54 protein-coding genes and 1 tRNA gene (2 of these 55 cut by a window edge) are annotated in these 55,308 nt (G+C 61.7%); 22 read left to right on the top strand and 33 right to left on the bottom strand.

All coding sequences use genetic code 11. The features are described from left to right. Positions 1-336, top strand: partial view of a gamma-glutamyl-gamma-aminobutyrate hydrolase family protein gene (locus tag LQK83_RS19555; RefSeq protein WP_230839118.1) — the final stretch only. 426 nt of this gene lie to the left of the window's left edge; the window shows 336 of its 762 coding nt (coding positions 427-762); the start codon falls outside the window, past its left edge; its stop codon occupies positions 334-336. Positions 337-346: 10 nt separating this feature from the next. On the opposite strand, the gene LQK83_RS19550 is transcribed toward LQK83_RS19555, so the two are convergent. The 4 genes from LQK83_RS19550 to LQK83_RS19535 all read right to left on the bottom strand — a co-directional run bounded on the left by LQK83_RS19550 (position 347) and on the right by LQK83_RS19535 (position 3,529). Then, positions 347-751, bottom strand: a complete 405-nt coding sequence (locus tag LQK83_RS19550; protein ID WP_230839117.1) for a hypothetical protein — start codon at positions 749-751, stop codon at positions 347-349. 192 nt (positions 752-943) lie between these two features. Then, complete coding sequence (locus LQK83_RS19545) at positions 944-1,900, bottom strand: 2-hydroxyacid dehydrogenase (RefSeq protein ID WP_230839116.1); 957 nt, start codon at positions 1,898-1,900, stop codon at positions 944-946. A 5-nt stretch (positions 1,901-1,905) separates the two neighbouring features. Beyond that, on the bottom strand, positions 1,906-2,925 hold the full coding sequence (locus tag LQK83_RS19540; RefSeq protein WP_230839114.1) for a LacI family DNA-binding transcriptional regulator: 1,020 nt from the start codon (positions 2,923-2,925) through the stop codon (positions 1,906-1,908). 115 nt (positions 2,926-3,040) lie between these two features. Continuing rightward, positions 3,041-3,529 carry a MarR family winged helix-turn-helix transcriptional regulator gene (locus LQK83_RS19535; protein ID WP_230839113.1) on the bottom strand — a complete coding sequence of 163 codons (489 nt, stop codon included), beginning with the start codon at positions 3,527-3,529 and terminating at the stop codon, positions 3,041-3,043. Positions 3,530-3,599: 70 nt separating this feature from the next. On the opposite strand from LQK83_RS19535, the gene LQK83_RS19530 reads away from it, so the two are divergent. After that, positions 3,600-4,394 (top strand): creatininase family protein, encoded by a 795-nt coding sequence (locus tag LQK83_RS19530; protein ID WP_230839112.1) that lies wholly within the window; start codon positions 3,600-3,602, stop codon positions 4,392-4,394. A gap of 24 nt (positions 4,395-4,418) precedes the next feature. Here LQK83_RS19530 and LQK83_RS19525 read toward each other — a convergent pair whose 3' ends face one another. Next, positions 4,419-5,324, bottom strand: coding sequence for a LysR family transcriptional regulator (locus LQK83_RS19525; protein WP_230839110.1), 906 nt, complete (start codon positions 5,322-5,324; stop codon positions 4,419-4,421). A 118-nt stretch (positions 5,325-5,442) separates the two neighbouring features. Here LQK83_RS19525 and LQK83_RS19520 point away from each other — a divergent pair, with 118 nt between their 5' ends. Continuing rightward, positions 5,443-5,661, top strand: coding sequence for a hypothetical protein (locus LQK83_RS19520; protein ID WP_230839108.1), 219 nt, complete (start codon positions 5,443-5,445; stop codon positions 5,659-5,661). Here the strand turns inward: LQK83_RS19520 and LQK83_RS19515 are convergent. Then, entirely contained in the window at positions 5,651-6,838 is a 1,188-nt protein-coding gene (locus LQK83_RS19515) for an OpgC family protein (RefSeq protein WP_230839107.1), read from the bottom strand. The genes LQK83_RS19520 and LQK83_RS19515 overlap by 11 nt on opposite strands. Before the next feature lie 228 nt (positions 6,839-7,066). Between LQK83_RS19515 and LQK83_RS19510 the strand changes: the two genes are divergently transcribed. Together LQK83_RS19510 and LQK83_RS19505 are read left to right on the top strand one after the other, a co-directional pair. Next, on the top strand, positions 7,067-8,173 hold the full coding sequence (locus tag LQK83_RS19510) for a CobW family GTP-binding protein (protein ID WP_230839106.1): 1,107 nt from the start codon (positions 7,067-7,069) through the stop codon (positions 8,171-8,173). 248 nt (positions 8,174-8,421) lie between these two features. Next, positions 8,422-9,411, top strand: coding sequence for a WD40 repeat domain-containing protein (locus LQK83_RS19505; RefSeq protein ID WP_230839104.1), 990 nt, complete (start codon positions 8,422-8,424; stop codon positions 9,409-9,411). 51 nt (positions 9,412-9,462) lie between these two features. Here the strand turns inward: LQK83_RS19505 and LQK83_RS19500 are convergent, their stop codons facing one another. The 5 genes from LQK83_RS19500 to cpdR1 all read right to left on the bottom strand — a co-directional run bounded on the left by LQK83_RS19500 (position 9,463) and on the right by cpdR1 (position 12,196). Further along, positions 9,463-10,149: an SDR family NAD(P)-dependent oxidoreductase gene (locus tag LQK83_RS19500; RefSeq protein ID WP_230839103.1), complete on the bottom strand. Its 687-nt coding sequence runs from the start codon at positions 10,147-10,149 to the stop codon at positions 9,463-9,465. A 13-nt stretch (positions 10,150-10,162) separates the two neighbouring features. Then, positions 10,163-10,606: a glyoxalase superfamily protein gene (locus tag LQK83_RS19495; protein WP_230839101.1), complete on the bottom strand. Its 444-nt coding sequence runs from the start codon at positions 10,604-10,606 to the stop codon at positions 10,163-10,165. Positions 10,607-10,808: 202 nt separating this feature from the next. Further along, positions 10,809-11,459 (bottom strand): PAQR family membrane homeostasis protein TrhA, encoded by a 651-nt coding sequence (gene trhA, locus LQK83_RS19490; RefSeq protein WP_230839099.1) that lies wholly within the window; start codon positions 11,457-11,459, stop codon positions 10,809-10,811. Positions 11,460-11,659: 200 nt separating this feature from the next. Further along, positions 11,660-11,734: transfer RNA gene (locus tag LQK83_RS19485), tRNA-Val, on the bottom strand. Between the two features lie 99 nt (positions 11,735-11,833). Then, on the bottom strand, positions 11,834-12,196 hold the full coding sequence (cpdR1, locus tag LQK83_RS19480; RefSeq protein ID WP_109858444.1) for a response regulator CpdR1: 363 nt from the start codon (positions 12,194-12,196) through the stop codon (positions 11,834-11,836). A gap of 216 nt (positions 12,197-12,412) precedes the next feature. Here cpdR1 and LQK83_RS19475 point away from each other — a divergent pair, with 216 nt between their 5' ends. After that, complete coding sequence (locus tag LQK83_RS19475) at positions 12,413-13,297, top strand: N-formylglutamate amidohydrolase (RefSeq protein ID WP_230839179.1); 885 nt, start codon at positions 12,413-12,415, stop codon at positions 13,295-13,297. Between the two features lie 1,031 nt (positions 13,298-14,328). Further along, positions 14,329-15,102 carry a histidinol-phosphatase gene (gene hisN, locus LQK83_RS19470; RefSeq protein WP_230839098.1) on the top strand — a complete coding sequence of 258 codons (774 nt, stop codon included), beginning with the start codon at positions 14,329-14,331 and terminating at the stop codon, positions 15,100-15,102. On the opposite strand, the gene LQK83_RS19465 is transcribed toward hisN, so the two are convergent. Further along, positions 15,103-16,095: an alpha/beta fold hydrolase gene (locus LQK83_RS19465; protein WP_230839092.1), complete on the bottom strand. Its 993-nt coding sequence runs from the start codon at positions 16,093-16,095 to the stop codon at positions 15,103-15,105. A 171-nt stretch (positions 16,096-16,266) separates the two neighbouring features. On the opposite strand from LQK83_RS19465, the gene LQK83_RS19460 reads away from it, so the two are divergent. Then, positions 16,267-16,731, top strand: coding sequence for an Hsp20 family protein (locus tag LQK83_RS19460; RefSeq protein ID WP_230839090.1), 465 nt, complete (start codon positions 16,267-16,269; stop codon positions 16,729-16,731). 83 nt (positions 16,732-16,814) lie between these two features. Here LQK83_RS19460 and LQK83_RS19455 read toward each other — a convergent pair whose 3' ends face one another. The 5 genes from LQK83_RS19455 to LQK83_RS19435 form a co-directional block, all read right to left on the bottom strand. After that, complete coding sequence (locus LQK83_RS19455; protein ID WP_230839089.1) at positions 16,815-17,393, bottom strand: DoxX family protein; 579 nt, start codon at positions 17,391-17,393, stop codon at positions 16,815-16,817. A 1-nt stretch (position 17,394) separates the two neighbouring features. Further along, a complete protein-coding gene (locus LQK83_RS19450) occupies positions 17,395-18,180 on the bottom strand; it encodes an HvfC/BufC N-terminal domain-containing protein (protein ID WP_230839088.1) in 786 nt (261 codons plus the stop codon). Further along, positions 18,173-19,072, bottom strand: coding sequence for an MNIO family bufferin maturase (gene bufB / locus LQK83_RS19445; RefSeq protein ID WP_230839087.1), 900 nt, complete (start codon positions 19,070-19,072; stop codon positions 18,173-18,175). Before bufB ends, LQK83_RS19450 begins: the two co-directional genes overlap by 8 nt. 215 nt (positions 19,073-19,287) lie before the next feature. Further along, positions 19,288-19,599, bottom strand: coding sequence for a BufA1 family periplasmic bufferin-type metallophore (locus LQK83_RS19440; RefSeq protein ID WP_230839085.1), 312 nt, complete (start codon positions 19,597-19,599; stop codon positions 19,288-19,290). A gap of 207 nt (positions 19,600-19,806) precedes the next feature. Further along, positions 19,807-20,859, bottom strand: coding sequence for a threonine aldolase family protein (locus LQK83_RS19435; RefSeq protein WP_230839084.1), 1,053 nt, complete (start codon positions 20,857-20,859; stop codon positions 19,807-19,809). A gap of 568 nt (positions 20,860-21,427) precedes the next feature. Here LQK83_RS19435 and gltB point away from each other — a divergent pair. From gltB to LQK83_RS19410, 5 genes are read left to right on the top strand one after another with little or no spacing between them, the layout of a single operon-like run. After that, on the top strand, positions 21,428-26,155 hold the full coding sequence (gltB, locus tag LQK83_RS19430; RefSeq protein ID WP_230839083.1) for a glutamate synthase large subunit: 4,728 nt from the start codon (positions 21,428-21,430) through the stop codon (positions 26,153-26,155). A 59-nt stretch (positions 26,156-26,214) separates the two neighbouring features. Next, positions 26,215-26,487 (top strand): antitoxin, encoded by a 273-nt coding sequence (locus tag LQK83_RS19425; RefSeq protein ID WP_230839081.1) that lies wholly within the window; start codon positions 26,215-26,217, stop codon positions 26,485-26,487. Continuing rightward, entirely contained in the window at positions 26,487-26,882 is a 396-nt protein-coding gene (locus LQK83_RS19420) for a type II toxin-antitoxin system VapC family toxin (RefSeq protein ID WP_442966800.1), read from the top strand. The genes LQK83_RS19425 and LQK83_RS19420 overlap by 1 nt, the downstream gene beginning before the upstream one ends. A 33-nt stretch (positions 26,883-26,915) precedes the next feature. After that, entirely contained in the window at positions 26,916-27,242 is a 327-nt protein-coding gene (locus LQK83_RS19415) for a heavy metal-binding domain-containing protein (RefSeq protein ID WP_230839077.1), read from the top strand. 15 nt (positions 27,243-27,257) lie between these two features. Next, entirely contained in the window at positions 27,258-28,712 is a 1,455-nt protein-coding gene (locus tag LQK83_RS19410; RefSeq protein WP_230839075.1) for a glutamate synthase subunit beta, read from the top strand. Between the two features lie 49 nt (positions 28,713-28,761). On the opposite strand, the gene LQK83_RS19405 is transcribed toward LQK83_RS19410, so the two are convergent. Together LQK83_RS19405 and LQK83_RS19400 are read right to left on the bottom strand one after the other, a co-directional pair. Continuing rightward, complete coding sequence (locus LQK83_RS19405; protein WP_230839073.1) at positions 28,762-29,949, bottom strand: SGNH/GDSL hydrolase family protein; 1,188 nt, start codon at positions 29,947-29,949, stop codon at positions 28,762-28,764. A gap of 106 nt (positions 29,950-30,055) precedes the next feature. Next, a complete protein-coding gene (locus LQK83_RS19400) occupies positions 30,056-31,279 on the bottom strand; it encodes a lytic murein transglycosylase (protein ID WP_442966799.1) in 1,224 nt (407 codons plus the stop codon). Between the two features lie 191 nt (positions 31,280-31,470). Here LQK83_RS19400 and galU point away from each other — a divergent pair, with 191 nt between their 5' ends. Next, positions 31,471-32,358: a UTP--glucose-1-phosphate uridylyltransferase GalU gene (galU, locus tag LQK83_RS19395; protein WP_230839072.1), complete on the top strand. Its 888-nt coding sequence runs from the start codon at positions 31,471-31,473 to the stop codon at positions 32,356-32,358. On the opposite strand, the gene LQK83_RS19390 is transcribed toward galU, so the two are convergent. Beyond that, complete coding sequence (locus LQK83_RS19390) at positions 32,359-33,879, bottom strand: outer membrane beta-barrel protein (protein ID WP_230839071.1); 1,521 nt, start codon at positions 33,877-33,879, stop codon at positions 32,359-32,361. A 283-nt stretch (positions 33,880-34,162) separates the two neighbouring features. Here LQK83_RS19390 and LQK83_RS19385 point away from each other — a divergent pair, with 283 nt between their 5' ends. Then, positions 34,163-35,155: a KpsF/GutQ family sugar-phosphate isomerase gene (locus LQK83_RS19385; RefSeq protein WP_230839069.1), complete on the top strand. Its 993-nt coding sequence runs from the start codon at positions 34,163-34,165 to the stop codon at positions 35,153-35,155. A gap of 32 nt (positions 35,156-35,187) precedes the next feature. On the opposite strand, the gene LQK83_RS19380 is transcribed toward LQK83_RS19385, so the two are convergent. The 3 genes from LQK83_RS19380 to LQK83_RS19370 form a co-directional block, all read right to left on the bottom strand. Next, positions 35,188-35,646: an NfeD family protein gene (locus LQK83_RS19380; RefSeq protein WP_230839068.1), complete on the bottom strand. Its 459-nt coding sequence runs from the start codon at positions 35,644-35,646 to the stop codon at positions 35,188-35,190. Positions 35,647-35,650: 4 nt separating this feature from the next. Continuing rightward, positions 35,651-36,664 carry an SPFH domain-containing protein gene (locus tag LQK83_RS19375; protein WP_230839067.1) on the bottom strand — a complete coding sequence of 338 codons (1,014 nt, stop codon included), beginning with the start codon at positions 36,662-36,664 and terminating at the stop codon, positions 35,651-35,653. An 80-nt stretch (positions 36,665-36,744) separates the two neighbouring features. Beyond that, positions 36,745-37,746 (bottom strand): GlxA family transcriptional regulator, encoded by a 1,002-nt coding sequence (locus LQK83_RS19370; protein WP_230839174.1) that lies wholly within the window; start codon positions 37,744-37,746, stop codon positions 36,745-36,747. Between the two features lie 67 nt (positions 37,747-37,813). Here LQK83_RS19370 and LQK83_RS19365 point away from each other — a divergent pair, with 67 nt between their 5' ends. Continuing rightward, positions 37,814-38,590 carry an MBL fold metallo-hydrolase gene (locus LQK83_RS19365; RefSeq protein WP_230839065.1) on the top strand — a complete coding sequence of 259 codons (777 nt, stop codon included), beginning with the start codon at positions 37,814-37,816 and terminating at the stop codon, positions 38,588-38,590. An 82-nt stretch (positions 38,591-38,672) separates the two neighbouring features. Here LQK83_RS19365 and hemH read toward each other — a convergent pair whose 3' ends face one another. The 10 genes from hemH to LQK83_RS19315 all read right to left on the bottom strand — a co-directional run bounded on the left by hemH (position 38,673) and on the right by LQK83_RS19315 (position 47,516). Next, on the bottom strand, positions 38,673-39,701 hold the full coding sequence (gene hemH / locus LQK83_RS19360; protein ID WP_230839063.1) for a ferrochelatase: 1,029 nt from the start codon (positions 39,699-39,701) through the stop codon (positions 38,673-38,675). A 144-nt stretch (positions 39,702-39,845) separates the two neighbouring features. Continuing rightward, positions 39,846-40,217: an outer membrane lipoprotein Omp10 gene (omp10, locus tag LQK83_RS19355; RefSeq protein WP_230839062.1), complete on the bottom strand. Its 372-nt coding sequence runs from the start codon at positions 40,215-40,217 to the stop codon at positions 39,846-39,848. A 228-nt stretch (positions 40,218-40,445) separates the two neighbouring features. Beyond that, complete coding sequence (locus tag LQK83_RS19350; protein ID WP_230839061.1) at positions 40,446-41,891, bottom strand: homospermidine synthase; 1,446 nt, start codon at positions 41,889-41,891, stop codon at positions 40,446-40,448. 154 nt (positions 41,892-42,045) lie between these two features. Beyond that, positions 42,046-42,918: a heme-dependent oxidative N-demethylase family protein gene (locus tag LQK83_RS19345; protein ID WP_230839060.1), complete on the bottom strand. Its 873-nt coding sequence runs from the start codon at positions 42,916-42,918 to the stop codon at positions 42,046-42,048. A 2-nt stretch (positions 42,919-42,920) separates the two neighbouring features. Further along, a complete protein-coding gene (locus tag LQK83_RS19340; RefSeq protein WP_230839059.1) occupies positions 42,921-43,205 on the bottom strand; it encodes a YciI family protein in 285 nt (94 codons plus the stop codon). A gap of 3 nt (positions 43,206-43,208) precedes the next feature. After that, complete coding sequence (locus tag LQK83_RS19335) at positions 43,209-43,595, bottom strand: type II toxin-antitoxin system RelE/ParE family toxin (protein ID WP_230839057.1); 387 nt, start codon at positions 43,593-43,595, stop codon at positions 43,209-43,211. Continuing rightward, positions 43,588-43,869 carry a type II toxin-antitoxin system ParD family antitoxin gene (locus LQK83_RS19330; protein ID WP_230839056.1) on the bottom strand — a complete coding sequence of 94 codons (282 nt, stop codon included), beginning with the start codon at positions 43,867-43,869 and terminating at the stop codon, positions 43,588-43,590. Before LQK83_RS19330 ends, LQK83_RS19335 begins: the two co-directional genes overlap by 8 nt. A gap of 46 nt (positions 43,870-43,915) precedes the next feature. Continuing rightward, positions 43,916-44,545 carry an aminotransferase class IV family protein gene (locus LQK83_RS19325; protein ID WP_230839054.1) on the bottom strand — a complete coding sequence of 210 codons (630 nt, stop codon included), beginning with the start codon at positions 44,543-44,545 and terminating at the stop codon, positions 43,916-43,918. Beyond that, entirely contained in the window at positions 44,542-45,696 is a 1,155-nt protein-coding gene (locus tag LQK83_RS19320) for an aminodeoxychorismate synthase component I (RefSeq protein ID WP_230839053.1), read from the bottom strand. The genes LQK83_RS19325 and LQK83_RS19320 overlap by 4 nt, the downstream gene beginning before the upstream one ends. Then, positions 45,696-47,516 (bottom strand): M3 family oligoendopeptidase, encoded by a 1,821-nt coding sequence (locus tag LQK83_RS19315; protein WP_230839173.1) that lies wholly within the window; start codon positions 47,514-47,516, stop codon positions 45,696-45,698. Before LQK83_RS19315 ends, LQK83_RS19320 begins: the two co-directional genes overlap by 1 nt. A gap of 203 nt (positions 47,517-47,719) precedes the next feature. Here LQK83_RS19315 and LQK83_RS19310 point away from each other — a divergent pair, with 203 nt between their 5' ends. The 6 genes from LQK83_RS19310 to LQK83_RS19285 form a co-directional block, all read left to right on the top strand. Then, positions 47,720-49,267, top strand: a complete 1,548-nt coding sequence (locus LQK83_RS19310) for a sigma-54-dependent transcriptional regulator (RefSeq protein WP_230839052.1) — start codon at positions 47,720-47,722, stop codon at positions 49,265-49,267. Between the two features lie 252 nt (positions 49,268-49,519). Beyond that, the gene (locus LQK83_RS19305; RefSeq protein WP_230839049.1) at positions 49,520-51,256 is read left to right on the top strand and encodes a DUF882 domain-containing protein; all 1,737 of its coding nucleotides are present in this window, start codon (positions 49,520-49,522) and stop codon (positions 51,254-51,256) included. 163 nt (positions 51,257-51,419) lie between these two features. Then, positions 51,420-52,412, top strand: a complete 993-nt coding sequence (locus LQK83_RS19300; RefSeq protein ID WP_230839048.1) for a sugar phosphate isomerase/epimerase family protein — start codon at positions 51,420-51,422, stop codon at positions 52,410-52,412. Positions 52,413-52,448: 36 nt separating this feature from the next. After that, complete coding sequence (locus LQK83_RS19295; RefSeq protein ID WP_230839047.1) at positions 52,449-53,495, top strand: sugar ABC transporter substrate-binding protein; 1,047 nt, start codon at positions 52,449-52,451, stop codon at positions 53,493-53,495. 67 nt (positions 53,496-53,562) lie between these two features. Next, the gene (locus tag LQK83_RS19290; protein WP_230839041.1) at positions 53,563-55,086 is read left to right on the top strand and encodes a sugar ABC transporter ATP-binding protein; all 1,524 of its coding nucleotides are present in this window, start codon (positions 53,563-53,565) and stop codon (positions 55,084-55,086) included. Beyond that, positions 55,079-55,308 carry the beginning of an ABC transporter permease gene (locus tag LQK83_RS19285; RefSeq protein ID WP_230839039.1) on the top strand. It continues 745 nt past the right edge of the window, so 230 of the gene's 975 nt are visible here — the first part of the coding sequence; it begins with the start codon at positions 55,079-55,081; its stop codon lies beyond the right edge, outside the window. Before LQK83_RS19290 ends, LQK83_RS19285 begins: the two co-directional genes overlap by 8 nt.

Below are 55,308 nucleotides of genomic sequence, written 5' to 3'. Positions count from 1 at the left end.
GAAGTCCCCGACCGCGACGTGCAGTATGAAATCCATCAGACGGTCGTGGTCAAGGAAGGGTCCTGTCTCGCCGGCGCGCTCGGTGCGGGGGCCTTCAAGGTCAATTCGCTGCATCGTCAGGCGATTTCGCAAGCCGCGCCCAATCTTGCGGTTGAGGCTGTTGCCGAAGACGGCACGATCGAGGCCGTCTCCGTCATCGGCGCAAAGGCCTTTGCCGTCGGCGTTCAGTGGCATCCGGAATATTGGGTCGGCAAGGACGCGCCGTCCAACGCGCTTTTCACGGCCTTCGGGGAAGCGGTCAGGGCCTATCAGGCATCGCGCAAGCTGGCGGCGTGAGCCGCCGTCTTCACCGCACCGCGGTCAGGGTGAGGGCCGCGGATGGCGGATCGACAGCGACATAGCCGATGCCGTCGCCGGGAGCGATCATGATCACCTGCCTGCCGGCCTTGTCGGTGAGAGCGACGCTGCCGTCGGCATTCTCCGTCCAGTTGCGCGCCTGATCGAGACCCGGCCACACATCGTCGCAGCCCGGTTCACTCTTCAGGGCGAAAGTCCGCGTCGAAGCGGGCTTGCCGCGCTTGATCACGCAGGCCTTGCCTTCGGCGATATTGGAGACCGAGTAGCTGGAGGGATTGCCGATGGCGGCCGTCGTCATCGTATCCACGCCGGGGTTTTGCTGTGGCGAGGGTGCCAGATAGCTTGCCGTCGCTCCGGCAATCGCGAGCGTCGTGGCGACGAGTATCAACTTCATGTGTCTCTCCTTTGCCTTCGGAGACATCTGCTTGCGCCGAACCGTCACGCGATGACGGACCAGACGAAGCAACGCACTGTCCATGCCAATAAAAACATGTTGCGCGCCAATTCCTAACAGAAGTCTAACGCGAGAACAGGATATTAACCGGTTATTGAGGTCGGACAATGACGAAGATCAGGTTGATCCTCTTCATCCCCTGAACGGTGTCTCCGGGACGGGGGTGATCGGACGCCCCTTCTCGAACCACGAGATCAGGTTTTCGGCCGTCAGGTCGGCCATGGCGTTGCGCGTCGGAACCGAGGCGGAAGCGACATGCGGCAGCAGGCAGGCATTGTCGAGCGCCAACAGGCGCGCCGGCACATGGGGCTCATCCTGAAAGACATCGAGACCGGCGGCGGCGATGGTCCTGCTTTCCAGCGCGTCGGCCAGCGCATCCTCGTCCACGGTCCAGCCGCGGCCGACATTGATGAGGACGCCGTTTGGCCCGAGACGCTTCAGAATGTCGGCATTGATCGTCTTGTGGGTCTGCGGCGTCTTCGGAACGATACAGATCAGCGTATCGACGGCGTCCGCCAGCGCTTCCAGCGTCGGATGGTAGCGATAGGTCACGTCCTTGCGTTCGCTGCGCGTGTGATAGCTCACCGGCAGATTGAAGGCCGCCACGCGCTGGGCAATTTCGAGGCCGATGCGGCCGAGGCCATAGAGACCGACGGTCCGGCCACGCAGCGAGAGCGGCGACAGCATGAAGGCGCCATCCTTTTCCCAGCGGCCGTCGCGCAGAAAGGTTTCGGCCTTGGGCAGCAGGCGAACGGTATTGATCAGCAGGCCGAGCGTGGTGTCGGCCACTTCCTCGTTCAACACATCCGGCGTGTTGGTGACGATGATGTTGTTGGCGGCGGCATGGGCGACATTCACGCCATCATAGCCGACGCCGAAATTGGCGACGATCTCGAGTTTGGGAAGCGCGGCCATCAGATCGGCTGGCATGCCGTTGAAGCCGGTTGCGCCGCGGACCTTCTCGGCGATCTCGGGCGTGATCAGGGCCGGGTCTGCCCGTTCGATCCGAACAAGATCGAAATGGGGTTCAAGCCGTTCGATAACGCGTGGGTGGACCTTGCCGGCGGTGAGGATCGAGACCTTCGACATGGATATCAACTCCGATGCAGCGGCGCGGTGGATTGGCGGATACGCATTTCCGGCTTGATCAGGTGGATCCCGTCCGGCTCATGGCTGCCGGAAAGCTTGTCGAGCAGGGCGCGGGCGGCGAGGCGGCCGACTTCCGACTGCCCGTTCCACACGGTGGTGAGGCCGGGCGTGGCGATTGCCGCCTCTTCCAGGTCGTCATAGCCGGTGACGGAAATGTCGCGGCCGGGCATGAGGCCGGCACGCGCGATACCGTTCATGAAGCCGATGGCGACGAGATCGTTCCAGCAGACGGCGGCGGTCGGCTTCTGCGGCAGCGACAGGAAATGCACGGCGGCCTCGAAGCCACCCTGCTTGGAGCGCGGGCCGGCGATGCGTAACGCCGGATCGACCGGGATATTGGCCTTTTTCAGTGCGTTGACATAGCCCTGATAGCGGTCGCGGCCGGTCGAGGTCTGGTCGGTGCCGCCGACCATGGCGATGGTGCGATGACCAAGGCCGATCAGGTGGTTGGTGGCGAGCGAAATGCCATAGCTGTCGTCGCCGCGATAGGTGGGCAGGTCGAGGTTTTCGACCGAACGGGCGACCAGAATGGCCGGCATGCCGTTGTTTTCCGCCAGCTCCAGATCCTCGCGCGGCGTGCCGATGGCCGGCGACATGATGACGCCGTCGCCGCCGAGCTGCAACAGCGTTTCGACGAAATTGCGCTGCTTTTCGACCGAGTCGTAATGGTTCGACAGGATGAAGGTGTGACTGGAGCGGTCGAGTTCGCTTTCGATCGCCTTCAGGATTTCGGCATAAAACGGGTTCTGGATGTCATGCACCACGACGCCGATGATGCCGGAGCGGGAGGTTCGGAGACTGGCGGCGCGGCGATTGTAGATATAGCCGAGCGCGCGCGACTGTTCCTTGATCTTCTCGCGGGTTGCGGCGGCGACCAGCGGACTGTCGCGCAGTGCAAGCGAAACGGTGGCCGTGGAAACGCCGAGCGACTCGGCGATCGTCGAAAGCTTGATCTTTTGCGCCACGTTGCCTCCCCGACGCTTGATATCGCAGGGTCTGCGCCCCGCTTTCCGCTGACTTAAAAATTTTAAGTAAACGGTTTTAAGGCCCCTTGCAACAATTTCCGTCCGTAAGCGGCGTTCACCCTTCGGCGGAAAGGGCGGTCTCGAGGTTGTCGCTGACCTGCTGCAACAGCTCGAGAAGCTTGCGCATCTGCTTCTCGTCGAGATCGTGGAAGGCGGCATCCATGACGGTGTTGCTGGAGGTCTCGACGCTGTCGAGCTTGGCGCGGCCGGTCTCGGTCAGCCAGACGGTGGTCTGGCGGCCATCCTCGCCGCCCTTGCGGGTCAGCAGGCCTTGCGCTTCCATGCGGGTAATGGTGCGGGTGATGGTCGGCGGCTTCACGCCGAGGCGGCTTGCAATGGCGCCGGCCGTGAGACCGTCTTCTTCGCCCAGCGCCGTCATGACGCCTTCCTGCCCGCCATAGAGGCCGACATCGCTCAGCGTTCTGGACGTCAGTGTGCGGAACTGGCGGGCGACCTGAGCCACTTCGAAAGCGATATCTGCAGGACTTGCCGTCAGTTTCCCCCGCTTGGCGTCTTTTTTCTTGTCCTTGTTTTTCTTTGCCATCTGCCCGCTTGCCTCCGTGCCCCGGCACGCTATGAGTTCTTAATGGAAGGGATAACGGAGGTTTTGGTAAGTGTCCACGCTCTCGACAGGGCTTAAAGCAGGAAACAAGGCCGCGCGCATCGCGGTTCTGCCGCTTGGCGCGCATGAGCAGCATGGGCCGCATCTGCCTTTTGAAACCGATGCGATCATCGCAGAGGGGATCGCCCGGCGGGCTGAGACGCTGCTGCGGGCCGAACTCGATGTCGTCTTTCTGCCGGCGGAGCCGGTCGGCTATTCGATCGAGCATATGGATGTCGCGGGTACGCGGACACTGAGCTATCACGAGGCGGTCGAGCGCTGGCTGGGTATTGCGGAAGAGCTGAACGGCCAGGGCATCCAGCGTCTCGTTCTGCTCAATGCGCATGGCGGCAACTCGCCGCTGATGACGATCGTGGCGACCGAAGCGCGGGTCCGGTTCGGCATGCTCTGCGTCGCCACCAGCTGGACGCGCTTCGGCGCGGAAGTGGGGCTCGTGACGCCTGAGGAAAAGGCGCTGGGCATCCATGGCGGCGATATCGAGACGTCGGTCATGCTGGCGCTGAGACCCGATCTGGTCGACATGGGCAAGGCGCGTGACTTTCCCTCGCGGCAGAGCGAATTCATCCGCGATTTCAGACATCTGCGGGCCTATGGCCCGCATTCCTTCGGATGGATGATGCGCGATCTCAATCCGGATGGCGTGGCCGGAAACGCAGCGCTGGCGACTGCCCAGAAGGGCCGGGAGATGATCGACCGCGCGGCGGGCGGATTGATCGACCTGCTTTACGATGTCGCGCGTTTCGATTTGTCGTTGTTCGCCGAGCAGGACTCTCCGGCGAAAAAATGAGACCGTCTCGGGTCGCGAAGTACCCTAAAGTGCGGTCTTCAACAGAGGGTGGCCCGCCAGAAAATCGACGAAGGCGCGGACTTTGGGGCTGCGATTGCCGCCGGGTGGCATGATCGCGTGAATCGGGAAGGGGTCGATACGGTGCATGTCCTTCAGGATTTCGACAAGCCGGCCATCGGCCAAAGGCTCTGCCATGGTGAAACGCGCCAGCCGCCCGATGCCGAGCCCCGCCAGCATCATATCGACCATGAGATGTGCGCTGTCTGTCACCAGATTGCCGCCCACGTCCTGCAGATTGACGCCTTCGGGTGAGGCGAAGGGCCAGCGCCGGAGATACGGAAAGCCGGAAATGACGATGCAATTGTGGCCCGCCAGATCGGCCGGCGTCTTCGGCGTACCAAAGCGCTCGAGATAGGCAGGGCTTGCGCAGATCGCGCGGGAGGATTCGCCGATCTTGCGGATGACCAGCGACAGATCGCCCGGCTGGCCCATGCGGATCGCCACGTCCCATTGTTCGGCGATCAGATCGACCTGCCGGTCGGCGATCCCGATATCGAGGCGGATTTTCGGATAGCGCGCCAGAAAATCCGGAACGATCGGCCCCAGCACGTGGCGTCCGAAGGCTGTTCCGGTATTCACGCGCAGCACACCGGACGGTTCGGCCGCGCTGGCCATGACTTCCTGTTCCACGTCCTCGACCGCGTTGAGAATGTCGCGAGCGCGGGCGACATAGGTCGCGCCTTCAGAGGTCAGCGAGAGGCGCCGGGTGGTGCGCGTGATCAGACGGATGCCGAGACGGGATTCCAGACGGTTGACGAGTTTCGAGACGGCGGACGGGGTGAGAGCAAGATCATCCGCGGCCTGCGCGAAGCTGCCCGTTTCCGCGATCCGGCAGATCGCCTGCATTTCCTTCAGTGACGCGTCTGTCATTGGGGAATTTCATTCATCTATTTCAGGAATTTCTGAGCAATTATAATCTATCGGGAATGAATTAAGATCAAGGCCTGAATCAAGGAGCGCGCAGGGGTGCGCTCACATGGAGGGTGAGATGGCCGAGATTGACAGTCACCGGGCCGGCGGGTTGGAATTTTTGGGTGAGATCGATGCGCCAGCCCGGCGCATCCGTCGCGACATTGAGGTCCCGGCGGATATCTGGCCGGGAAAGTGGACGGATATGGAAAGCCTTGAGCGCAACGCAGAGGAATGGCGGCGCGAGGCGCGCCGCCGGGCATTCGTTGCGTTTATGCGCCGGCTGTTCAGGCGGTGACGGGACGCAAGGCAGCGGTCGCCGCCGGTGCTGTCGGCTTGGCTTTCCGGCGGTTTGTCTCGCGCATGTCGAGCCAGTAGGCGGCGATGATCTGAATGAAGATGCCGTTGGCAATCAGCAGCAGGCCGGTTTCCGGCCAGTTGCCGATGATTGCCATGATCGCCTGCGCGAGCACGGAGAGTACGGTGCCGATCAGGAAGATTGCCAGACCATGGCGGCCGATGACGGCCAGCGAATTGTCGAGACCGAGGCGGGTGATGCGCGACAGGAACGGCACCGACAGGAAGATATAGGTCAGCGCCAGCGTGTGGGCGAGACGCCAGCCGGTCAGATAGGTCTTGTCGAAGCCTGTCAGCACGAAAGGCAGGCCGAGCGACAGGTTCGACTGGGCGCCCAGGTTCATGATCGTCCAGAGGGCCGAGAAAAGCACATAGGTGATGGAGGCGGCGAGCAGGCCGGGGCTGCCGCCGATGCGCCCACCACGGGCGATGTGACGTGCGCCGACATAGCCGATGACGAAGAGGAACTGCCAGGATAGCGGGTTGAAGAACCAGATGCCGGGCTCGAGCATGCGCGGGGGGCCAAGACGCCATGTGCCGGCCAGCGCCCAGATGAGGGCGGAAATGGCGATCAGCATGGCCGGGTTGCGGCGCTCCAGCCAGATCACGGCCGGGGCTATCGCCATCAGCGCCATGTACATGGGCAGGATGTTGTTATAGCCGAGCTGGTGACCGAGCGTGCCGAGCGCCACAAGACCCTTCATGGGGTCGGCAACGACGGGGCCGAGCGCCACCTGAGTGAGCAGATCCGGACGCACGAACATCCAGGCAGCGCCGACGAAGATGGCGACCGTCAGAAGCGTGCCGGTCATATGCGCGGCAAACAGGGTCACGACACGCCGCCAGGCCTTCACGGTCAATGAGGCGAGGTTGGTCAGATCATATTTGCGGCCATAGGCGAGCGCGACCGCGATGCCGGATATCAGCACGAAAAGCTCGGACGCGTCCGAGAAGCCGAAATTCTTCATCGTCCAGTGCTCAAGCGGCTGGCCGGGGACATGGTCGATGAAGATCATCAGAAGCGCCAGCGCGCGCAAGACATCAAGGCGCGTATCGCGCTTGCTTGCGGGCGTATGGCTCGGAGCAGCTTTAGCGGGCGAGGCATGTGTCGCTGACATAGGATGTCTCCTTCCGCCCAACAACGCTCGGACGATTCGCTTGTTCCATCATCTTCATCCCGCAGCGCAGCAGAAGTGCGTTCCAGCGGTGGCTGCATTGTGAAAAAAACATGACAGTCACTCCCTGCCTTCCTCATGCCGGCTTTTAATTCGACGCCATTATTGCGATGCCCGGTGAGGGCGTCCTATATAGTCACCCAATCGAAGCCATTTCCCCGAAGGTGGACCATGACGCAAGCGCAAGCGATCAAACCCATTCCCGTCACCGTGCTGACCGGCTATCTCGGCTCCGGCAAGACGACGCTGCTCAACCGCATACTCACGGAGAATCATGGCAAAAAATACGCCGTCATCGTTAACGAATTCGGCGAGATCGGCATCGACAACGATCTGATCGTCGAGTCGGATGAAGAAATCTACGAGATGAACAATGGCTGTGTCTGCTGCACCGTACGCGGCGACCTGATTCGTGTCGTGGAAGGCCTGATGCGCCGTCCCGGCCGTTTCGACGGCATCATTGTCGAGACGACGGGCCTCGCTGATCCGGTTCCGGTCGCTCAGACCTTCTTCATGGATGACGACGTTCGCGCCAAGACCGAGCTCGACGCGGTCGTCGCTCTTGTCGATGCCAAGCATCTGCCGCTGCGGCTGAAGGACAGCCGCGAGGCGGAAGACCAGATCGCCTTTGCCGATATCGTCATCATCAACAAGACCGATCTCGTGTCGCATGACGAGCTGCATCAGGTCGAAGACGTCGTGCGCGCGATCAATCCGGCGGCCCGCGTGATGTTCGCCAAGCGCTCGGAAGTGGACATCGCCAAGATCCTCGATCAGGGCGCGTTCAACCTCGAAAAGGCGATGGAAAACGATCCGCATTTCCTCGACGAATACGAGGATCACGTCTGCGGTCCGGATTGCGATCACGATCATGGGCACCACCATCACGACCATGACCACGATCATCACGGCCATGGCCACGATCACGGGCATCACCATCACCACGACGCGCCCTCGGCGATCCATGATGTCACGGTGAAGTCGATTTCGTTGCGCGGCGGCGAGATGAACCCGGACAAGTTCTTCCCCTGGATTCAGAAGGTCACGCAGTTGGACGGTCCGAAAATCCTGCGCCTGAAGGGCATCATCGCCTTCACCGGCGACGAGGAGCGCTATGTCGTGCAAGGTGTTCATATGATCATCGAGGGCGATCATCAGCGTCCATGGAAGGAGCACGAGAAGCGCGAAACCCGCCTCGTCTTCATTGGCCGTGATCTTGATCAGGAAAAGCTGGAGCGGACCTTCAAGGCCTGCGAAGCCCAGGCGGTTGCCGCCTGACGGTTGCCAGGGATTGGCCACCAAGCGCCGGCATGGAGCATGCGATTGCCGGCGCATGGCTGAACCTGCATCACTGGCTTGCACCGGCCAATTCCATGGTGGAACCCGCCTTGCGGGCCTGACCGGCCTCTCCTTTCATGGTTACTTGCGAAAATCGATTCCGATTTGCCCGCTGATGCGCTAGAGCCTTGGCTGACATTCTAAAAGCCGCGCCTGCCGGGTGCGGCCTCATTTGCAGAGACATATCCATGCCCACCGTTGCTCCGCTCGATCTCGAAGGCCACATTGCCGGCGCCCACTTTCTGGGTGACGTTCCATTCTTCGCGGCTTCTTCTGGCGAGGTTCATCGCCTCGACATGGGCCACAAGACAGTTGCCGTGCATGAGGGGCTGCTTGCTTCGACCAAGGACGAGGGCAGCAATACGCTCCTGACCTCCGGCGAGGACGGCAAGGTCAACCGGGTTCATGCCGACGGTCGGGTGGAACTGCTGGCGGAAGAACCGCGCAAGTGGATTTCCGTGCTGGCCGCCGGCCCGCAAGGGGCGATCGCCTATGGTGTCGGCAAGGAGTCCCGGGTGCGGCTTGCCGATGGAACGGTGAAGAGCTTTGCCGAGCAGCGCACTGTCGAAGCGATTGCCTTTGCACCCAAGGGCCTGCGCATTGCCGCGGCGCGCTATAACGGCGTGACGCTGCATTGGGTCTTGACCGCGGGCGCGCCGATCGATCTCGACTGGAAGGGCGCGCATAATGCCGTGACCTTCTCGCCCGACGGACGCTTCGTCGTCACGGCCATGCAGGAAAATGCGCTGCATGGCTGGAAGATCGATGTCAAGCCCGGCGAAGAGGCGCGGCACATGCGCATGACCGGCTATCCGGCCAAGGTGAAGTCGCTCTCCTGGTCGGTCAAGGGCAAGTGGCTGGCCTCGTCCGGTGCGCCTGCAGCGATCGTCTGGCCGTTTTCGGCCAAGGATGGCCCGATGGGCAAGCCGCCGCTGGAGCTTGGTACGCGCGGCAATATCATGGCGACGGCCGTCTCCTGCCATCCGGCAGAAGAGGTCGTGGCGATCGGCTTCATCGACGGCATGATCCTTCTGGTCCGTCTGGCGGACGAGAAGGAAGTGGTGCTGCGCCGCCCGGGCAAGGGCGCGATCACCGCCATGGCCTGGTCGAAATCCGGCAAGCTGTTGGCCTTTGCCTCGGAAAGCGGCGATTGCGGCGTGGTCGACATCGCGGGGTGAGCCCACGCGCTCGCGCTCTGGGGACGGATCGGCGTGGTGTGGCGCTGGGCGCTAGAACGCGCTTTCCTCGCCGCTCCACAGGAAGAAGCGGCCTGTCTGCGCGAGCGTGAGCGTTTCTGCCAGCGTCAGGATGCCGGCTGCGACATCACCGGCGTCCAGTGCGGCCGAGGGGCCGCCCATATCGGTTCTCACCCAGCCCGGATTGATGAGAATCACGGGAATGCCATCCGGCTCCAGCGCGGTTGCCAGCCCCTGCATCACCTTGTTCACCGCCGCCTTGGAGGCGCGATAGGCGATCTGGTCGGCCTTGCGATAGGTCATTGATGACATCTGGCTCGAGATGGTGAGGATGCGACCGTGTTCGGAGCGTCTGAGCGTCGGCAGAAAACCCTGCGAGACGGCAAGCGGGGCGATGGTGTTGATCGCCAGGGTTTCGGCGAAGCCGTCGAAATCCATCGCAAGCGGCGATTGCTTTTCGGGCTCAGGGCCAATGATGCCGGCATTGTTGATCAGGATATCGACCGGGCCGGCGATGGTGGCCGCTTCGCGAGCAATCGCCGCCCTGTCCGTGACATCGAAAACAAGTGGCATGAGCGCGCTGCCCAGTTCGTCGCGCAGCCTTGCCGCATCGGCCTCGCTCCGCACCGAGCCGTAGACCATGTGGCCTTTCGCGAGTGCCGCGCGCGCCAGTTCGCGGCCAATGCCACGGCCTGCGCCGGTGATGACGATCGTGCTCATGCCTCGTTTCCTTTCACCATTCCAGTTCCATGTGCGGTCGGCCGTTGGAGGTTTTCTCCACGGTGCGGCCGTCCTCGCCGATCGTGCAGGTCACGCGCTTGCGGAAGGCGGAGAAGCTGTCGAAGGTGACGACATCCACCGGTTCGTCAAAGTCGAACGTGATGCGATAGCGTCCGGGCGCGTGGGCGAGTGCCTGCACGGAGAGGATTTCGGCCGTGAAGGGTTGGCCGAGATAGTGGCCGGAGACCTTCGACCCGAGCATCCAGGGATTGAGCGGCGGGCGATTGCCGGCTTTTGCGGCCATCGTGTTCCAGTCGCGGAAGCCATATTGGGCCGCGATCAGTTCCAGCGCCTTCGAGTGGGTAATGTTCTGTGCTTCGTCCTTCAGACGGGTCCGCAGACGTTTCGCCTGATCTTTGAGTGTTTCAAGCGAGGGAATAGGCATCGATTGTGACATGGTTGAAGTCCTTGCCGCATTCGCAGTGCCAATATCGGGACCCGCATTGCCGATGGCGCGAATGCATGGAAGCTTCGGTCATCAATCGGATGTTCGATGCAATTCGTCGCGAACTGCATCGGGACCTTCACCAAGGCAAATGCCAGCGGGTGGCGGGCGGTCCCAAGCCTTGAGCCGCTTATGCCTCAAATCCGGGCGGCGATCAAGTCGTAGCCGGAACCGCCATCAGAACCGCGACATAATGGATGGCTGCGGCTGCCAGGACATGAACGTGCCAGATGGCGCGGGAATAGGGGAGGCGATCATAGTGATAGAAGATCGTGCCGGTCGTGTAGATCACACCGCCGCCGAGCAGCAGGATCAGGACGCTCGGATGCAGATGCTGCACCAGCGGCCAGGCTGCCAGAATGCCGAGCCAGCCCATGCCGAGATAGAGATAGAAGCCGGCGCGCGGCCAGCGATGGAAGAAGGCGAGCTTCATGACGATGCCGACAAGGGCAAGCGTCCATGTCGCAACGGCCAGCGACCAGCCCAGCCAGCCGCCGAGGCCGAGAATGGCGATCGGGGTGTAGGTGCCTGCGATCATCAGATAGATCGCGGCATGGTCGAAGCGGCGCAGAACCGCGCGGACCCTGCCGTGAAGGGTCAGGTTATAGGCGGCCGAGAGGGAAAAGGTGGCGATCATGCCGATGCCGTAGAAGGTCAGCGGCCAGATCGAATCAGTGGGCAGTTTCAGGCTCGCCCAGACAATCAGCGCCGAGGTGGCGGCAATGGCGGCGGCGACGCCGATCACATGGACAACGCCGTCGGCGAAATGTTCCCAAGGGCTATGCGGCAGCTCGAATCGGGTCATGGGGGGGGTCGTGGTCTCATCGTCGGTGTTTCTGATGCTTTGGTAATGTACCGGCGCGAATCGCTCAAGGCAATTGTCAGGGCTGCGGCATTCCGGCCCGGCGCAGTGCATGTTCAGCTTGAAGTTCATCGGCCCGCCGGCCGCTTCTTGACGAAGCGGCTGGTCCGGACTTTCATTCACACAGAATTGTGAAGGAAGGATGGTGGGCGTGACAGGGATCGAACCTGTGACCCCTACGATGTCAACGTAGTGCTCTCCCGCTGAGCTACACGCCCATCCGATGTCGGCGCATAGATCATAAAATGCTTTGCGCCGTCAATAGGGTTTTTGAAGCTTTTTTATCAATCGGTGGAAAAGCTTCGGTGGTCGCCTGATCAGGCGGCCAGCATCTTGTTGACCTCGTCGACGAGGTCGCGAAGGTGAAAGGGCTTGGAGAGAACCTTGGCGTCCTTGGGGGCGCGGGAGTCCGGGTTGAGCGCCACGGCGGCGAAGCCGGTGATGAACATGACCTTCAGATCCGGGTCGAGTTCGGTGGCGCGGCGGGCGAGTTCGATCCCGTCCATTTCCGGCATCACGATGTCGGTGAGAAGCAGCGAGAAGGGCTCTTCGCGCAGACGGTCATAGGCGCTGGCGCCATTGTCATAGGACATGACGTTATAGCCGGCGCGCTCGAGCGCCTTGACCAGGAAACGGCGCATGTCGTTGTCGTCTTCTGCAAGGAGGATCTTCTGGGTCATTTTCTCTGGCATCTGGTGTTTTCTCGTTCTGGCATATGAACATGAGTTGTATGCTGGAGCGGGTAAATTTCCTGTGAACACAGCCCCCGAAGGCTCTGTATAACGCATAAGAGCCCGTTTTGGCTCCCGCGAATGGTTTTGACTTCACGCCCGCCTGCTGGCAACATGTTTGATACTGCAAATCACCACAACAACAAAACATGGTAAAGGGGAATGATGCGCGGCCTGAGCGAGGAAAACATCGACTTCGAGGTCTTCGAGCCCGCCGCTCACACAATCCCCTTTGTGTTCAACTCGCCGCATAGCGGACGCCGCTACAGCCGCGATTTCATGGCCCAGTCGCGTCTCGACGGGCTGACAATCCGCAAATCCGAAGACGTCTACGTGGATGAACTTTTCATCTCGTCCGTGTCGCTTGGTGCGCCGATGCTCGTCGCGCATTTTCCGCGCGCTTTTCTCGACGTGAACCGCGAGCCTTATGAGCTCGACCCGCGCATGTTCATCGGCGAACTGCCGTCGCATGTGAACCGCAATTCGGTGCGCGTGGCCGGCGGACTCGGGACCATTCCGCGTATCGTCGCTGAGAACACGGAAATCTACAGTACCCGGTTGACGGCAGATGAGGGGCTGGACCGCATCGAGGCGGTCTACAAGCCCTATCACGCCTGCCTGCGCAAGCTGATTGCCCGCACGCATGTCTGCTTCGGCCAGGCCATTCTGATAGATTGCCATTCCATGCCCGGCAATATTCGCATCCCCGGTTCGCCGGAAAAGCCGGATATCGTCATCGGCGACCGTTATGGCACAAGCGCTTCGTCACGGCTGACGCGCGCGGCCAGCGATATCCTCACCGATCTCGGCTTTGCCACCGTGCGCAACAAACCCTATGCCGGCGGTTTCATCACCGAACATTACGGCCGCCCGGCCCGCAATCTTCATGCCATCCAGATCGAGGTCAACCGGTCGCTTTATGTCGATGAAACGACGCTGGAGCGGAGGCCGGAGTTCCTGCTGATCGCGGGGCTGCTGCGCGAGTTCATGATGCGGCTGGCGGATTATGTGGTGGAGACGTCGGGCGACATGGCGTTTGCGGCGGAGTAGGGGTACTGCCATCCCCCCCCCCCCCCCCCCTTGTGGGGAGAAAGCAAAATCACGGTCTTAGCCGCAGGCTAAGTCGTAGATTTTGCAAGTGAGGGGGAAACGGCGGGGACAAATGCAGCCCCCTCACCTGCGATTTCTAACACTTAGCTGAAGCTAAGATGTTGAAATCGCTTCCTCTCCCACAAGGGGAGAGGCGAACCCAGCCGCACCGTTTTCCCCACTCTCAAAATATCCCCTTATCCTACACCCCTCCCGTCACCGGATGGGCCAGCGACGGCTGGTTCAGGCGGGAGGAGAGCCTGATGGTGTTCATCGTAACGTGCGGTGGATATCATCAGGGGGCGCGGGCGGCGGCGGGTGAAACAACACCCGACGAAACGACTCCCCCGATGGGCTGCGAATAGCTCGGCGGCCAGGCTTTGCCTGAGAACCCGTCTGCCTCCGCAGGCGGTTTAGCGAGGCGGCCCGCGCTTGAGGAATGGAGTCGGATGAGGCTCCCCTTGGCAATCTCGACGGGTCGCGCTGGCGCTCCGCCGTTATTTTTAAACTACCAACTGGGCGGCGCGTCAGCGTGGCTCTCCGGAAGTTTTTGGCCCGAGACAGGGGGCAAGAGCGGCAGAACCGGAGTGGAACTCGGGAGAGGTTTTTCCCGAGGGTTTTGGCATGTCGCGACCTCATCCCGAGGCGCCTGCGCCACGCGCCCTGCGGGCGGCGCCTCAGCATGAGGGCGGAGCGGCGAGGTCAAAAAAAACCGCGCCGTTGGGCGCGGTCAAATCTAGGGAGGAAACACCCAAGGAGGGTATTACAGCCGCGAGCGACTGTAAGATGACATTAATATTGCAACGCACCAATGTCAACGGATTTGGCACAGGATTTAAGCAGATTTTTTTCGTGCTCAAATTTTACCCACTCCTGGTGGGCATGGCGGCAAATGTCAAAAGACGCTCTTTCCTTCGCGGCGAAATTCCGGTTTAAGCATAGCAACATCTGCACACGAAAAGCGCGGCTCGCGCGCTGACACGAGGAACCCCATGTTGCCAGACAGAGCGTTTTTCGATCGCCTTGCCGAAGTTGCCGCGCGCGAGACGCTGCCGCGTTTCCGGGCAGGGGCCGCCGTGGTCAACAAGGAGGCCGGCGGCTTCGATCCGGTGACGGAAGGGGACCGCGCGGCGGAAGAGGCGATCCGCGCGGAAATCGAGCGTGCCTTTCCGGATCACGGGATTCTGGGTGAAGAGCATGGCAATGTCGGGCTCGACCGCGAGAATGTCTGGGTCATCGATCCGATCGACGGCACGCGCGCCTTCATTTCCGGCCTGCCGGTCTGGGGCACGCTGATCGGCCTGTACAGCGGCGGCCGGGCGAAGATGGGTCTGGTCGACCAGCCCTTCACGGGCGAGCGCTATTTCTCCGATGGCAAGGCGTCCTATTACACCGGGCCCGGCGGGGCGCGGCAGATCAGGACGCGGGACTGCGGGGACATCGCCAATGCGACGCTGTTTTCGACATCGCCGCATCTTTTTGCGGGCGAGGACGAGCGGAAGTATCGCGCTGTCGAAAAGACCGTGAGGCTCTTCCGCTACGGCTGCGACTGCTATGCCTATATGCTGGTCGCGAGCGGCAATATCGATCTCGTGGTCGAGAACCAGCTGAAGCCATACGACGTGGGCGGCATCATTCCGATCATCGAGAATGCCGGCGGTGTCATCACGACCTGGGATGGCGGGCGTCCGGAAATGGGCGGGCGCATCGTTGCCGCCGCCACGCCTGCGCTGCATCGCCAGGCGCTGGAGCTGCTGGCAGGCTGATCAGCCTGCCGCCTTTTGCGCAGTCTCATCCTCTTCGATCAGGCGCACCGGCTCGGAAAAGCCGCCGGGAATGAAGGCGAAGAGTGCGGCCATGGCTTGTGCGCGATATTTCTCGGCCTCCTGGAAGACCTCGTGCTCCGATCCGTTGATCGGGATCAGCTTGCCGGCCCGGAAGTAGCGCGACATGCGTTCGATCTCCGGGTAGGAGGCGACGCGGTCGGCAGTGGGGCCGAGGATGAGGGTCGGCACGGTGATGGATTGCAGATAGGCCGGCGAGACGACCTTGCGGCCTGCCTTCAGGCATTCATACACCCAGCGCCACGTCGGCGGGCCGAGCGTCAGTTCGGGATACGCGTCGAAGATCGCCTGGTTGCGGGCGAAGCGCACCGGGTCCGAGGTGACGGCATTGCCCTCGAACTTTGAATAATCGGCGTCCTTGCGGGAGGCGTGTCCGCCAAGGCCGATCAGGCACATGAGGCCGGCGACGAAGCGCACCAGGCGCGGCGAGGGGCGTGTCGAGGCGAGGCCCAGGAAGGGCGCGGAGACGACGATCCGCTCCACCCGGTTGGCGAGCCGCCGCGCACTTGCCAGCGCAATCAGGCCGCCGGTCGAATGCGCGACGAGGAAGAAGGGCAGCTTGGCGTCGGGCAGAACGATCTGCTCGAAGAAGGCGTCCAGATCCTTCTGGTAATCGCTGAAGCGCCGCACGTGTCCAAGGCGCTTGTTCCTGGCAAGCCGCGGCGAACCGCCCTGGCCGCGCAGGTCGAAGGTTGCGACCCAGAGACCCGCATTGGTGATGTCGGTGATCGTCTCGGCATATTTCTCGATCGGTTCGCTGCGGCCCGGCAGTAGCACGACCGTGCCCTTGGGCGGCGATGCCTTGCCCTTGAAGACGGCATAGCGCAGATCGATCCCGTCGTGGGTCCGAAAGGTGCCTTCCATATGCACGGGCGGCAGCGGATTGTCGGGCGTCTGATAGAGCAATGCGGTCACCGGATTCGTGATTTCGAGTGTTTCATGTCATCCCCTCTTGAAGCGCAAAAATCAATTCCCATCTGTTTCTTCGAAGATGCCAAACGGGTCTTCGCGAACCGCCTCCCGCCGCCAGAACCGGGGCCTGAGGCATTGAAAACATTGACTGACGTCGCTTCTCAGGAGGACATCATGCGTCACATCGACTACTCTCCCCTTTATCGCTCCACCGTCGGCTTCGACCGCCTTTTCAACATGCTTGACGGCGTCGGCCAGCCCGACCAGTCGCAGAGCTATCCGCCCTACAATATCGAGCGGACGGGTGAGAACGCCTATCGCATCACCATGGCCGTTGCCGGCTTCGACGAAAGCGAACTTTCCATCGAAGCGCGCGAACATGCGCTGACCGTGAAGGGTGAAAAATCTGCCGAAATCGACAAGGATGTCGACTATCTCTATCGCGGCATTGCCAAGCGCGCCTTCGAGCGCCGCTTCCAGCTCGCCGACTATGTCGAAGTGCGCGGCGCCTCGCTGAAGAACGGCTTGCTCCACATCGACCTCGTGCGCGAAATTCCTGAAACGATGAAACCGCGCCGCATCGATATCGTCGCCTCGAAGAGCGAAGCTCCGAAGGCGATCGAAGGCCAGCTCAACTAAGCTGACTTAATTCCCAATAAACTCCTCCGGTTTGATTGGAAGAGGCCCCCGGTTTCCCTGCCGGGGGTCTCTTCTGGTCTGCGTCAGGCCCATTGCGGCTTCGGCGCGAGTCTGGACAGAATTGCATCAAGCGAGATCGCCCCACCGCCCTTCAGCGCCAGATAGACAAGCGGTACGCTCCAGAGCAGGCGCTGGTCGGAAATGAGGCTGTCGGGGAAGCGGTCGAAGAGCGCGCCGATGGTTTGTGCGTCGGCCATGTGGCCGTAAATGTCGGTGAGCGTCTGGACGATGACGAAGCCGATCATGCCGACGGCGGCGACGCGGGTGAAGAGGCCGAGCACGACCAGTGCCGGCAGGATAAGCTCCATATAGGTGCCGAGCGGCACGATGATCTTCCAGGGGAAGAAGGGCAGTGCGCCGACGTCGCCGCTGACGGCATCCATCGCCTTGGGTGCAATCTGATAGTAGGCGCCGTCCTGGATCTGGAAGAAGCCTGCAAAGCCTTCGCCGACCTTGGTGCCAAAGGAGTTCAGGAAGTAGAAATAGAGCACGGCGAAGAAGACGAAGCGGGCGAAGAGGCCGAGAAGCCAGCCCTCCGTCAGCTTCTCGGCAAGGCCGAAGACGCCATCGTGCAATTGCTTGATCTTCATCAGAAAATTCATGTCAGGAAACCTCCATCCCCTCAAAAAGGACCTTTGAAAATGCGCCTGCCTCGATGATGGCCGAAATGGCGGCCGGCAGGTTGAAATTGGAATCGGCGGAGAGGGCAGCGCCCGCCGCCTCGCCAAGCGTGTGCCCCTCCATGAGGAGGCCGATGAAATCCGCCCCGCCTTGCGGCAGATGGCGGATTTCGGGGTCAAAGGCGGGGCGGGTGATCAGCCCGTCTTCCGCAACAAACGGATCGAGGCCGTCCAGCGGTTCGCCGGCGCGGTCGCGGGCCATGATGGTGACGGCCGCGTGATTGCCGCGAAACAGGCGCGTCGCGGGATGAGTGCCGAAGGTCAATCCGGCAAGCTGTTCGGGCGGGACACGCTGGAGAATGGTTCCATCGAGAGGCGCGGCGTCGGCGGCGTGGAAACTGTCGAGCCAGAGGCGCTCCAGCCGGGCGACATCAGGCAGGAAGGGCAGGTCGGCAGCGGGCTCGAACTGGCCGATGAAGGCCGGGAAGCTAGCACCGTATTCGAAAAGCAGGCGCGAGGTCGGCAGGTTCTCCTGCACGTAAAGTCTGGCCATCGCGCGGAAGAACTCTTCGCCGACGAGGTTCTGGACGGTCGGGAAGACTTCCGACAGCGCGTTGACGAGGCTGACGGTCACGTTATTGCGGTAGATGCCGAAGCGCCTGGCGGCCGGCTGGCCGTCTGGCGTCACGAGGCCTTCCGGGATGTCGCGATCCGGATCGAGAAGCGCGGCCGCGAAGGCCTGTTGCCGAGAGGATGGAGCACTAGCCATGGCGGGCGCCCATCAGATAGGTGGTCGCGTGCCGGGCCAGGATCGCGTCAGCGGCTTGCGCCTCGCGACGGAGCACCGGCCAGTCGGGAACGTCATTGTCCCACTCGATGAGGGTCGGCAGCGGGCCTGTCTGGCTGATCACGATATCGTAGAGGCGCCAGACGTCGTCATCTACGGGGCGGTCGTGGGCGTCGATCAGGAGGCGCCCGCCGTCTTCGTCCTCATCTTCCGCGTGGCCGGCAAGATGGATTTCCTCGACCAGATCGAGCGGGAAATCGTGCAGATACATGAGCGGCTTGAAGCGGTTGTTGACCGAAGACACCAGCACGTTGTTGACGTCGAGCAGCAGGCCGCAGCCGGTGCGGCGGGCAATCTCGCGGATGAAATCGGTTTCGCTCATGGTCGAGCGTTCGAAGATCGCATAGGTCGAGGGGTTCTCGAGCAGGATCTTCCGGCCTAGAGCAGACTGGACCGTGTCTATATGATCGCAGACACGGGTCAGCGTTTCGCGGTCGTAGGGCACCGGCAGAAGGTCGTTGAAATAGCTGTCGTCATGGGTGGACCAGGCGAGGTGTTCGGACACCTGTTCGGGCTGATAGCGGTCGACAACGGATTTCAGGCGCGAAAGGTGCATGGCGTCGATGCCGTTCTCGGACCCGATGGACAGTCCGACGCCATGCACGGAGAGCGGAAATTGCTCCCGCATGCGGGCCAACAGGCGGTGCGGATGACCGCCAGCCCCCATGTAATTCTCCGCATGCACTTCCAGGAAACCGATCCGGTAGCTGTCTGCGAGGATCGCGTCGGCATGAACGGACTTGAAGCCGGCTCCGGCGCGAGCGGGCAATGTCTTGCCGTTTCGGGCAGGGTGGCCAAGACCTTCCGGTTTCATGTTGATCTTCCTTCAAATGGTTCTGGTCATAAAAAACCGGCACCCCAGCCGGGGAGGCCCGGACGCCGGATTGAATGGCCGATGCCGCTGCCTTCTCGTTGCCGGTGGTTGAAAACCCACCGGCGGCCGAGGCATCGACGCGATTTGCTGGCGGTCCCGGCTTGCGGAGACGCAATACTCTCCGCCGGTCTTTTCAGGCCCGTTTCAGCCTGTCATCAGGCCGGGAGGTCGCGCTTCAGCGCTTCCAGCGAGCCCTTGCGGTCGCCCGGCAGCTTCATCGTGGTGCAGGTGCCCTTGGCGACGTATTTCCAGGAATTGCCCTGGTAGTCGACCTTGGAGGTGCCGGCGCAGGTCGTCCCGGGGCCGGCCGCGCAGTCGTTCTTGCCAGCCATGGCAACGCCGAAGCACTTTTCCTTGGCGTCATCTGCGGCCGCCGCGGTGACGGACGAGACGAAGGTGGTGGCGGAAACTGCCATCATGAGAGCGCTGGCAACTGCGGATGCGCCGATTACGGTCTTGGTGGACATTATGTATTCTCCTCAAATTGTGTCGGGTTCGGCGAGGCTGAAATTCCCGCCGCCGGAGCCCCTCTGGTCCGGTGAGAAGAAACTGTCACATCTCCTGTTAAAATGGAAATCAACCTGCGTTTATCTCGCGATAAACAGCGTGTGATCGCGGCGTGACGTCCGCGTCATCTGGGACACGAGAATCGTGAGCGTCGCGTGATCTTGCAGTTACCCGAGAATTTCGATGAACCGGTCAACTTCGGACGCTTCCGTGGCGAAAGCGGTGACGAGGCGCACCAGCGTCTCGTCGGGTGCGATCGCCTCGTGCAGATGCTCGGGGATTTCGTGCCAGTCGTAAAACTGCGCGTTGGCGTCGCGCAGCCGCTTCGAGGCGTCGTTGCGGATGATGGCGAAAACTTCATTGGCGCTCGTGTGCCAGGCGGCCCGGGCGTGGTTGCTTGCCGCGATGCCGGCGCGCAAGCGGTCGGCCATGGCATTGGCGTGCGCTGCAAGTTCCAGCCATAAACCGTCTTCGAAATAGGCTTCGAACTGAGCGGCGACAAAGCGCGTCTTGGAGAAGAGCTGTGCCGACTGCTTGCGGATGAAGGGGAGCTGGCGGGCCTGTTCCGGGTTCATGAACACGATGGCTTCGGCGCACCAGCAGCCGTTCTTGGTCGCGCCGAAGGACAGGATATCAATACCGCGCTTCCAGGTCATTTCGGCGGGCGAGACATCAAGCGCCGTCAGCGCATTGGCAAAACGGGCGCCATCCATGTGGAGCGGAATGTCGTGGCTCCTGGCGATGCCGGCGATGCGCTCGATCTCTTCCAGAGAATAGAGCGTGCCGGATTCGGTCGATTGCGTGACCGTGACGGCCATGGGCTGGCCGGCATGGATGAAGGCGGGGGGCACGGCGCGGATGCCGCGTTCCAGGCTCACCGGATCGATCTTGCCATCCTTGCCTGCGATGGGCGAGAGGCGGGCGGCGCTGGAGAAAAAGCCGGGCGCGCCGCATTCGTCGCAGAAGACATGCGCGCTGTCGTGGCAAAAAATCACGCCGCCCGGCTTGCCGACGCTCGCCAGCGCGAGCGAATTGGCGGCCGTTCCCGTCGACACGAAAAAGACCGCGACCTCACGTTCGAAGATGTCATTGAAGGTCTGCTCGACCTTCTTGTCGAGCGCGGACGTGCCATAGGCCGAGGCGAAGCCGCCGGCTTCCGTGGTCAGCCGGTGGGCAATCTTCGGATGGGCGCCGGCCCAGTTATCGGAGGCAAAAAACATCGTAAAATCCGGCCTTGTCCGTATCGTCGCGCAGGGGTTTGTGGGGACATTAATCAATTGTTCCGGGGGCGGCCACCGGGAGGAGCGGGAAACCTCGAAATTTGACCAAATGGTAATATTCCGATCATCCTCGAAAGCCTTTCGAAATTTAATTTCGTCACGCTGTAATTTTACGAAAGCTTGTGCGTTTTGGCGTTAATATTTTGCCTCAAGGCTCTTGCAGCTTCGGCGTGTTTCTGGCATAGAACCGATGAAATAGGACAGGTTTGCTGTCCTATTTCGGTCTTGAAGGGCCGAAGACGCGGCAAAAACGCTGGAAACAGCGATAATTCGCGCTATAGTCCGATCGTCACTTGCGGATGATAAAGTCCGCTGAAGGGCATCAATCAAGGCATGAGAATTCCGAGGTTCCTGCGCCGTATGACGGGACAGGCGATGCTGAGGGATGCTCAATAGGTGACTGTCGCAGTCATTGTGCGGCAAGATCATGAGGGATGCGGCGTCTCGCTGCATCAAGGAAATGAACAGGGGCGTCCGCGCGTGCGGACCGGTTTTTGGAGGAAGGACGATGACGGATTTGTCGCCATCTCAGGTCATGGGTGTAGACATCGCGGCTGGTGAGACCACGGCCACGAAAACCCGCGCCTTCGCCCGAAAACTGCCGGACGCTCAAGGTCTCTACGACCCCGCAAACGAGCATGACGCCTGCGGCGTCGGCTTTGTCGCGCATATGAAGGGTGTGAAGTCGCATCAGATCGTCAAGGATGGTCTGTTCATGCTGGAAAACCTGACGCATCGCGGTGCGGTCGGTGCCGACCCGCTGATGGGCGATGGTGCGGGCATTCTGGTGCAGATCCCGGACCGTTTCTTCCGTGAAGAGATGGCAAAGCAGGGCATCACCCTGCCGAAGGCTGGCGAATATGCCGTCGGCCACATCTTCATGCCGCGCGAAGGCGACCAGATCGACCATTTCAAGAAGGTCATCGGCGAGGTGATCGCGGAAGAGGGCCAGGTGCTCCTCGGCTTCCGCGATGTTCCGGTCGACAATTCCTCCCTCTCCAAGGCGCCCGACATTGCCGCGACCGAGCCGCACCATGTGCAGGTCTTCATCGGCATGGGTGCCGGCGTGGCATCTGCTGTCGAGTTCGAGCGCAGCCTCTTCCTGCTGCGCAAGGTGATTTCCAACCGCATCTACAACGAAGGCGGCGGGCAGGAAAACCGCGACTTCTATCCGGTGTCGCTGTCGGCCTCGACCATCGTCTACAAGGGCATGTTCCTGGCCTATCAGGTCGGCGCCTATTACAAGGACCTGTCGGACCCGCGCTTCGAAAGCGCCGTCTGCCTCGTGCACCAGCGCTTCTCGACCAACACCTTCCCGTCGTGGAAGCTGGCGCATCCCTATCGCATGGTCGCCCATAACGGCGAAATCAACACGCTGCGCGGCAACGTCAACTGGATGGCGGCGCGTCAGGCTTCCGTTTCGTCGCCGCTCTTCGGCGAGGACATCTCCAAGCTCTGGCCGATCTCCTATGAAGGTCAGTCGGACACGGCCTGCTTCGACAACGCGCTCGAATTCCTCGTGCGCGGCGGCTATTCCATGGCGCATGCCGTCATGATGCTGATCCCGGAAGCCTGGGCGGGCAACCAGTCCATGTCGCCGGAGCGCAAGGCATTCTACGAATATCACGCGGCCCTCATGGAGCCGTGGGACGGTCCGGCTGCCGTTGCCTTCACCGACGGCCGCCAGATTGGCGCCACGCTTGACCGCAACGGTCTGCGTCCGGCCCGCTATATCGTCACCTCCGACGATCGCGTCATCATGGCCTCGGAAGCCGGCGTTCTTCCCGTTGAGGAAGAGAAGATCGTCACCAAGTGGCGTCTCCAGCCCGGCAAGATGCTGCTGATCGACATGCAGGAAGGCCGCATCATCTCGGACGAGGAAATCAAGTCCTCGCTTGCGAACGCGCATCCCTATCGCAGCTGGCTCGACAATACGCAGCTGATCCTGGAAGACCTGAAGCCTGTCGAACCGCGCGCGCTGCGCCGCGACGTCTCGCTTCTGGATCGCCAGCAGGCCTTTGGATATACGATCGAAGACACGAAGATCCTGATGTCGCCGATGGCGACGACGGGCCAGGAAGCCATTGGTTCGATGGGTACGGATACGCCGATCTCGGCCATGTCGTCGAAGTCGAAGCTGCTCTACACCTATTTCAAGCAGAACTTCGCGCAGGTGACGAACCCGCCGATCGACCCGATCCGCGAAGAGCTGGTCATGAGCCTCGTTTCCTTCATCGGGCCGCGGCCGAACATTCTCGACCACAAGGGTGCCTCGAAGGCGAAGCGTCTCGAAGTGCGCCAGCCGATCCTGACCAATGGCGATCTGGAGAAGATCCGCTCCATCGGCCACACGGAAGACCGTTTCGACACCAAGACGCTCGACTTCACCTATGAAGCAGAGATGGGTGCCGAAGGCATGCCAGCGATGATCGAGCGGCTGTGTGAGCGCGCCGAAGCGGCCGTCACCAGCGGCTACAACATCATCATCCTGTCGGACCGTCAGATCGGGCCGGACCGCATTGCGATCCCGGCGCTGCTGGCGACCGCTGCCGTGCACCATCACCTGATCCGCAAGGGGCTTCGCACCTCGGTTGGTCTCGTCGTCGAGAGCGGCGAGCCGCGCGAAGTGCATCACTTCTGCTGTCTGGCCGGTTATGGCGCGGAAGCCATCAACCCCTATCTCGCCTTCGATACGCTGACCGACATGCATTCGCGCGGCGAATTCCCGAAGGAAGTCGACGCCTCGGAAGTGGTCTATCGCTACATCAAGGCAGTCGGTAAGGGCATCCTCAAGGTCATGTCCAAGATGGGCATTTCGACCTACCAGTCCTATTGCGGCGCGCAGATTTTCGACGCCATCGGCCTGTCGTCGGAGCTGGTCGAGAAGTTCTTCTTCGGCACGGCGACGACCATCGAGGGCGTTGGCCTTGAAGAGATTGCCCGCGAGACGGTTGCACGGCATGAGTCGGCTTTCGGCAACGATCCGGTTCTGGCCGGCACGCTTGATGTCGGCGGCGAGTATGCCTTCCGCAAGCGTGGCGAAGGCCATGCCTGGACGCCGGATGCGATTGCCTCGCTGCAGCACGCGGCCCGCGGCAACTCGCGCGACCGCTTCAGCGAGTTCTCCGCGCTGGTGAACGATCAGACGCAGAAGATGAACGCCATCCGCGGTCTCTTCACGATCAAGGATGCCGCAGCGCTCGGCCGTCAACCGGTAGCGCTCGATGCGGTCGAGCCGGCGGTGGAGATCGTCAAGCGTTTCGCCACGGGCGCCATGTCCTTCGGCTCGATCAGCCGCGAGGCGCATACGACGCTGGCGATCGCCATGAACAAGATCGGCGGCAAGTCCAACACAGGCGAGGGCGGCGAAGAGTCCGAGCGCTACCTGCCGAAGCTCGACGGCTCGCTGCCGCTGGAGCGCTCGGCGATCAAGCAGGTCGCCTCCGGCCGCTTCGGCGTGACGACCGAATATCTCGTCAATGCCGACATGCTGCAGATCAAGGTCGCGCAGGGTGCCAAGCCTGGCGAGGGCGGTCAGCTGCCCGGCCACAAGGTGGATGCGACGATTGCCAAGACGCGTCACTCGACGCCGGGCGTCGGCCTCATCTCGCCGCCGCCGCACCATGACATCTACTCGATCGAAGATCTGGCGCAGCTGATCTACGACCTGAAGAACGTCAACCCTAAGGCCGATATCTCGGTCAAGCTCGTCTCGGAAGTCGGCGTCGGCACGGTTGCCGCCGGCGTGGCCAAGGCGCGCGCCGACCATATCACGATTTCCGGTTACGACGGCGGCACGGGCGCATCGCCGCTCACCTCGCTCAAGCATGCCGGCAGCCCGTGGGAAATCGGCCTTGCCGAAACACATCAGACGCTCGTCCTCAACGGCCTGCGCTCGCGCGTTGCGCTGCAGGTGGATGGCGGTCTGAAGACCGGCCGCGACGTCATCATCGGTGCGCTTCTGGGCGCCGATGAGTTCGGCTTCTCGACCGCGCCGCTGATTGCCGCCGGCTGCATCATGATGCGCAAGTGCCATCTCAACACCTGCCCCGTCGGCGTTGCGACGCAGGACCCGGTCCTGCGCAAGCGCTTCAAGGGTACGCCGGAGCATGTCATCAACTTCTTCTTCTTCGTTGCAGAGGAAGTGCGCGAAATCCTCGCCTCGATGGGCTTCACCAAGCTCGACGAGATCATTGGCCAGACCGACATGCTCGGCCAGGAGGCGATGATCGCGCATTGGAAGGCCAAGGGTCTCGACTTCAGCCGCATCTTCCACAAGGTGGATGCGCCGAAGGAAGCGACCTACTGGACGACGCGCCAGCATCACCCGATCGAGCATGTTCTCGACCGGACGCTGATCGAGAAGGCCATGCCGGCGCTCGAGTCCAAGACGCCGACCGCCTTCGACGTGACGATCAAGAACGTCGACCGGTCCGCCGGCGCGATGCTCTCGGGCGAAGTCGCGATGCGCTACGGCCACAAGGGTCTCAAGGACGATACGATCGACGTGACGCTGCGCGGCACGGCCGGTCAGTCGTTTGCGGCCTTCCTCGCCCGCGGCGTGACCTTCCGCCTCATCGGCGACGGCAACGACTATGTCGGCAAGGGCCTGTCGGGTGGCAAGATCATCGTCCGTCCGCCGGAAAACACGAAGATCGTCGCTGAAAACTCGATCATCGTCGGCAACACGGTTCTCTACGGCGCAATCGCCGGCGAGTGCTACTTCAACGGCGTGGCCGGCGAACGCTTCGCCGTGCGCAACTCCGGTGCGGTCGCCGTTGTCGAGGGCGTGGGCGACCACGGCTGCGAATACATGACCGGCGGCGTGGTCGTCGTCATCGGCAAGACGGGCCGCAACTTCGCGGCCGGCATGTCGGGCGGTGTCGCCTATGTGCTGGACGAGGAAGGCGATTTCGCCAGCCGCTGCAACATGGCGATGGTCGAGCTCGAGCCGGTTCCGGAAGAGGACGACATGCTGGAGAAGCTGCACCACCATGGCGGCGACCTCATGCACAAGGGCCGTGTCGATGTTTCCGGCGACATGACGCGCCATGACGAGGAACGCCTCTATCAGCTCATCGCCAACCACCTGCATTACACAGGGTCGGCACGGGCCAAGGCGATCCTTGACCATTGGGCAGACTATCGTCCGAAGTTCCGCAAGGTCATGCCGGTCGAATATCGTCGTGCGCTTGAGGACATGGAACGCATGAAGATGGGTGTCGCGGCGGAATAAGTTCACCGGTTTCGTTTGTTGTGATATGCTTCCGGCATATCACAGTGGTGGAGCCTGATATGAACGAGCATGTGAAAGACGCTGGTGAAGGTGGCGAGGTTGCAGTCGCCATCTTCAAGAATGGCCGAAGCCGTGCTGTTCGCATCCCGAAGGAATTTGATCTTGAAGGTGATCGCGCCGTGATGGTGCAGCAACCGGATGGCTCGATCCTGATGCGGACGGCAGCAACTGCCGGGCTGATCGAGTATCTCAAGCAGGCGGAAGCCTGGAGTGGAGAGGATTTCGTCGAAAGCGACGATGACCTCACGCTGCTCGATGAGGTCGAGATCTGATGCGGTACATGCTCGATACCAACATCGTTTCGGCGATCGTGAGGGATCCGCGTGGAAAGGTGTTCGAACGGCTTCTCGAGGTCGGGGAAGAGAACGCTTTTATCAGCATCATCACCCATGGTGAGATCTGGTATGGCGTGAAGAAGAACGGCTCCGAGGAGCTGACGCAAAAGGTATCGGCAGTCACGCGGCGCCTCTATGTGGCACCACTGCAGCTACCGGCAGATCAGCGTTATGCCGAGATCCGGCTGGCGCTGAGGCAAGGAAAGAATATCGGTCCAAATGACCTCTGGATCGCGGCACATGCAGTGGCGTTGGACGCCGTGCTGGTGACGAATAATGAAAATGAATTTTCCCGGGTTCCGGGGCTGAGGGTCGAGAACTGGATGAAGTAGGCGCGAGGCCGCGCCGCCGAGGGGACGCTTTAAATGATCGTCACGACGACGAACACGATAGAAGGACGCGAGATCGTCGAGTACAAGGGCATCGTCACGGGCGAGGCGATCCTTGGAACGAACGTGTTTCGCGATTTCTTCGCCAGCATCCGCGACATCGTCGGCGGGCGATCCGGGTCTTACGAGCGAGTTCTGCGCGATGCGCGCGAGACCGCTCTTTCCGAGCTGCAGGGCGAAGCCGCCCGGCTCGGTGCGAATGCAATTGTCGGTGTCGACATCGACTATGAAACGATTTCGACCGGTTCCAGCGGGTCGATGCTGATGGTTTCGGCCTCCGGCACTGCCGTTGTGGTCCGGTAAACAGGTGGGAGTAAGATGGGCAAGGTAACAGGTTTTCTGGAAATCGACCGGCAGGTGGCGAAGTATCAGACGGCGTCTGATCGTATCCGCCATTTCCGCGAATTCACGATCCCCATGTCGGATGCGGAAGTGCAGAAACAGGCCGCCCGCTGCATGGATTGCGGCATTCCCTTCTGTCATGGTGATACGGGCTGCCCGGTTCACAACCAGATCCCGGACTGGAACGACCTCGTCTATAGCGGCAAGTGGAAGGAAGCGATCGCGAACCTCCACTCGACCAACAATTTCCCGGAATTTACCGGCCGCGTCTGCCCGGCTCCCTGCGAGGAAGCCTGCACGCTGAACCTCGAAGACGTGCCGGTCACCATCAAGACGGTCGAACAGGCGATTGCCGACAAGGCCTATGAGCTTGGTTACATCGTGCCGCAGCCGGCCACGGTGAAGACCGGCAAGCGCGTGGCCGTCATCGGCTCCGGTCCGTCCGGCATGGCGGCTGCCCAGCAGCTCGCCCGCGCCGGTCATGAGGTCCATGTCTATGAGCGCGAATCCAAGGCCGGCGGCCTGCTGCGCTATGGCATTCCGGATTTCAAGATGGAGAAGAACTTCATCGACCGCCGCGTCGAGCAGATGCAGGGCGAGGGCGTGACCTTCCATTACGGCTTCAACATCGGCGTCGATATCCCGGCCGAGAAGCTGATCGCCGAGCATGATGCCGTGCTTTATTGCGGTGGTTCGGAAACGCCGCGCGAAGCCGGCATTCCGGGTGCCGATCTCGCCGGCGTGCATGACGCGATGCCCTATCTGGTTCAGCAGAACCGCCGCGTCGGCCGCGAAGACATCGACAGCGTCGGCTGGCCGTCGGACCCGATTCTCGCCGGTGGCAAGCATGTCGTCGTCGTCGGCGGTGGCGATACGGCGTCCGACTGCGTCGGCACGGCGTTCCGCCAGGGTGCGGTGCGCGTCACCCAGCTCGACATCCGCCCGCAGCCGCCGGAGAAGGAAGACAAGCTCGCCGTCTGGCCCTATTGGGCGACGAAGATGCGCACGTCCTCCTCGCAGGCGGAGGGCGCGGTGCGCGAGTTCCAGGTCGGCACGCTCGAATTCGTCGGCGAAGACGGCATCCTGACGGGTGTGAAGTGCGTGCAGGTGGATGAAAAGCGCAAGCCGATCGCCGGGACGGAATTCATCATCAAGGCCGATCTTGCCTTCATCGCGATCGGTTTCCGCGGTCCGTTCACGGACAGCGTGGTCAAGGAACTCGACGGCAAGATGGCGATCTCGACCGACAAGCGCGGCTCGCAGAACGTCATCGCCAACACGCGCGACTACAAGACCTCGGTCGACAAGCTCTGGGCAGCGGGCGACGTGCGCCGCGGCCAGTCGCTGGTCGTCTGGGCAATCCGCGAAGGCCGTCAGGCTGCTGCTGCCATCGATGAGGCTCTGATGGGTTCCACCATCCTGCCGCGCTGATAGCGCCAGGCATGGAGAATTGAGAGGCCGCTCCTTCGGGGGCGGCTTTTTATTTTGTTCTGATCTTGTAGTCGTCCACGCGGCCCGCCGGTGGTATGCCTGCGTCGCCGTGGAGGACGAGGCGGTCGCGGGCGCTGGGGGCGATCAGCAGGCCGTTTGCCGCTGGCGCGGTGTGTGCGGCAAGGGCATTGCTGCCGTCGAGCGCCGGATCGGTCATGGCGATCGGCTCTGTGCGCGTGATGACGGTCGGGGTAGGGGCCGTTGGCATGGAGAGGTTGGGCAGGCCGAAGTCCGACATCGGCGGATTGGCGGTCGCAAGGGGTACCTGGGTTGCCGTGTCCCCGAGGATGCGGCGCAGCGGTTTTTCGACGTAGAAGGCGGCCTTGGCGCGGCCGGCCTTTGTCAGGCTGACGCCATCGGAACCGCGCAGGCGCGCCTGCTGCCCGTCAACGCCCGAGCCGGTGGCGGTGAACTTGCCGTCTGCGTCGATGAAGCCTTCCCATATGTCGATGAATGTTCCGCCTGCCGCTTCCACCTGACGGCGCAGCATGAGGTTGATCGTGACGATGTCGGCGGTGAGCGACGGCGACTGGAAAGGCGGCGCGCCGACCCAGAAGACCGGGATCTGGCGCTTCGTGGCGACAGAGGTGAGTTCGGCGATTCGACGTTCGTATTCGGTCGTCCATTTCGCGGTGTGAAACTCCTCGCGCGTCCCCTCGATCAGCATCTTCTGGCGGTCGTTGGAGCCGAGCGCGATCACGACGGCGACAGGCTTCAACTCATCCAGCAAGCCGGGAAGGGCCGCGATCCAGTCGCGGTGGTCGTTGCGGACCAGGCCCGATGCGCCATCTGTCTTCTCATCGATCACCACGCCCGGTTCGCTGGCAAAGCTGTCGAGCAGCCCGTCGCCGATCGAATTGGCCATAAAGTCGCCGAGCACCAGAACGTGCCGCGCCGTGTCCAGCTTCTGGACCGGCTGCTCCGGTTTTTTTGTGCCGACATTCATGATCGAGGAGGAGGATGAGGCGGCGGCCTTCGGTTTCGGTTTAGGCTTGCGCTTCGCCGGGGCGGTTGCCGGCGCCGTCTGTTCCGGTGCCTTGCGGTAATTGCCGAACAGGAGATCGAAAAGCGTACGATGCCGTTCCTGGGCATTTGCCGGGCTGCTGAGGGCCAGCATGGCGGCAAAAAGGCCAAGCACCAGTGAGGCGGCAAGGCAGACAGGCATCAGTCTGGGCATGAAAAATCCGGCGCGTTTCATCGTGCCGGATGTCTTATCATGGAACGAAGGCCAATCAAACGGCAAGAGTGGCGCGCACCGCACCCTTTGCCGCAGACGCTGCGGATCAGCGCCGGAGATGCTGCAGCAGGCTCTTCGACGGTTCGGGTTCGCCATTCAGGCCCTTGCGCCTCATGAACGCCTCGATTGCCGCCTTGGAACCGGAGCCCAGATTGCCGTCGACTTCGCCGCTATAGTAGCCGAGTTCCTTGAGCCTGGACTGGATTTCGAACTTCTCATTCGCATCCAGAGCGCCCGCCGGGCGGGGCCAGGTCTTGACGAGACCGGAAGAGCCGGCCAGCCGGTCGGCCAGCATGCCGACGCCCAGCGCATAATTGTCGGAGGCGTTGTAGCGCTTGATGACGTAGAAATTCTTGGTCAGCAGGAAGGCTGGCCCGCCTTCGCCTGCCGGCATCTTGAGGGTTGCGCGTTCGTCCTTGAACTTGAAGCCGCGATCGCTGGGGCGGCGGAAGCCAAGCTTCTCCCATTCCGCGATCGTCTTCGTCTTGCCGTCAAGCGTGGCGGCCCGGCCGGGCACCAGAACTTCGTAACCCCAGGTGCGCCCGGTCTGCCAGCCGTTCTTGTGCAGAAGATTGGCGGCGGTGGCGAGTGCATCGGGAACGGAGTGCCAGATATCGCGCTTGCCGTTTCCATCCGCATCCACGCCGTAGATCAGGTAGCTTGTGGGGATGAATTGCGTGTGGCCCATGGCGCCGGCCCAGGAGCCGGTCATCTCCGACGGCTTGATGTCGCCGGCCTGGATGATCTTGAGCGCCGCAATCAGCTGCTTCTTGGCATAGCCGGCGCGCTTGGGATCGGCATAGGCCAGCGTCGCCAGCGCCTGGGGCACATAATGCAGCTTTTCGGTGTTGCCGAGGATCGCGCCATAATTGGATTCCATCGACCAGATGGCGACGAGGATGTTGCGATCGACACCGAAGTATTTTTCGATGGACTGAAGCGAGCGCATGTTTTTCGCTTCAGCATCCTTGCCCATTCGGACGGTGTAGGGGTTCACGCGGCTGTCAAGATAATCCCATATCTGCGTCGTGAACTCGGGTTGATACTGGGCCTTTTGAAGCACATCCGGGTCGGGATTGGTAATGCCGGAAAAAGCGGCATTGTAAGTCTGGACCGTGATGCCGGCTTTTGCGGCTTCCGGATAGAAAGCACGTATCCATTTCTCGAAGCGGGCATCGGCAAAGGCGCCTGTGGGCGCAAGCGCAAGAAAAGCGGCGGTAATTCCGCCTAAAAGAGCGGACGTCATGGAATTGCCTTTTGCATGCTTCATTGGATCGCTCCTGTGTTTGGGACACCGGGTGAGACACGCAAGTTTACAGACAGGACCTCAACAAATTCTTTACCATGCTGAAGATTTTTTGTTAGGTCTCGTTTTGGAGTGGGGGTTCAAATCCTGGTTTTTTAAACATGCAAGCTTATCGAGAGCTTGCAAAGCGTAATATTCTTGCACAAGGCCAATTCATGTCTCAGTCGAATAAAGTCCGTAAAGCCGTTTTCCCGGTCGCAGGTTTTGGCACGCGCATGCTGCCGGCGACCAAGGCCATGCCGAAGGAAATGATCACCGTCGTCGACAAGCCTGTTCTGCAATATGTCGTTGATGAGGCGATCGAGGCCGGCATCGAACATTTCGTCTTCGTGACTGGTCGAAACAAGGCTGCGATCGAAGATTATTTCGACATTCAGTTCGAGCTCGAACAGACGCTGAAGGAACGCAACAAGAAGGCTGAGCTTTCGCTTCTCGAGCATCACCGTCTGCCGGCAGGCGCGGCGAGCTTCACGCGCCAGCAGGAAGCGCTCGGTCTCGGACATGCCGTCTGGTGCGCTCGTGACATCATTGGCAACGAGCCTTTTGCGCTGCTTCTGCCCGATATGCTGATGAAGGGCGATGTCGCCTGCATGAAGGGCATGATGGACCTCTTCAGCAAGACGGGTGGCAATATTGTCGCGGTCGAGGAATGCGATCCGGCGCTGGCACACAAGTATGGAATCGTCGGCGTGGGCGACGAGATGGACGGTGGCTTCCGGATCACGGGCATGGTCGAAAAGCCGCCGCAGGGAACGGCTCCTTCCAACCTCTACATTAACGGCCGCTATATCCTGCAGCCGGAAATCTTCCATATCCTGTCGACGCAGGAGCGTGGCGCGGGCAACGAAATCCAGTTGACCGACGGCATGCTGAAGCTTGCCAAGACCCAGGAATTCTACGGCTACCGCTTCAAGGGCCGCACGTTCGACTGTGGTATGAAGGAAGGCTATGTGCTGGCGAATGTCGCCTATGCGCTGGCGCGCGACGACATCCGCACGAGTGTCGAGGCTGACCTCAAGGCGCTGCTCGCAACGCTGAAATAATCAGCGCTTCACCCTGAGCTCGGCCAGCGCGCTCCACGAGCGCGTGTCCGTGCCTGTCTTCACGTCGGTATAGTTCCAGGCAACCGTACCGGCGAGTTCGATATAGCGGCTGAGCGACCAGGCGAGACCGGCATTCGCCGACCATTCCGTTTGGTCGGAGGCGATGCCGGTCGGCGCGAACTGGCGATAGGTCGCTGCGCCGCCGAGCGTTGCCACTAGGTTGTCGATCATCTGCTGCGACACGGTCGTGCTGATCGTGTGATAGGTCGAGCCGCTGACGCCTGCCGTCGTCGAGGGATCGATGCCCGTGGTCAAGGTCAGATTGACATTCGTGCCGCGGATCGGCGACCAGTCTACCTTTCCATCCACGGTGAAGGCGTCGATCTTGGCAAGGCGGGAGTCGACGTAACGAACCTGCTTGTAGCCGACTGCGACTTCGCCGCGCAGTTTTTCCGTGAAATCCAGCTCGACGCCGGCCTTCGCCGCATAGGTATTGGCGTTGCGGTTGTAGCCGTTGCGGTCCAGCGTCTGGTCGCTGATAGCGCGGCCGAGCGAAGCTTCGACAAACGGAGTGATCGCGGGCGAGATCTGGTAGCCGAGGCGAACTCGACCTTCCGGGATCGTCTGGTTGCGGTCGCTCATGGACAACTGGGAACCATCGGCCAGCGTGGCGGCCGTGTAGACGTTGCGCGTCAGCGTTCCTGCGACCGTTCCGCGGAACTTGCCGAATTCGCGCGTGACGTCGGCGCCTGCCTTGAAGGTGTGGACGCCCGATTGCGTCGTTGCGCCGACGATCGAGTTGGGGTCCGTCGAGCTTTCACGGGCGAAGCTATAGCCCGCCGTCAGATTGGCGACGGTGAGGCGGTCGATATCGAGACGGAGCTTGGCATCGACATTGGCTGTCGGCTTGGTCTGGCCGCTGCCGCCGATATTGGTCTGCCAGACGCCGGCGGCGGAGATGCTGAGCTGGTGCAGCGACCAGTCGGAAATGATGTCGGCCTTCGCGGTGGTCTGCAGGAAGCTGCGCGTGGTTGTGGCGCCGCCATAGGTCGTGCTTTCGACGCCAATGCCTTCGCCCACGCTCGGACGAATGATGAAGGTGCCGACGCGGACGCCCGGCGCTTCGATGTCTTCGCGGCGGGGGCGCAGATTGTCGATCGAGCCGGTGCGCGTGTTGTCCATCGGCTCGCGAAAGTTCATACGGCCGAACATTTCGTCCGGGGCCGGGCTTGCCGGGCGGGCTGCGCTTGAAACCGCGGCCGGGCGCGGCTGCGTCGTGCCGGGCGCAGTGGCCGCGTCGTCAGGCGTGCCTGTTGCGTCGCCGGTGCGCAGCGCAAAATTCGTCGACGGATCGGCGGGACTGCCGGACATCGTGGAACTGGCCGACGTATCCTGAACGGCGGGCGCCGGCACCACCGTCTGCGCCTCGGCAGCCGTGCCTGCGAGGACGGCTGCCACGCCGGCGAGAAGAGACCGCGTCAGGACCGACAGGCGGAATATGGAACGATGATCGGTCGGCATGGGACAGCACGGCTTTCGGTATGATTTGGCAATAAAAGAGAAAATATTTGAACGTGGTAAACAGTCGGTTGACGCGGGCGACCGGGAGACGGAAAAACACTTGATCTTTCTGAACTGCGACGTGCAGCACATCTCGGGTTTTGACAGGCGCGCTGAAGAGACTATATAGAACCTCGCTTGCCCGGACCTGTCGCGATGGTTGCAGGCTCAAGGCAGAATTTCCCGCGAGAAGCCGACGCGTCCAACGCGGTTGAAGGCAGGCGGGTGCAAAAGGCGCGAAGCTATGATCGACAAGCCATTTACGAGCGACCGGATCGATATCACAGCGGCCGGCAAACGCACGGTGGAGACGGGAATGGCGGGCCTTGCAGCCCTCTCGCGCGCCATGGACGGGCCGCTGGGCGGCGCGTTTGCTAAGGCCGTGACGCTGATCGGCGAAAGCGCTGGCCGGGTGATCGTTACTGGCGTCGGCAAGAGCGGTCATATCGGCTCCAAGCTTGCGGCGACGTTTGCCTCGACCGGAACGCCGTCCTTCTTCGTGCATCCTGCGGAGGCCAATCACGGCGATCTCGGGATGATCACCCGCGACGACACGATACTGGCGCTTTCCTGGGGCGGCGAGACTGCCGAGATGCAAGGCATCATCGCCTTTTCACGCCGCTTCTCGATCCCGCTGATTGCGGTGACCGCCGGGGAGAAATCGGCGCTGGCGCGAGCCGCCGATATCGTTCTGCTGCTGCCGAAGGAGAAGGAGGCTTGCCCGCACGGGCTCGCACCTACCACCTCGACGACCATGCAGCTTTCCATGGGTGACGCGCTGGCGATCGCACTCCTCGAGGCCCGGGGCTTTTCCGCGACGGATTTCCGCACTTTCCATCCGGGCGGCAAGCTTGGCGCTTCGCTCACCCATGTATCGGAAATCATGCATACGGGCGAAGAAATCCCGCTCGTAGGCCTGGGAACCCTTGTGCCTTATGCAGCGATGGTGCTCTCTGAAAAGCGTTTCGGCTGCGTCGGCGTGGTCGATGCGGAAGGTTGCCTGGTCGGCATCGTCACCAATGGCGATATGGCCCGCAACATGAGCCGCAATCTGCGCGACACGAAGGTGGAAGAGATCATGACACGTGGGCCGAAGACCGTTGCCCCCCAGACGCTCGCCATGAGCGCCATGGCCATGCTCAACGATCACAACATCTCGGCGCTGCTGGTGGTGGAAGGCCAAAAAGCCATCGGCATCATCGGCTTCCACGATCTGCTTCGGATCGGGGTGGCTTGAACACCTCTTCTCCCCTTGGCGAGAAGAGGGGATCACTCCGCCTCCACCCTCAGCTCATTCCCCGACGCGCTGACGATCCTGACTTTCGTCCCCGCAGGCGTATCCGGTCCCGAAACGCTCCACGTTGTATCGCCCACCTTCACCCGTCCGCGCCCGTTCTCAATCGCATCCGTCACCGTCACCACACGGCCGACAAGGCTTTCGCTGCGGCGGTTGAGGTGGGGCTCATCGCTTGCCGTCTCACCACGCTTCAGCACCGAGCGGCCGATGAGGACGGCGACGAAGGAGAGGATGACGAAAGTGACGACCTGAACCTGCCAGGCCCAGATCGCAGAACCCCAGAGGATGAGCGAGAGGAGGCCGGTGGCGATGCCGGCGAGACCGATCCAGAACAGGAAGACGCCGGGGACGACGATTTCCAGGATCAAGAGGACTACGCCCAGAACCCACCAGCTCCATGGTCCCGCGCGGGCGACAAGATCGCTGATCATGGCGTCAGCTTTCGCGGGTCGGGGTGATCGGCGGGGTCACGACCGGTGTGGTGCGCGGACGTGCCGGTTGAGCCGCAGGGCGGGGCGCTGCGGCGGGCTGATCGCCGAAGACCTCGCGGGCGATGGCGCCGATGCCGCCGAGCGAGCCGATGAGCGAGGAGGCTTCCATGGGCATCAGCACGACCTTGGAATTCGGGCCGGAGCCGATCGCCTGCATGGCTTCGGTATATTTCTGCGCCACGAAGTAGTTGATCGCCTGTACGTCGCCGGACGCAATGGCTTCCGAGACCATCTGCGTGGCCTTGGCTTCTGCTTCGGCCTGCCGTTCGCGCGCTTCGGCGTTGAGGAAGGCGGCCTGCCGCTCGCCCTCGGCCTCCAGAACGGCGGCCTGCTTGGCGCCCTCGGCGCGCAGGATCTGGGCGTTGCGTGACCCTTCGGCTTCGAGAACCTGAGCACGCTTTTCGCGCTCTGCCTTCATCTGGCGGGCCATCGCGTCCACGAGGTCCTTGGGCGGGCGGATATCCTTGATCTCGACGCGGGTGATCTTGAGGCCCCACGGGCTTGCGGCGTCGTCCACCACATGCAGCAGCCGGTCGTTGATCTTGTCGCGGTTCGACAGCAGCTCATCGAGGTCCATCGAGCCCATGACGGAGCGAATGTTGGTCATGGTGAGGTTGAGGATTGCCTGTTCGAGATTGGCGACCTGATAGGCGGCCTGCGCGGCGTTCAGCACCTGATAGAAGGCGACGGCGTCGGCGGTGACAGAGGCATTGTCCTTGGTGATGACCTCCTGGGTCGGCACGTCCAGCACCTGTTCCATGACGTTCATCTTCGCGCCGAGGCGATCGATGAAGGGAATGATGAGGTTGAGGCCGGGCTCCAGGGTGCGCGTGTAGCGGCCGAAGCGCTCGACCGTGTAGCGGTAGCCCTGCGGCACGGTCTTGATGCCGGAATAAAGGAAGATGATCGCCAGCACCACGATGGCAATGATGGTGATGTCCGAACCCGAAAAGTCCATGGATGTCCCTCCAGCCTGCGTCGCGCGTCTTCGCGCGGTTGACGGCGCAGGTTGTAGCATGAACGTGGGGAGGCCGGTGGTTATTTCAAGTTTACTGCGTCCGATTTTGCCGGTGCAGCGCCGGTAGAGCGCTTGCGGAACTGGCCCGGCGTCATGCCAGTCTCCCGGGCGAAGACATTGCGGAAGAAGGCGAGGTCGCCAAAGCCCGCCTGTTCTGCAATTTCCTCCAGCGGCTTCGAGGTCGATATCAACAGCTCCTTGGCGATCTCTACCTTGCGCAGTTGCACGTATTTGACAGGCGTAACGCCGTAAACGTCGAGAAAGCGGCGATGAAATGTACGCAGGCTCATACCGGAGATCGCGGCCATTTCGGCCACGGTGAGTGTGTTCGGCTGCCTGCGTGCAATTTCAGTTTCCAGAGCGGCGAAGGTTGTTTTTTCTCTGGGGGCGGCAAGAAGCTGCGTCGCATAGGCCGATTGCTTCTGGCGCATCGTGTCCGCCAGCATGTGCCGGGCAAGGCGGCCAGCGAAGGCTGTCCCGCAGATATTCGCGACCAGATGCAGGCAAAGGTCGACAATGGAGAACAGTCCGCCTGCAGTGATCATGCGGCTGCTTTCGATCAGCATTTCACGGCTGTTCCAGCGAACGTCCGGAAAGCGTCTGGCGGCGAAATCGGCCCAGGCCCAGTGAGTCGTTGCCGCCTGGCCGTCCAGAAGTCCGGCGGCCGCCGGCAGGAATGCACCGAGGCACGCGCTGGCGATGACAGTGTCCGAGGCTGCGATTCGGGCCAATGCAGCCATGTCGTCATCATCAGGCGTGTAAACGCCATCAAAACCCTCGATAGGCGGGATGATAAAGTAGTCCGGTGTCACCGTGCTGACGGGTTCAAGCTTCAGCATGCCGTCCTGAAACACGAAGTGCCCCTCATGGCCGACAAGTTTCACATCGAATGTGGACGTCGTCGACAAGCGGTTCGCCGTGCGGAAAATCGATGCCGCGATAAGGGCGAAACTCGCAGACGCCCTGCGATGCAAGAAAATGGCGGTCGTCGTATTTGGCATAAACACATCCAAAAATGTCATATCAGCCAATTGCTGTTCCTCCCGTTGGCTATAGGTTCATGGCATTAATTTGTCAAAGGAGGCAAAAATGCCAAATTCAAAAGTGACGGTTACGCTGATCGGCGGACCCACTGTCCTGATCGACTATTGCGGGCTGAGGTTTCTGACCGATCCAACCTTCGACCACGCGGGCGAGGAGTACCCGTCGTCCGGCGTGACGTTGCGAAAACTCACGGAGCCCGCGTTTCGGCCTGCGGCGCTTGGAAGGGTAGATGCGGTGCTTTTGAGCCATGACCAGCACAAGGACAATCTCGACGTTTCCGGCCGCGCCTTTCTCGCTGAAGTACCATTGCTGCTGACAACCCCTATTGGTGCCCAACGGCTTGGCAACGAGACAAAGGGGCTGGCGGAGTGGGAAAGCCTGGAACTACAAACGCCAACTGGTCAGCGTGTGCGTGTGACGGCGACACCCTGCCGCCATGGTCCAGCGGGTATAGAGCCCATCGCGGGCGACGTCATCGGCTTCTTACTGGAGGCTCTCGATGGCAGCGCCGAAACGCTTTATGTAACCGGCGATACGGTTTTCTATGAAGGCGTCGCCGAGGTTGCGCGACGGTTTTCACCACGTCATATCATTGCGTTCGCCGGGGCGGCTCGGCCGCGCGGGCCGTTCGACCTCACCATGTCGGCAAACGATGTTCTCGATACTGCGCATGCGTTTCCACAGGCCACAATCATTCCGGTCCATTCGGAAGGCTGGGAGCATTTCACGCTCCCGGCGCAGGCGTTGGCGGAGGTTTTTGCCAGGTTGGGTCTTTCAGACCGCCTACGTTTGATCGCGCATGGAGAGACAATTTCTCTCTGACGACGCAACTGAGAAAGCCGTTCAGCTCGCGGCAGCGCGCTGAACGGATCGCATCAAGTTCGGAATGACGGAGCAAATACGCTTACACCCAGCCCTGCAATTCGCGCCGCAGCACCTTTTCCAGCACATTCATCCCATCCACGCTGTCGTTGAGGCAGGGGATATGCGTGAAGTGCTCGCCGCCATTGTGCTCGAAGCTTTCCTTCGCTTGCTCGGCGATTTCTTCCAGCGTTTCCAGACAGTCGGAGACAAAGCCCGGATTGATGACGGCAATGCGCTTCGTGCCCGTCTTGGCCAGTTCCTCGACCGTCTTGTCGGTGTAGGGTTGCAGCCATTCTTCCGGCCCGAAACGCGACTGGAAGGTGACGCGGAACTTTTCCTTCGTCCAGCCGAGCTTTTCGCGCACGAGGCGCGCCGTCTTCATGCACTGGCAGTGATAGGGATCGCCGGCCTTGAAATAGGATTGCGGAATGCCGTGGAAGGAGGCGAGCACGACTTCCGGCTCCCAGTCGAGCGTGGCGAGATGCGCGGTGATCGAATTGGCCAGCGCCTCGATATAGGCAGGCTCGTCATGATAGGGCGGCACGGTGCGGATGGCCGGCTGCCAGCGCATCTTCTGCAGCTTTTCGAACGCCTTGTCGTTGACGGTCGCGGTCGTGGCGGCGGCATATTGCGGATAGAGCGGGAAGAGCACGATGCGCTCGCAACCCGCGGCCTGCAGCGCCTCGATGCGCGAAGCGATCGACGGATTGCCGTAGCGCATGCCCCAATCGACAACGACATTGGGCAGATCCTTCAGGCGCTCGGCCATCAGTTCACCTTGAGAGCGGGTGTAGGTGCGCAGATAGCTTTCGTTGCGCTCCTTGTTCCAGATCGTCTCATAGGCCTTGCCGACCTTGGCGGGGCGGCGGTTCAGCACGATGCCGTACAGGATGGGATACCAGAAGAGCCGTGACCATTCGATGACGCGGCGGTCGGTCAGGAACTCTTCCAGATAGCGGCGCATCGAGGCCTTGTCGGTGCCGTCGGGTGTGCCGAGGTTGACGAGGAGAACGCCGACTTTTCCGAAGGCGACTTTTGGGTGGTCGGCAGGGAGCGCGCCAGGCATCATGATCTCAATCTTCCGCTTTCGAATGTGTGTCACGCCCATATAGGCGAATTCGTTGCCACTTGTATTGATGTTAGACGGCTATACGACAAAAAAGCGCGGATGGTTGTCCGCGCTTTCGTCAATTCAAACCTGTTTCGGTGTCGCTCAGACGGCCTTGCGGGCGAGCGAGAACTGGGCGCCGGAATCGGTGGTGCAATTGAGCTGGTTCGGCGTGACAAGGGCACAGTTGACGCGCGACTGCGTGTTGCGCACCAGCGAGGTCATGTTGATTTCGACCACCTTGGGTGCGCTGCTCGTATAGGTGCCGGAGGCGAGCAGCTGGTTGGTGTCGGTCGTGCGCGTCGTGAATGTGCCGGCCTGGAAGCTGGACACGATCCCGTTCGGGTCTATCCACTGGCCTTCCACGGTTGTCGGCTGCTGCTGGATGGGCGGCAGCGAGCGCGGCGCGGGCGACGACATGCAGCCGGCCAGCGCGAGGCTGGAGCCGAGGATAAGGCAGACGGATGATTTTTTCATGGTATTCTCCGGCATGTTCATGGACCATGAAAGGCTGACGCTCGCGGCGTCTTTATGGCCTTTCCGGCGAATTAAACGTGTCAGCGCACATTTTTGCAGCATCGCAAAGGGCGCTCTGGATCCGATTCCTGTCCCGCCCTCAAGATTGCAGAGCCGCCCCGGTCAAACAAGACCGGGGCGGCGCAATTTACATATTATCCTATGTATTTCGGACCGGATTGCCGCGGTTTACTGAACGAGGATGTTCTTGAACTGCCAAGGATCCTTCTCGTCCAGCTTTTCCGGGAAGAGACCCGGGCGGCCGTCGAGCGGGGTCCAGTCGGTGTAATGGCCTTCGACCGGACCGAGATAGGGCATCTGCACTTCGAGGCAGCGCTTGTAGTCCATCTCGTCGGCCTCAACGATGCCGGCCTTCGGATTTTCCAGCGCCCAGACCATGCCGGCGAGAACGGCAGACGTCACCTGCAGGCCGGTGGCGTTCTGGTAAGGCGCGATGCGGCGGGTTTCTTCCAGCGACAGGCGCGAGCCGTACCAGTAGGCGTTCTTCTCATGACCGTAGAGCAGGACTCCGAGTTCATCGACGCCGTCGACCAGTTCATTTTCGTCGAGAACGTGGAGCATCGGCTGCTGGTGGCCACCGTTGCCGAACATTTCGTGCAGCGACAGAACCGCGTCATTGGCCGGATGATAGGCATAATGGCAGGTCGGACGGAATTCGGCCTCGCCGTCCTTGTCCTTCACCGTGAAGTAGTCGGCAATCGAGATCGCTTCGTTATGCGTGACAAGGAAGCCATATTGCGGGCCGGGCGTCGGGCACCACGTGCGCACGCGGGTGTTGGCACCCGGCTGATCGAGATAGATCGCCGCCTTGCAGCCCTTCTTGTGCTTCTTGGCGTTCTTCGGCATCCACTTTTCGTGCGTGCCCCAGCCGAGTTCCGAGGGCTGAAGGCCTTCAGAGATGAAGCCTTCGGCCGACCAGGTGTTCCAGAAGACGTTCATCGGCTTCGGGTTGATCGTGCGCTGGGTATCGCGCTCGGCAATGTGGACGCCCTTGACGCCCAGCGTCTGCATCAGCTTCGCCCAGCCTTCGCGGTCATCGGCTGCCGGTTCGGTGATCGCTGTGCCGGTGTCCCTGGCGAGGTTGATCAGCGCCTGCTTCACGAACCAGGAGACCATGCCGGGGTTGGCGCCGCAGCAGGAAACGGCCGTCGTGCCGCCCGGATTCTTGGCCTTTTCCTTGCGCACGGTTTCGCGCAGCGCATAGTTGGTGCGCGCTTCGTTGCCGAGCGAGTTGTCGAAATAGAAGCCGAGCCAGGGTTCGACGACAGTGTCGATGTAGAGCACATCGAGCTTGCGGCAGAACTTCATCAGGTCGAGCGATCCCGTGTCGACCGACAGGTTGACGCAGAAGCCCTGACCCTTGCCTTCGGTGAGGAGCGGCTTGAGGAGATCCTTGTAGTTCTCCTTCGTGACGTGCTCCTTGATGAGGCGGATGCCGCGCTCTTCGAGCAGATGCGCATCTTCGCCGCGCGGGTCGATGACGACCATGCGGGATTTGTCGAACTTGAAGTGACGTTCGATGAGCGGCAGCGTGCCGCGGCCGATCGAGCCGAAGCCGATCAGCACGATCGGACCGGTGATTTCGCCATAGATCGGATATTGAACGTCAGACATCGGGTCCGTGCTCCTGAAAATGCGCCTGCGAGATTGGCAGGACAGGTTGGCGGGCCCCGTTATCGAGGCCTGTGCGCGCTCTAACCACAGAATCGAGTCACAATAAAGTACAAACGGAAGTTCTGACGGGTCGCGGCTCGCAAAACCTCGGTCTTCACTGCAGATTTCGCAGAAATGTCATGAGCTTCCCGCGCTTTTCCGTCATGCCTTTGTAGGCCAGTTGTTGTTCGTTCATGGCCTCCAGCCGGGCGGCCAACTGGTCGGCGAGATCGCGATGCGCGGTGACGGCGGCAATCGGATCCTGATAGATGCGGATGGTGAAGAGCATCGCGCCGGTTTCCGGCAGCTTGCGCAACGTCTGGCGCTCGACGCGAATGAAATTCGAGGCCGGGTCGAAGTGCTTTCGCGACAGCCGCGCGCCCTTTTCCGGAGGCCAGTCGAGATCGGCCTCCGGATAGATCGACCAGTTGAAACGCTCTACCACCCGTCCGGGCGCGATGCGGTCGAACATGCGGTTGATCAGATCGTCATTGCGGCTGCCGGGCTCGAAATCCGGCACAGGGCCGTGGATTTCGCCGATCGTCTTGCCGGCCTTTGCCTTCAGGGACCAGGAGGAGGGGAAGGCGACATAGCCCGCCGTGACCCGCCAGCCGCTGTCGCGGTTTTCGAGGAGTACGAGATCGTCGGCGACGAGGGAGCCCGCGATGAGGAGAGTCGGTTCGGGGGTGTCGAGGGCGATCCGGCGATCGAGGAAGGCGAGGGTGTTGCCGTGGCGGGAATAGGTGGCCGCGTGATTGTCCAGAAGATGCGCGGCGAGCGTGTCGAGGGCTTCAGCCTGCGCGGCTTCGGAACCCGGCGCGGCCTGAAACACGGCATCACGGTCTGCGCCCAAGAGCCTGGCCTTCTCCGCCAGATACCGCTCCAGATCAGTATCCGTCTCGATCCAGCGCTCCGGCGCAATCTGCGTGAGACCGATCGCGAAGGGTTCGGACGAGCCATCATAGGGGGTGAAGCGAGGCTTTTGCATGGCTAGCCCTTCAAGCCCTCGAAGCCCTCTGCTGTCGTGGTGAAGTTCACTTCGGCGATGTCGATGTCGGCGATTTCGTGGATCACGAACGGGTCTTTCGCACAGAGCGCTTCGATCGCCGCACGCTCGCCTCGGGCAAGGATCACGCCGCCCGTGCGGGGAACCTTTCGGCCGGAGGCGACGAATGTGCCATCGGCATAGTGCGCTTTCAGCCACTCCATATGGGCGGCCATGTGCTTATCGGCTTCTTCCGTGGACTTCTTGTAGGTGAGCGAGATGATGAACATGGGCTATCTTTCTGGATCGTGTTCGCCTTGCCGGGCGATCCGATTGAGGGCGCGGGTGAAAAGCATGCTGTCGTGAATGAAACCAAGAATGTTGACGATGCGATCTTTTCCGATCTGGAAGACCAGGAAATGGCGGGGTTCGAGCACGGGGCCAGGCGGGGAAGGAACGCGATGGCGACTGTAGCGGACATGATAGACTCCCACCTGTCCGAGCTGCGTCTGTTTCCAGGTGACGGACGGCCGGTCATGCGTTTCGGCGATGTCCTGCATGGCCCGCACCAGAAGGGCGGCATATCGCTCACGGGCGCTATCTCCGAAGGTGGCGGCAGAGTGATTGAGAATTTCGATAAGCTGCGCCTCGGCGGGCGCGGCAAGGCGGAAATCAGCCATTGGCCCGGCTGCGCTCGATCAGGCGCGCGAGGAGTTCAGATGCGCCCGTTTCTCCCACGACATGCGTGAAGTCGCCGCGCGCTATGGCATCCAGTCCCGTTTCCGCAACCTTCTGGATGATCGCCAGATCAGCATTTTCACGCTCGACTTCGCCTTCATAACGGCGCAGGGCTTCGCGAACCACTTCGCTCGCATTCTGATGCCGGCCGGACGCAACCTGCCGGTCGACAAAGTCGCTCAAAGGTTCTGTCAGACTGAAATTCCTGCCGGCCATGTTCATCTCCAATCAGGGGTTAGCGTATCAAAGATTGATATCGCTGTCAGCCGATCAGTTCCGCGCGGATCAGGCCGCGCAGGGAATTGCCGACGTAAAGCGTACGGCCCGCAAGTTCTTCCGGCCGCAGCCGCCGGTTATAGGCTTTTCTGGCGCAGATGAGCGAGCTGCGCAAGACGCCGGCGAGGCAGCCGGAGGAGATGGGGGGCGTCATCAGGCGGCCGTCGTCATCCTCGACAAAGAGATTGGTAATCGTGCCCTCGGCGAGTTCGCCTTTTTCGTTGAGGAGGATGACCTCGTTGGTCTCAGCAGCGGGAAACTCGGCCCGGGCGGCTTCGTAGAGTGCGCGGCGGGTGGTCTTGTGGCGGATCAGCGGGTCGGTGGAGGCGGTGCGGGTCTGGGCGATCGCGATGCGCCAGAGGGTGTCGTCTGGTTGGAGGGCGAAGGGGGCGGCGGTGATGGCGATGCTGCCCGTTGGCGAGAGTTCTAGGCGGAGGCGTTGGTGGCTTGCGGGTGGCGTATAAAGATAGTCAGCCAGCGCCTCGCCTGCCTTCTCCGCGCCTGAAAACCCAAGCCGTCGTGCCGAGGTCTCCAGCCGTTTCAGGTGTAGGCTCAGCCGGGCGATGCCCTCGCCGGGTGTGTAGCGCATCGTCTCGAAAAGCGAGAAATCCGTCATCGTGCGATCTCCTCGTCGCCAATCGCGAAGCGGGCTTTCAGGAGCGCTTCGGCATATTCGTCCTCGGCGTTGGAATCGAAGACGATGCCCCCGCCGACATTGAAAGTGGCCTTGCCGTCATCGAAGAGCGTGATCGTGCGGATCGCGACGTTGAAGAGCATTTCGCCGGAAGGGGCTACATAGCCGATGGAGCCGCAATAGGCGCCGCGCGGGGTCTGTTCGATCCTGTGGAGGATTTCCATCGTCCACATCTTCGGGGCACCGGTGATCGAGCCGCAGGGGAAGAGCGCGGCGAAGATGTCGGTCAGTGTTGTCTCGGGAAGGAGTTTGGCGCGGACATGGCTCACCATCTGGTGCAACGTCGGATAGGTCTCGATGTCGAAAAGCCTAGGCACGGAGAGTGTGCCGACTTGCGTGATGCGCGAGATGTCGTTGCGCAGGAGGTCGACGATCATGCGGTTTTCGGCCTGCGTCTTCTCGTCAGCCTTCATGGCGTCGATGATCGCCGCGTCTTCCTCTGCGTTGCGTCCCCGCGGGGCTGTGCCTTTCATCGGATGCGTTTCGATCCAGCCGTCTTTGTCCACCTTGAAGAAGAGTTCGGGCGAGCGGGAGAGGATGACCGGGCCGCCCATATTGACCAGCGCGCTGTACTTCACCGGCTGGCGTTCCGCGAGCGCGTGGAACGCATCCAGCGGGTCGCCATGCCATTCGGCGTCGATGGGGAAGGTGAGATTCCCCTGATAACTGTCGCCCTTGCGCAGGTGGTGGTGGAGGATATCGAAACGGGATTTGTAGGTTTCGAAATTCCAGCGGGCGCGGGGGGAAGTGAGGAAGGGGAGGTTGGAGCCTGCCTCGTGCCTGTCCCTCATTGGGGGCGCAGCATCTGTTGGCGCGTCAAAAACCCCGAAAAGAAGATACGGCACTGCACCGTTATCATCGGCCAGTTTCTCGATGCGCGGCTCGAAGAGATGGCCGGCTTCGTAGGAGAGATAGCCGGCCAGCCAGTGGCCTGCCTTGTGCGCGGCCTGCAGTTTTTCGAGCGCGGGCAAGAAATCCGCCCTGCGATCCACACGGACGATCTCGCGCGGGCGGGCGAACAGAATCGTTCGATTGGCGGGATCGTCTCGAAAGAGGATGAAGGGCGGTTCCATTACCCCTTATCTAAAGCCTCCAGCTCGTCGATCAGCCCTTCGATCATCGACAGTCCCTTGCTCCAGAACGACGGGTCTGAGGCGTCGAGGCCGAAGGGGGCGAGGAGTTCGGAATGATGCTTCGTGCCACCGGCCTTGAGGAGCGCGAAATACTTGTCCTGGAAGCCTTCCGCCGCGTTCTGGTAGACGGCGTAGAGCGAGTTCACGAGGCAATCGCCGAACGCATAGGCGTAGACGTAGAAGGGCGAGTGGATGAAATGGGGGATATAGGACCAGAAGGTTTCGTAGCCGCCACCCGACAGATCGATGGCCGGGCCGAGGCTCTCGGCCTGCACGGACATCCAGAGTTCGCCAATCTGGTCGGAGGTCAGTTCGCCTTCTTTCCGGGCCGTGTGGACCTTGCGCTCGAATTCGTAGAAGGCGATCTGGCGCACGACCGTGTTGATCATGTCCTCGACCTTCTGGGCGAGCATGGCCTTGCGTTCGCGCTTGTCCTTCGTGTTGTCGAGCAGCGCGCGGAAGGTCAGCATTTCGCCGAAGACCGAGGCGGTTTCGGCCAGCGTCAGCGGTGTTGCGCACATCAGCGCGCCCTGGCCGCCGGCGAGAACCTGGTGCACGCCGTGCCCGAGTTCATGCGCCAGCGTCATGACATCGCGTGGCTTGCCCATGTAGTTGACCAGAACATAGGGGTGCGCGGAGGGGACCGTCGGATGCGCGAAAGCGCCCGGCGCCTTGCCGGGGCGCACGGGCGCGTCGATCCAGTTGCGGTCGAAGAAGGTCTTCGCGATGCCGGCCATGTCGGGCGAGAAGGCGCCGTAAGCCGAGAGGACGGTTTCTCGGGCCTCGTCCCAGGAGATCGTGGCATCCGGGGTTTCGGGCAACGGCGCGTTGCGGTCCCAGAACTGCATCTTGTCCATGCCGAGCCACTTCGCCTTCATCGCATAGTAGCGATGTGAGAGGCGCGGATAGGCGTCTTTCACCGCCGCTGCCAGCGCATCGACGACCTCGCGTTCGACGCGGTTCGCCAGATGTCGGCTGTCGGCGATGTCCTCGAACTTGTGCCAGCGGTCGGAGATTTCCTTGTCCTTGGCGAGCGTATTGGTGATCAGCGTGAAGGTGCGGATATTGGCGGCGAAGGTGGCGGCTAGCGCACGTGCCGCGCTTTCGCGCTTCTTCGGATCGGCGCTCTGCAGCAGGCTGAGCGTGGCTTCAAGACCGAGCGTTTCGCCATCTACGTCGAAGGTCAGCGTCGCCATGGTCTCGTCGAAGAGACGGTTGAAGGCGGCAGCTCCGGTCATCGACTTTTCCATGAAGAGCTGTTCGATACGATCTTCCAGCTGGTGCGGCTTTTCCTTGCGCAGGTCGCGGATCCACGGCGCGTAGTGGGCGGCGAGCGTGTCGGTCGCGATGGACTTTTCGATGACGGCGTCGTCGATGCGGTTCAGTTCCAGCGTGAAGAAGAGCAGGTGGCTGCCGAGATCGGTGAGCTTGGCCTGCACGTCGCCATAGAGCTTGCCGTTGGCCGGGTCGGCCGTGTTCGAGAAATAGGTGAGCCCCGCGAAGGAGGCGATGCGGCCGAGGATATCGTCCAGTGCATCGTAATCGCGGATGGCAGCGCCGAGACCGTCATCACCGGATTTCGTCGCGGCCTCCGCCAGCTTGTCCTTCCAGCGGCTTTCGAAAGCGAGCGAGTCTGCTGTTGCCTTGTCGAGCGCTGCCTTGAACTCCGGGCTGTCTTTCGAAGGGAAGAGGTCGGCCAGGTTCCAGGACGGCAGGTCGCCCAGCTCCGGCTTGATTGCGGCTCCCGTTGTCGCAGTCATTGAAACGAGGTGTCCCGCGAAGTCGAAGGTCCGGTTCAGCATGTCGCTGCTCTCCCTATGTCATCTGTCATTACGTGGATTGAATGCGTTGCGGATCGATAAAATGCAAGCATTTCCGAAAATGGGGTGTTTAGGGGTGCTGTGCCAAGGTGACGCGACGAAAAAAGCAACGTGCCGAAGAAACGCACGAAGGGAGAATGTCCGTGGTAGCCCAGATTCTTGTTGTGGATGACGATCCGGTTCAGCGCCGCCTTCTCAAACACGCGATCGAGCAACATGGCCATGAGCCCCATATGGCTGAGAATGGCCGCGTTGGGCTCGAATATCTGAAGGACGTCGCGGACCGCATCGACGTCGTCGTTCTCGACCTCATGATGCCCGAAATGAACGGGCTGGAATTCATGGAAGCGCTTGGCAATCTCGGGGCCGACATTCCTGTCATCGTGCAGACCGGGCAGGGCGGTATCGAGACCGTTGTCGAGGCGATGCGCGCGGGCGCGTTCGACTTCGTGGTCAAGCCGGTTTCGCCGGAACGCCTCGGCTCTGCCATCGGCAATGCGCTGAAACTCGACCAGAAGGAGGCGCGCGCCAAGGCCGGACGCCGGTCGCGCAACACCCATGTGCGCTTCAGCGACATCGTTTCCGTCAGCCCGGCCATGGATCGCGTCATTGATCTGGCACGGCGCGCCTCGCATTCGGACATCCCTGTCGTGCTGGAGGGCGAATCGGGCGTCGGCAAGGAAATGGTCGCCAAGGCGATCCAGGCGGCGTCGGATCGGTCCAACAAGCCGTTCATTACCGTCAATTGCGGGGCGATCCCGGCCAATCTGGTCGAAAGCATTCTTTTCGGCCATGAGAAGGGCGCGTTTACCGGCGCGACCGAACGGCATATCGGCAAGTTCGCGGAAGCCGATGGCGGTACGCTGTTCCTAGACGAGATCGGCGATCTGCCGCTCGACACGCAGGTGAAGCTGCTCCGGGCCGTCCAGTCCGGCGAAATCGAGACGGTCGGTGCACGGCAGACACAGAAGGTGGATGTCCGTCTGATTTCGGCGACCAACAAGGATCTGATCGAAGAGGTCAAGGCCGGGCGGTTCCGCGAGGACCTTTATTATCGCCTCAACGTCTATCCGATCGCCATTCCGTCGCTGCGCCGGCGCAAGGAAGACATTCCTGTTCTCGTCAGAACGCTTGCCGAGCGTCTGGCGCATGAGCAGAAGCTGCCGCAGCCGCTTGGCGTCTCGCCCCGCGCGCTGGCCCTGCTGACGGCCTATGACTGGCCAGGCAATATCCGCCAGCTGGAGAACGCCATGTTCCGGGCTGTCGTGCTGGCGCAGGGGCATGAACTGGACGTCGAGGATTTCCCGCAGATTGCGGCGCAGGTGCCCGGCTATTCGATCAATGCCGAAGGCGCCATTTCGTGGGGCGGGCCGGCCCGCCACCAGGGGCCGACGCTGGTCGAGACGCCGCCGCGGGTGTTTCCGAACTTCATGGAACGACACGAGACACAGGAGACCGTCATGTCCGCGTCCGGCGACAAGCACGCCGATGTGATCGAAAGTCTCGGCGAAGACGGCGATGTTCGCACGCTGGCCGAAGTCGAGGAACAGCTGATCCGCTTCGCGCTGAAATTCTATCACGGGCAGATGAGCCAGGTGGCGCGCAAGCTCGGAATCGGGCGGTCCACATTGTACCGCAAGCTCAAGGACTATGACATTGATCCCGATCACCCGTTCCGGGATGTTGCCTAAGATTAACGAGTGCTTGAAGAATCCGGTCGAAAGGCCGGGTTCGTCGTTTCCATTTGACGAATTTTTCACTATATAACTATCGCCGTGTTGACTGTGGCGTTTCTGCCATCGTCTTACCGCATTTGCATTCCATGTGGGATGCGAGGGAAATTCGCTTTTAATGGGGACGTCCAGTTGTCGGTCATTTCGGATGCCAAGGGGCGGATGCATTGGGTTGCGCCCTTGCGGTCTGTGACGTCGAGACTGCGTGATATGGCCGGGAAGGGCGCCCTTGCCCTGATGCTGGCTTTCGGCCTCATGGCTGCTGCAGCGGGCGCTGCGCAGGCGGAAACCCGTTCTCTGAAGCTTTACTTTGTCCACACAGGCGAACGCGCCACCATCACGTTCAAGCGCAACGGTAAATTCGACCCCGAAGGTCTGGCCAAGCTCAACCGCTTCCTGCGCGACTGGCGTCGCAACGAGCCGACGAAGATGGACCCGCATCTGTTCGACCTGATCTGGTCGGTCTATCAGAAGAGTGGGTCGAGCGAATATATCAATGTGCTTTGCGGATATCGCGCGCCCGGCACGAACGAAATGCTGCGCAACCGCTCGCGCCATACCGGCGTTGCCAAGGAAAGCCAGCATATTCTCGGCAAGGCCATGGACTTCTACATTCCCGGCGTTCCGCTGGAGCGGCTTCGGGAAATCGGTCTGAAGCTGCAGATGGGCGGCGTCGGCTATTATCCGACCTCGGGTTCGCCCTTCGTGCATATGGATGTCGGCGGTGTGCGTGCCTGGCCGCGTGCTTCGCGCGAGACGCTGGCGCGGCTCTTCCCGGACGGCCGGACGATCCATCTGCCGCCCGACGGCAAACCGTTGCCGGGCTATGAGGCCGCCATGGCCGACTACAAGCGCCGCATGGGCTCCGACAGTGTCGAGATCGCGTCCTCCGGCCGCAAGAACCTCTTCCAGATGCTGTTTGGCGGTGGCGACGAGGACGAAAGTCCGGAAGCCATTGCGGATAATGCCGCGCCTGCCAAGCCGCAGCCGCCGAAGGCCGCACCGCCAGCGGCGCCGCCGGTCCAGGTGGCCTCTGCCGAGCCAGCGCCGCAGCCCAAGCAGACCTATATCGAGAATATCCCGGGTACTACGGTTGCCAATGCGCCGGTCCCGAATGTCCGTCCGTCCGTTGCGGGCGGGCAGGGTCCCGATCTGGAAACGGCGCTGGTTTCCCCGGCCCGCAGTTCGGCCAACGATGCGATGGCCTCTGTTCTTCAGCCGCCTGCCGCAGGCAATGGCGACTATGCCGATCTCGGCGATTACAAGATTCCCGTTCCGCAATTGCTTGCGGATCGCAAGCAGCCGGGTGAGGCCGATGTTGCGGCCGTTCCGCTGCCGGGTTCGCGGCCGGATTATCAGGTGGCGTCTGCCGCGCCCGATGCGTCGCAGGTGCTTCAGCCGCCGGTTCCGCTGGCGCAGCCCGTGCGGGCTGCCGATATGGGCAGCGATGCATCCAGGCCGGCCGCCGGCAACGACGATATTGCGGCCATGATCCGGCGCATGTCGGGTGGCGATGAGGCGGTAGAACCATCGCGTCCGGTCGCCACGCCGCCGACGAAGCCCCAACAGGTCGCGTCCGTGGATCCCGCTGCCTCCTCGGCCAAACCGTCGACCCGGCCGTTGAAGGCAGATATACGCCCCGCGCTTGCCGAGCAGGCCTATCAGCCCAAGAAGGGGTCGCGGCCAAACAAGACCGATGCGATTGCGGCGCTTCGCGGCTCTCATTCGCAGCCGGCACAGCTGACCGGCGAGATGATCGAGAAATGGGCGCTTGCGGCCAACAATGCCCAGATGGCCGCGCCCAAGCCGGTGGATAGCGCGAGGCGGCGCGACAGTGATTCGGATGTCCAGGCTGCGGATGCGGCCTCCGACCAGTCGGAAGCGCGCCCGGCAAAGTTTGATCCGGCCCGCTTCTCGGGTGACGCGCCTGTGGCGAAGCCGCAGTAACGAGCGGCGCGAGACTTCAGGTATCAAATACCAAAAAGGCTTGACGAATTGGAGATGTGTCAGGGATGACGCGTTGCGGCGCAGCATGGAATTCCTGCGCCGCAACATCTTTTTACACTTTACAGATAATTTGTAATCTGTGAAGTTGCGCGGCAATCAATCAATGGATATCGCCGTGACAGATCAACGTTTCGCAACTCGCCTCAATTCCTTTGCCTCCGGAGCCCACCTTGCCTGGCCCGATCACAAGGGCAAGCCTTCCGTGATGATGATGGCCGAGCGCGCTGCCTCGGTGAAGGGTTTGACCGATCTGGACCTCAACTATCCGGATCATGTCAACGAAGATCCTGCGCAAATTGCCCGCAGACTGGGCGATCTCGGCCTCAGCATCAATGGCTTCGCCATGCGTTACTATACAAACCCCGCATTCAAGCTGGGCGCTTTCACCAATCCTGATCCTGCGGTCCGGCGTGAGGCAATCGATCTGACCAAGAAGGGGATCGATGCCGCACGCGCGGCCGGCAGCAACCTCATGACGATCTGGCTGGGGCAGGATGGTTTCGACTATGCCTTCCAGGTGGATTACAAACAGGTATGGGATCACGAAATCGAGGGAATTCGTGAAGTTTGCGCGCATGATCCGGATTGCCTGATTTCGATCGAGTACAAGCCGAACGAGCCGCGATCCTACAGCCTTCTGCCCGATTGCGCGACGACGCTTCTGGCGATCGATGAAGTCGGCGCCGCCAATCTCGGTGTCACGCTTGATTTCGCCCATGTGCTCTATGCCGACGAGCAGCCGGCTTTCGCCGCTGCCCTTGTTGCCCGCCGTTCGCGTCTGCTCGGTGTGCATCTCAACGATGGTTACGCCAAGCGTGACGACGGCCTGATGGTCGGCGCGGTGCATGCTCAGCAGACCATCGAGCTGCTGCGCCAGATCCGCCGCGACGGATATGAGGGCGCGATCTATTTCGATACATTTCCGGATTTCACGGGGCTCGACCCCGTCAAGGAATGCGAGGTGAACATCGCAACCGTGCAGCGCATGCTGAAGGTTGTCGATCGCCTCGAGCAGGACAATCGCCTGACTGATGCGATTGACCGCCAGGATGCCGTTGCGTCTCAGGGCATCCTCCAGGAGCTGATGCTCGGCTGAAGACTTCAACCCCACACGTTGTTACCGGGAGGAACAATGAAAAACCTTATCGTCGCAGCTCTTGCTGCCACCCTTTTTGCTGGCGTCGTGCATGCCGCCGACCTCGCACCGCTCAACTCCGACTCCGAGCCGGACCGCATCGACTGGTCGCAGCTCGACAAGAAGTTCGGCCCGATGCCCGCCGCTCCGGCAGGCCTCAAGATCGGCGGCGTTTCCAAGACGCTGACCAACGAATATTGGCGGTCGCTGGGCGAAGGCTACAAGAGCCTCGCCGGCAAGCTGGGCGTCAGCGTCGCCTACCAGGCAGCGCAGAGCGAAGGCGACCAGCTCGGTCAGCTGACGATCGCCGAAGGCATGGTCACGCAAGGCTACAAGGCGCTGCTTCTGTCGCCGCAGACGGACGCCAACCTGCAGCCGGTCATGGAGCAGGCCAAGGCCGCCGGCATCACCGTGGTCAACGTCAATGACGCCGTGATCCCGCAGGCCGAGCACTATGTCGGCAATGTTCAGCGCGACAACGGCGTGCGTGTTGCCAACTGGTTCATCAAGAACCGTCCGGAAGGCGGCAAGGTTGCCATCATCGAAGGTCAGGCCGGCGTTTACGCGGCTGTCCAGCGTACGGCAGGCTTCAAGAAGACCATCGAGGAAAACGGCAAGTTCAAGGTCGTCGCCAGCGTTCCCGGCAACTGGGATCGTCAGCTTTCCTATGATGCGGCCACCACGATCCTGCAGAAGAATCCGGACCTCATCGGCTTCTACTGCAACAACGACGGCATGGCGCTCGGCGTCGTCGAAGCTGTCAAGGCTGCCGGCCTGCAGGGAAAGGTCGTCGTGTTTGGCACGGACGGCATTTCGGATGCCTACAAGTCGATTGCCGCCGGCGAACTCACCGGCACCGTTGACAGCTTCCCGGTCCTGACTGGCGAAGTCGCCATGGAAACCGCGCTGCGCCTGTATGCGGGCCAGAAGCTGCCGCGCGTCGTTGCAACGCCCCAGGCGCTGATCACGGCTGAAAACTACAAGCAGTACCAGGGCAAGCCGGAAGACGTTCGCGCCGTGCTCCTGAAGGCTGCCGCCAACTGATCCCTCAGAAGACAAGGACGGCCGCAATTCATGCGGCCGTCCATGACCACGACAGAGAGGCTTCCCGATGAACGTATCGCGGCTTTCCTTTGAAGGCATCACCAAGGAATTTCCCGGGGTCAAGGCGCTCTCCTCGGTCAGCTTCGAGATCGCACCCGGCGAAATCCACGCGCTGCTTGGCGAAAATGGCGCCGGGAAGTCGACGCTTCTGAAGATCCTCTCGGGCGTCTATCGTCCGACCGCCGGTGACGTGCGTGTCGATGGCGTCGCCCAGGCTTTTCGCAATCCCGATGACGCCCGCCGCGCCGGCATTGCAATGATTCACCAGGAATTGCAGCAGGTTCCGAACCTGACCGTGGCCCAGAACATGTTCCTGGGCAATTCGATTACGACCTTGGGCGGCCTTGTCGTGAAGCGCCGGGAACAGGAGCGCCGTGCCGCTGAAGTTCTCTCGATGATCGATCCCGGCATCGATCCGTCGCAGCCGATCTCCAGCCTCCGCGTGGCCCAGCGCCAGGTTGTCGAAATTGCCCGCGCACTTCTCAACAAGGCACGCATCGTCGCCATGGACGAACCGACATCGAGCCTCACGCCGGCTGAATTCGACCGGCTTGCGGACATCATACGGGGGCTTTCGGCGAGCGGCGTTGCAGTCATTTACGTCTCGCATAAGCTCGATGAAGTGTTCAGCGTGTGCCAGCGGGCGAGCGTCATGCGCGACGGCCAGCTGGTCGGTATCGCCGATCTCGCCTCCACGCGGCCCGACCAGGTCGTTGCCATGATGGTGGGCCGCGAACTGGCGAACGAACAGCATCAGAGCTTCCGCACCGAGGAGGTGACGATGTCACTCTCCGGCGTTTCGACCCAACGCATCCGCAATGTCTCCTTCGACCTGCATCGCGGCGAGGTGCTGGGCATTGCAGGTCTCGTCGGGGCAGGGCGCAGCGAAGTGCTTCGTGCCATCGGCGGCGTCGATCGCATCACGAGCGGAACGGTGACACTGAGGGGCAAGCCGCTCTCGATCTCCCGCCCGCGCGATGCCATCAACGCCGGCATCGGCTTCCTGCCGGAAGAGCGCAAGCGCGAGGGCATCATTCCGGGCCGCTCGGTCACTTCCAACGTTGCGCTGGCCTCGCTGCCCGCCTTCTCGCGCGGCGGCATCATTCAGCACAGCCGGGTCCGCAAGACTGCCGAAACGCTGCTGCAGCGGGTCAATCTGCGTCCGTTCCTGCTCGACCGCCCGATCCGGCTGTTCAGCGGCGGCAACCAGCAGAAGGCGATCATCGCCCGCTGGCTCGCGGCCGGCTCGAAATTCCTGCTGTTTGACGAGCCGACGCGCGGCATCGACATCGGCGCAAAGTCGGAGATCTACCGGCTGATCGAGCAACTTGCGAAGGAAGGGCACTCGGTGATCGTCGTCTCTTCCGAACTGCCGGAGATCATTCGTCTCTCGGACCGTGTTCTGATCATGCGCGACGGTGCCGTCGCTGCCGAGCTTGCGCGCCACGAACTCAATGAAGAAACCATCGTCGCCCATGCCGTAGGCACCGCCTCCGGGAAGTCCGGCAGGGAGGAGCAATTCAATGTCTGATACCAATACCGCCACAAAGTCCCCAGCGCCCTCACGGGCAATAGCCTTTTCGGTCCGCGATGCCGGAACACTGATCGGGCTGCTGATCATCTTCGGAATTTTTGCCGTGCTGGCTCCGGACTTCCTGACAAGTCGCAACCTCATCAACATTCTCCAGCAGTCGAGCATCAATGCCTGCCTTGCGCTGGGCATGACCCTGGTGATCATTTCCGGCGGGATCGA

It is taken from the genome of Rhizobium sp. C1 (assembly GCF_021026335.1).
GTDB lineage: Bacteria > Pseudomonadota > Alphaproteobacteria > Rhizobiales > Rhizobiaceae > Ensifer_A.
Note: the sequence above shows the minus strand (reverse complement) of the source record. Positions and strands in the feature narration are given on the sequence as shown.

Bases quoted from the DNA above. Each gene is read 5' to 3' on its own strand.
- LQK83_RS19525 (WP_230839110.1), bottom strand. From the start codon at position 5,324: ATGACAGACGCGTCACTGAAGGAAATGCAGGCGATCTGCCGGATCGCG.
- LQK83_RS19320 (WP_230839053.1), bottom strand. From the start codon at position 45,696: ATGGAACCGCCCTTCATCCTCTTTCGAGACGATCCCGCCAATCGAACG.
- LQK83_RS19350 (WP_230839061.1), bottom strand. From the start codon at position 41,891: ATGTCTGACGTTCAATATCCGATCTATGGCGAAATCACCGGTCCGATC.
- LQK83_RS19340 (WP_230839059.1), bottom strand. From the start codon at position 43,205: ATGTTCATCATCTCGCTCACCTACAAGAAGTCCACGGAAGAAGCCGAT.
- LQK83_RS19300 (WP_230839048.1), top strand. From the start codon at position 51,420: ATGGATATCGCCGTGACAGATCAACGTTTCGCAACTCGCCTCAATTCC.
- LQK83_RS19460 (WP_230839090.1), top strand. From the start codon at position 16,267: ATGCGTCACATCGACTACTCTCCCCTTTATCGCTCCACCGTCGGCTTC.
- LQK83_RS19400 (WP_442966799.1), bottom strand. From the start codon at position 31,279: ATGAAGCATGCAAAAGGCAATTCCATGACGTCCGCTCTTTTAGGCGGA.
- hemH (WP_230839063.1), bottom strand. From the start codon at position 39,701: ATGATGCCTGGCGCGCTCCCTGCCGACCACCCAAAAGTCGCCTTCGGA.
- LQK83_RS19335 (WP_230839057.1), bottom strand. From the start codon at position 43,595: ATGGCTGATTTCCGCCTTGCCGCGCCCGCCGAGGCGCAGCTTATCGAA.
- LQK83_RS19455 (WP_230839089.1), bottom strand. From the start codon at position 17,393: ATGAATTTTCTGATGAAGATCAAGCAATTGCACGATGGCGTCTTCGGC.
- hisN (WP_230839098.1), top strand. From the start codon at position 14,329: ATGTTGCCAGACAGAGCGTTTTTCGATCGCCTTGCCGAAGTTGCCGCG.
- LQK83_RS19545 (WP_230839116.1), bottom strand. From the start codon at position 1,900: ATGTCGAAGGTCTCGATCCTCACCGCCGGCAAGGTCCACCCACGCGTT.
- trhA (WP_230839099.1), bottom strand. From the start codon at position 11,459: ATGACCCGATTCGAGCTGCCGCATAGCCCTTGGGAACATTTCGCCGAC.
- LQK83_RS19510 (WP_230839106.1), top strand. From the start codon at position 7,067: ATGACGCAAGCGCAAGCGATCAAACCCATTCCCGTCACCGTGCTGACC.
- LQK83_RS19375 (WP_230839067.1), bottom strand. From the start codon at position 36,664: ATGGACTTTTCGGGTTCGGACATCACCATCATTGCCATCGTGGTGCTG.
- LQK83_RS19380 (WP_230839068.1), bottom strand. From the start codon at position 35,646: ATGATCAGCGATCTTGTCGCCCGCGCGGGACCATGGAGCTGGTGGGTT.
- bufB (WP_230839087.1), bottom strand. From the start codon at position 19,072: ATGAAACCGGAAGGTCTTGGCCACCCTGCCCGAAACGGCAAGACATTG.
- LQK83_RS19425 (WP_230839081.1), top strand. From the start codon at position 26,215: ATGAACGAGCATGTGAAAGACGCTGGTGAAGGTGGCGAGGTTGCAGTC.
- LQK83_RS19420 (WP_442966800.1), top strand. From the start codon at position 26,487: ATGCGGTACATGCTCGATACCAACATCGTTTCGGCGATCGTGAGGGAT.
- LQK83_RS19345 (WP_230839060.1), bottom strand. From the start codon at position 42,918: ATGCAAAAGCCTCGCTTCACCCCCTATGATGGCTCGTCCGAACCCTTC.
- LQK83_RS19495 (WP_230839101.1), bottom strand. From the start codon at position 10,606: ATGTCACAATCGATGCCTATTCCCTCGCTTGAAACACTCAAAGATCAG.
- LQK83_RS19315 (WP_230839173.1), bottom strand. From the start codon at position 47,516: ATGACTGCGACAACGGGAGCCGCAATCAAGCCGGAGCTGGGCGACCTG.
- LQK83_RS19535 (WP_230839113.1), bottom strand. From the start codon at position 3,529: ATGGCAAAGAAAAACAAGGACAAGAAAAAAGACGCCAAGCGGGGGAAA.
- LQK83_RS19410 (WP_230839075.1), top strand. From the start codon at position 27,258: ATGGGCAAGGTAACAGGTTTTCTGGAAATCGACCGGCAGGTGGCGAAG.
- omp10 (WP_230839062.1), bottom strand. From the start codon at position 40,217: ATGAAAAAATCATCCGTCTGCCTTATCCTCGGCTCCAGCCTCGCGCTG.
- LQK83_RS19330 (WP_230839056.1), bottom strand. From the start codon at position 43,869: ATGGCCGGCAGGAATTTCAGTCTGACAGAACCTTTGAGCGACTTTGTC.
- LQK83_RS19550 (WP_230839117.1), bottom strand. From the start codon at position 751: ATGAAGTTGATACTCGTCGCCACGACGCTCGCGATTGCCGGAGCGACG.
- LQK83_RS19515 (WP_230839107.1), bottom strand. From the start codon at position 6,838: ATGTCAGCGACACATGCCTCGCCCGCTAAAGCTGCTCCGAGCCATACG.
- LQK83_RS19370 (WP_230839174.1), bottom strand. From the start codon at position 37,746: ATGACATTTTTGGATGTGTTTATGCCAAATACGACGACCGCCATTTTC.
- LQK83_RS19475 (WP_230839179.1), top strand. From the start codon at position 12,413: ATGCGCGGCCTGAGCGAGGAAAACATCGACTTCGAGGTCTTCGAGCCC.
- LQK83_RS19325 (WP_230839054.1), bottom strand. From the start codon at position 44,545: ATGACGGATTTCTCGCTTTTCGAGACGATGCGCTACACACCCGGCGAG.
- LQK83_RS19295 (WP_230839047.1), top strand. From the start codon at position 52,449: ATGAAAAACCTTATCGTCGCAGCTCTTGCTGCCACCCTTTTTGCTGGC.
- LQK83_RS19435 (WP_230839084.1), bottom strand. From the start codon at position 20,859: ATGTTTTTTGCCTCCGATAACTGGGCCGGCGCCCATCCGAAGATTGCC.
- LQK83_RS19440 (WP_230839085.1), bottom strand. From the start codon at position 19,599: ATGTCCACCAAGACCGTAATCGGCGCATCCGCAGTTGCCAGCGCTCTC.
- LQK83_RS19520 (WP_230839108.1), top strand. From the start codon at position 5,443: ATGGCCGAGATTGACAGTCACCGGGCCGGCGGGTTGGAATTTTTGGGT.
- cpdR1 (WP_109858444.1), bottom strand. From the start codon at position 12,196: ATGACCCAGAAGATCCTCCTTGCAGAAGACGACAACGACATGCGCCGT.
- LQK83_RS19290 (WP_230839041.1), top strand. From the start codon at position 53,563: ATGAACGTATCGCGGCTTTCCTTTGAAGGCATCACCAAGGAATTTCCC.
- LQK83_RS19500 (WP_230839103.1), bottom strand. From the start codon at position 10,149: ATGAGCACGATCGTCATCACCGGCGCAGGCCGTGGCATTGGCCGCGAA.
- LQK83_RS19415 (WP_230839077.1), top strand. From the start codon at position 26,916: ATGATCGTCACGACGACGAACACGATAGAAGGACGCGAGATCGTCGAG.
- LQK83_RS19405 (WP_230839073.1), bottom strand. From the start codon at position 29,949: ATGCCCAGACTGATGCCTGTCTGCCTTGCCGCCTCACTGGTGCTTGGC.
- gltB (WP_230839083.1), top strand. From the start codon at position 21,428: ATGACGGATTTGTCGCCATCTCAGGTCATGGGTGTAGACATCGCGGCT.
- LQK83_RS19450 (WP_230839088.1), bottom strand. From the start codon at position 18,180: ATGGCTAGTGCTCCATCCTCTCGGCAACAGGCCTTCGCGGCCGCGCTT.
- LQK83_RS19390 (WP_230839071.1), bottom strand. From the start codon at position 33,879: ATGCCGACCGATCATCGTTCCATATTCCGCCTGTCGGTCCTGACGCGG.
- galU (WP_230839072.1), top strand. From the start codon at position 31,471: ATGTCTCAGTCGAATAAAGTCCGTAAAGCCGTTTTCCCGGTCGCAGGT.
- LQK83_RS19305 (WP_230839049.1), top strand. From the start codon at position 49,520: ATGGCCGGGAAGGGCGCCCTTGCCCTGATGCTGGCTTTCGGCCTCATG.
- LQK83_RS19365 (WP_230839065.1), top strand. From the start codon at position 37,814: ATGCCAAATTCAAAAGTGACGGTTACGCTGATCGGCGGACCCACTGTC.
- LQK83_RS19505 (WP_230839104.1), top strand. From the start codon at position 8,422: ATGCCCACCGTTGCTCCGCTCGATCTCGAAGGCCACATTGCCGGCGCC.
- LQK83_RS19385 (WP_230839069.1), top strand. From the start codon at position 34,163: ATGATCGACAAGCCATTTACGAGCGACCGGATCGATATCACAGCGGCC.